Genomic DNA, 55,170 nt, shown 5'->3' on the forward strand with positions numbered 1-55,170 from the left:
GCAATATAACTCAACTCATGACGCTATTGTACAAATCATATCAGTAGAAAAAACTCAAGGCTATATAGAAGATGCAATTCAAGTAGCCGGAAGAAAGCGTGCAGTTTTATTGCTAGATGATGCGGCACTTACGCTGACGCCGGAATACATGGTTGAGTTTTTTGAAATTTTCAGAAGTTTAAAAACAGCCCATATTTCGCCGAAGGCTTCTGTTTATCCGGGAACGACTCAGTACGGCCCACGCTTTCACCTAGGTCATGACGCTGAGCCTATTCACGTTTGGCTCAATGTTGAGAATCCCAAATATATTGAGTTCATGAGTTCGTTAACTGAAAACAGATTTGAATCCGATATAACTATTCCTCAAGAAATCCTTACGCTATTTAAGTATGCGGCATTTGGCATTCCAAGAGCCTATATTATGATGGTGAGGGAGTATCAACAATTAAAAACAACTAGTACGCAGTCGAAGTTTAATAAAGTAATTTCTGACAGAAAAAAATACATGTTGGCAGAGTATTTGTCTATTGGCGATAAGCTCAAACAATATCAGGGCATGATCGGACTGGGGAGTGAGTTTTTAAATAACACGGTTGCCAATTTAAAGAAATTCAATCATGAGCGAATCGATAGGGATGAAAACACTTTCGAAAAGGTTATCGCCGTCGGCGTAACCGGTATCCCACCGAAAGCGGAGAGGATGATTAGGTTTTTAATCGAAGCTGGTTTGCTCTACGAAACTGACGATATTTCACATGGTCCGGGAAGAAAATTAAGGCGTTTCATCCCACACATTGTTCTTTTACTTGAAGGCAGAGTGCTCACTAAAAGCAGAGGGTTTAAATCGTCTGAACTGCTAGAGATACTGAAAAGAAAATCCGCAAAGCATCCGTCGAGGCCGTCGTTTGAGGCAATCATAGCTAAAGACAAATTATCTATGCTAAACCTCAATCTCCCACCTTGTCATAACTGTCAAGCGGAACGCATGACTGAAAAGCAGAAGTTCTGCCATGAGTGTGGCAAGCCTTTAATCGATCACTCGACATTTAAAGAATGCATGGCAAAACCACTTAATGAACTTCCTTTGACGAAATTTCAAATTAAAGCGATTGACACATTTACTAGCTTCAAAACCGTCGAGGATGTTATTCGGAGTCAAGATCCCGCTAATGAGCTTCAAAAAGCACACAGGGTCAAAGCTGCTAGGGCGGAAGATATATATAGAAGAATTAATCAATGGGTTAATGAGTTTCTAGTATGAAAGCCAAGCAAACGCCGTACAAGAGCCTCGTGTCTGGTCCAAGGACCTCATCCAAGTTTGACTCAACGATTTATTTTAGAGATGTCGAGCTAATAGACTCATCGCCGATTGAACGCTTTATTAGTCAGCGTGAAATTTTAACAAAAATTCTTGGCAAAGAAGATGACTCTGAAGAATGGAGAATCAAAGCAAACCTTGCGATTATTGGAATTGTATCAGGCGTTGAATCATATTTCCGAGCAATAATTAGACGAGTTCTCATATCTGATGAGGACTCTAGAGCACACAGCTACAGAAATAAGGTCTCTTACGGGGCTGTTCTTTTCCATCTCTCTCATTTATTGCCAGAGGCGTTACTTGAAGACAGCACATTCGTGAGTAAAGAAACAATATTAAAAAATGTAAAAAACTTTCTAGGGCTACCAATTAACCCTCAGCAGGTTCCTGCTCTGGATACTGCTCTTGATGAGTTTGAAAAAGTTTGTCATCTCAGGCACTGTATAGCTCATCGCTCAGGACTTTTAGGTTCAAAAAACGCCATCGAGTTAGGGCTTGATAAGTTTTCTATTTATTTAGAGAAGCCCATATCGCCAACGCTCGATTCAGTCAATAACGTATTTAATATCTGCCAGAATTTAGTTCTCGAATTCAATGATCAGATATTTGATTGTATTGTTACGCGTTCGATTCCCAAAGGAATCTGGACTGGTGACCTCAGGAAAGATAAAAAAATCTATTCAGCTCTTTTCGCGACTTTTTCACCTACACCTAACGATATGGATGAGTTAAGAAAGTCTTATCGTAGTTTTACTAACCACTTCGGAATCTAAAGTTTGTCGATGTGGCTCAGGCTTTAAGTGTTTCTTTGCGTGTCCGTAAAGTATCTTATAAATATAGTCGTAAATAGGTTGGAAGGGTGAAAATAAGATTTTAGTTTCTGGCTTGAAGTCATGTATTTTCGGATATGTTTTGAAGTTATTGTGTAGATCAGCTATCTTGTATATTAACTAGATTGTTTGGGAGGCATGCATGGAAAGCATGAGTTGGGACAAACTGCTGAATAACACTCGTCTTGGAGGTCGGCCTCCTAAATCTGAGTTAGGCCGTTCGCCTTTTCACTCAGACCATGACAAGGTGATTTTTTCTGGTGCTTTCAGACGCCTTGCAAGAAAGACTCAGGTACATCCGCTCGCCACTAATGACCATGTTCATAATCGTCTCACGCATAGCTTAGAAGTTGCCTGTGTTGGACGCACACTAGGTGTGAGAGTAGGCCAAGAGCTTCTGAATGAAAGGCTTATCCCTGAACAACATTCGGCTTCTGATATTGGTGATATTGTCCAAACTGCTTGTCTTGCTCATGACATTGGCAACCCTCCCTTTGGGCACACAGGTGAAGAGGCTATACGTCACTGGTTCTCCAATGATGTCGGGGCAAAGATAATTGAGCGGCTTCCATTCAATGAAGCTGCTGACTTGCGTAGGTTTGAAGGTAATGCCCAAGGGTTTAGGGTTTTAACTACCTCAGAGTATCATCCCTATGAAGGGGGGATGCGTCTAACCTATGCGTCACTTGGAGCTTTTATTAAGTATCCTTGGCTGGCAGGGGATGCTCTTAACATGCAAAGGCCGATTCAGAATAAATACGGTATTTACTGCTCTGAGTTGGGTTTGTTTGATGAAGTGGCTAATGCTACTGGTTTGTTAAAGCTGGGTGATGGTTGGCGATGTCGCCATCCACTGGCTAATTTGATGGAAGTCTCTGATGACTTCTGCTACGCCATTCTTGATTTAGAAGATGGTGTAGAAATGGGTATACTTGACTGGGATAAGGTCTTTGAGATTTTATGCCTTGTTCTTAGCGACCACCAGAAGAATCAGATAGTCAAAGAAATTCAAGGCATGAAGGTTGGCCGCAGGCTCTCTATGGTTCGTGGAAAAGTTATTTCTGCGTTCGTAGATGCTGGAGCGACGGCCTTCATGAATAATCATAATGGAATCATGACAGGCAAGGTGTTGGGTATCTTGGACCTTTGTGATAAGAGCGTGCGTGAATGTGTAACAGCCGCCAAAGGTCTTGCTCGTGATGAGATTTTCCAACATCCAAGAAAGGTTGAGTTGGAGATAGGAGCTTATAGCACTATTTCTACACTACTTAACGTTAGCTGCTCTGCAGCTTTAGAATATGTCAGAAAGGGCGGTGTGGCTGATTCGAAGACTAGAAGGGTGGTTGAGCTTCTTGGACTGGACTTGAAAAATTTAGACGCCAGTGGCTCAGTTTCAAAGGAGTATGGTGCAATCATGCAGGTTCTGGATTACGTGAGCGGTATGACAGATAACTATGCCATGCACTTAGCTCGACAATTCAGTGGTATGGGTGGGGAGCGTTGAGCTTGATGTTTAATAATTAGTAGCTGTTTTATTGTGTGTTGAAAATGTGTTTTTCATCGAAAAAGGCTTCATCGAAAAGGCCACTTACGTGGCCTTATGTATTACAAGTCAGCTTTTAGTTTGTCAAATTCATTTTTTATTTCGCCAAGCATCAACTTGCGTCCCGCGTTAGCTTTGGAGTTCCCGATAATGGCAGAGATGGAAAACCCAATTCCAGTAAGTGCTGTTCCCACTATATAGCCAAACCATCCTTTGGCAATGTATACACCAAGGGCAGTAACTGCGATTCCGGCAGCGACAACAATTTTGTTGCCATTATAGGTTTTAAATTCCCCGTGCTCATAATAAGTTTGCGTAACTGCAAGTGAAACTAGGCTAAAAAATGTTCCAACTCCCGGCAACGTAAACATTGTAAAGTCTTGAAAAGTAAAAGTCTCTTTTTCGGTAATATACCCGAGTGCGTAAACCTCCCCGTTCGGAGTCACTTGATAGGCGACTGGTTCACCACTTTTAAAAGCCATTAGAATTTTTTTGCCAACTGGGGCGTGTAAACTCTCGTCAATTAGGATCGCTGGCAGTAAGGCTCCGTCGGGAAATTCTAGTAGTGCTTCAAGTTTTACACTTGTACCTATACTGTTTCTGACAGAAACATTTCTACCTTGTGTGCTTGTTGTCACAGAGCCGGTGGTGTGAGAAGTGACGGTCTTATCCCTCACAATGACTGGAGTGCAAATAAACGCGGGCTTTCTATTCATAGCTATTCCTTAGCATGCTAGCAATAAAAAGTGAATGTATTAAAATTTTAATTCATTCCTTTTCTTTTTTTCATTACGCTTTACTGTCTAATCTCAAAATTTTAAGAAGACTATTGGCACAATGCCATTATTTTTAGTGGTCAGAAATTTATCAAATTTCCAAACCCTGATCAAGCGGCTTTAGAGCTTTCATTCTTTTTATCGTTCGCTAGTAAAAAGGATCGGGTGTCGCAGCTGCACCAGAGGCGTAGAGCAGGCGAGTCATAGGTAGCGATGGCCAGTGTCTTTGTTTTGCTGGTGATCAACCGCAAATCTCTGTCCAGATCGAACGGGCTGTTCAAAGAGTGGTGTAACTATGCAAAGCATTTGGCTCGATAGTTTAATGGTATGGGTGGGGAGCTAATCTAGGTGGTTTGGGTCACGGGATCGGTGGTAAAGTGAAGCTCTAGCAAAAACCTTCTTATTCTTTTTTTGAAAGCTAAGTCTTCCTAGTATTGCCAAATAGTTGCACTTATAACTTTTTGGCTGTTGCTTTTCAAAAAATGTCATTTTTGGCTGCAAAGCCTAAGTACAGCTCGCTCTGGTAGCAACCGAACTTGTGTTTCTTGTAGCCCAGTGCGTCCGCGTGGCGCGCGGTCCAAGGGTATTTGAGGTAGGTGCCCAGGGTCGCATAGGTCAGCCGTGTACCACCGTCGAACTGGTGGTATTCCAACTGGGTCAGCACCCGGAAGCCCTGGGCATTGCCCTCGAAGTTGAGGAAGTCATTGCGCTCGGCGCTGCTCATGTCGTCCAGCCAGCCGCGCCCGGCCGCTTGCTGGAACCAGTGGCGGATGGCGTCTTCGCCGGAGTGCCCGAACGGTGGGTTGCCAATGTCGTGGGCCAGGCAGGCCGATTGCACCACCATGCCCAGGTCGCTCGGGTCGCACCAGTCGGGCAGGGCGCTGCGCAGGGTTTCGCCGACGCGCATGCCCAGGGAACGGCCGACGCAGCTGACTTCCAGCGAGTGGGTCAGCCGCGTATGGATGTGATCGTTGCTCGACACAGGGTGCACTTGGGTCTTGCGGCCCAGGCGGCGAAACGCGCCGGAGAAAATGATGCGGTCGTGATCCTTGTGAAACGGGCTGCGCCCCAGTTCTTCCGGGCTGTGCAGGGGTTTTCCAAGACGTTCGCGGGTCAGCAGGGTGGGCCAATCCAAGGCGGGGACTCTCCGTTCGGTGAATGACCCCCCCAGCTTCCCGGTTCCGCCTTGGCGGGGCAAGCGAAAATCTACAGGCCGGCCGCGTCGATATCGATTAACAGCAAGCGCTGACCGTTATCGAAGAATTGTCCGGCGGTCAGGCAGTATTGGTTGGTGGTGGCGTCGCGGTAGGTCGAGGACAGGTTCAGCCGGCGTTCCTCCCAGCCTTCCGCGAGCAAGTGATAGAAATACGGGCGCCACGACCAGTTGTGGCCCAGGTAGCGGCTGTCGGACTGCCAGGCATCGTGCCGCCACTCGAAGTTGGGGGTTAGTTGGGTGCCATGGCGGTCGCACTGGTAGAAGCGCAACAGCCAAGGGAAGTCCGGCAGTTGCGGCAGTTGGCTCAGCGGCGCCTGGCCCTGGGCCCAGGCCTGGAGGATTTTCATCAGTTCGGCCAACTGCTGGCGCAATTGCATGATGCGCCCACGTTCGGCGAGTTTTTGCTGCACGTACTGCGTACGCAGTTGCGCAAAACGAGGCACGAAGGCATCGGCGGCAAACCAATCCAGCTGCGCCTGGGCGAACAGATAACCCTGCACATAGCGCGCACCGCATTCCAGTGCAAAGCTCAACTGCGCTTCGGTCTCCACGCCTTCGGCAATGATCCAGCAGCCGGTTTTCTCGGCCATTTGCGCAAGCGCCCGCACCACTTCACTGCTCGGCCCGCCCCGTGCGGCGTCCTGGAACAGGCGCATGTCGAGCTTGAGGATATCCGGTTGCAGGGCCAGCACCCGGTCGAGCTGGGAATAGCCGGCGCCGAAATCATCGATGGCAATCCGCGCGCCGGCTTCGCGATAGTGCGCCACCACGTCAGCCAGGCGTTGGATATTGCCGCCCAATTCGGTGATCTCGAACACAATCCGCCGCGGATCGACACCCTGGGCGTGCACCTGCTTCAGGCTGGGCAGCGCTTGGCCGGGGCGCAGGCGGTTGATCCAGCGCGGCGAGATATTCAGGCTGAGGAACCAGTCTGCGGGCACCTCATGCAGGCGGCTCAATGCGTTGTCGCGGATTTGCCGATCGAGGCGGCGCAAGGTCGCGCCAGGTGTGCGCGGGTCGGCAAACAGCGGGCCCACGGAGAGCAGGCGGCCGTCAGGTTGACGCAAGCGACCCAGGGCTTCGACGCCGGCAATGCGCCCGGTGGCGGTGTCGATAAACGGCTGGAAGCAGGCGAGCGGTTGCCCGTCGATCACAGGGCCTCCTTGAATAGTTGGCGAAAAAAGACCCGGCTCTCGAACACGAGAGCCGGGCCGCTTCTGTTTGCAAGAATGCAGCCAGCGTGGCTCAACCTTTGCGCGAAGCGCCCTGCATGGCCAACTTGATCAACGGGATCAACCCGGCCCCCAGCCGTACCAGGCGCGTCAGGCTGCTGATACTGCCGCCCTTGGCGCCCTTGCCGGTGAAGAAGCCGAGCAGCGTCACCGCGGCCACGCCCCACAGCGGCGCATGCTTGATGCCCAGGTTGTCCTGCCAGTTCTGGCCCATGTTGCGCACTTTGGTCAGCGGTGCCAGCAGTTGCTGGGACTCGTGGCGAATCTCCTGGCGGTGCATTTCCATGCGCAGGCGGATCAATGCCTTGCGCATTTCCCGGCGTGAGGTGTTCTGCGGGATTTCAGTCAGGCTCATGGCAGCAGGCGCTCCCGGTCATTGGCCAGCTCTTCGAGGGTGGCGTGGAACGGCGTGGACTCATCGAACACCGCCGCTTTCAAGCGCACTCCGCAGAACGCTGCGGCCAGGCTGTAGAACACGCAGAGGCAGATGATCCCGGTGAGGCGGTAGCCGGTGTCCCACACGAGGATCATCACCAGCGTCGACAACCCCACCAGCAACAGCAGCGCAAACACCAGCGCCAGGCCGGCAAACAGCAGCAGGCTGACGGTGCGGGCCTTCTGTTCCTGCAATTCGATGCCAAACAGTTCGACGTGGCTGTGCAGCAAGCCCAGCACGGCCGCGCCCAGACGTCTTGAAGTAGTGCCCGTTGACGAGCCGGTTTCGCCGATAGACATGATTAGCGCCTTGTGGCCAGCAGGCCGATCAAAAAGCCCACGCCGGCGGCAATGCCCACCGACTGCCAAGGGTTGGCCTGCACGTAGTCTTCGGTGGCCGTGACCGCTGCCTGGCCGCGCTCGCGCAGGGAATCTTCGGTCACTTGCAGGGTTTCGCGGGCCTTGAGCAGGCTGTCGTGAATCTTGCTGCGCAGTTCGTCAGCCTGGTCGCCGGCCAGCACCTTGGTGTCGTCCAGCAGCTTCTCGGTGTCGCTGACCAGGGTTTGAAAATCCTCCAGCAGGATTTCTTGAGCAGTCTTTGCGGTTTTTCTGGCCATGGGTATCTCCGTGATGGGCTGAGCTGTAGATGTCGTTTCGAGTCACCGGTATCGGTGAAGGTTCAGTGCAATTGTCTGGTACAGCTTTTGCTTTGCCTTGGTGCGCACGCCACGGGGCTTGCGCGAAATCCGGGCGGTCGGGCAGGAAGCCTTCAAAAACCTTACCCTAAATAACTGAAACTCGCGGAAAAACCCTGTCGGCATCGGCCTGTTGCGTTGATCGCTGCGCTAAAGCGGTTCATGCCCTCTGAAGAGGGGTGGAACCGGTGGTGCCAATTTAGTGCGCGCAACCCGGGCTTGAACCGCTTTGGTGCTTTTTGCCTTTAATGCAGGCCTGCCAACCTCCATGGAAAATTTGCAAAGTGCAGTGGACACGCTGGTCCACAGTTCCAACACCCTGTTTATCCTGATTGGCGCGGTCATGGTCTTGGCCATGCACGCCGGCTTCGCGTTTTTGGAAGTCGGCACCGTGCGCCAGAAAAACCAGGTCAACGCGCTGTCGAAAATCCTCAGCGACTTCGCCATCTCGACCCTGGCCTATTTCTTTATAGGCTATTGGATCTCCTACGGCGTGAGCTTCATGCAACCGGCGGCGGTGATCAGCGCCGATCACGGCTATGGCCTGGTGAAGTTCTTCTTTCTGCTGACCTTTGCGGCGGCGATCCCGGCGATCATTTCCGGTGGCATTGCCGAGCGTGCACGGTTTGTTCCGCAACTGTGCGCCACGGCGCTGATCGTCGCGTTTATCTACCCATTTTTCGAAGGCATGGTGTGGAACGGCAATTTCGGCCTGCAAGCCTGGCTGCTGGCGACCTTTGGTGCCAGCTTCCATGACTTCGCCGGTTCCGTGGTGGTGCATGCCATGGGCGGTTGGCTGGCGTTGGCGGCGGTGTTGTTGTTGGGCCCGCGCAATGGGCGCTACCGGGACGGTCGGCTGGTGGCGTTTGCGCCGTCGAGCATTCCCTTCCTGGCGTTGGGCTCGTGGATTCTGATCGTCGGCTGGTTCGGCTTTAACGTCATGAGCGCGCAGACGCTGAACGGCGTCAGTGGCCTGGTGGCGGTCAACTCGCTGATGGCCATGGTCGGCGGCACCGTGGCGGCGCTGATCATTGGCCGCAATGACCCAGGCTTCCTGCATAACGGCCCATTGGCCGGGCTGGTGGCGATCTGCGCCGGTTCTGACTTGATGCACCCGGTGGGCGCGCTGGTCACCGGGGCGGTCGCCGGTGGCCTGTTCGTCTGGTGCTTTATTGCCGCCCAGGACCGCTGGAAGATCGACGACGTGCTCGGCGTGTGGCCGCTGCACGGTCTGTGTGGTGTATGGGGCGGCATCGCCTGCGGCATCTTCGGCCAGACCGCGCTCGGCGGGTTGGGCGGCGTCAGCCTGATCAGCCAGTTGATCGGCACCGCCCTCGGCGTGGCGGTGGCGCTGGCAGGCGGGTTCCTGGTGTACGGCACCATCAAGCGCGTATCGGGCCTGCGCCTGAGCCAGGAAGAGGAATACTACGGCGCGGACTTGTCGATCCATAAAATTGGCGCGGTCAGTCAGGATTGATCGGATTGTCGGCCTGCGGATAAAAACCGTGCAGCAGGCGATAGCGGTTCTGCCGCACTTCATCGACCCGCGCCTGCACCTGTTGGTCCGGCAGGCCCAGCAGGATCAAGGCGTGGGAGGCGAGCATCAGGCTCGACTCCAATAGCTCGGGCACCACTTCGCTGGCGCCCGCGGCTTTTAGTTCGGCCAATTGGCTGTCATCGCGGGTCCGCACCAGGATCGGCACGTCGCGGTTGATGCGTCGCGCTTCCTTCAACACCGCCAGGGCCACCTCGGTGTTGTCCACGGCAATCACCACCAGCCGCGCGCGTTCCAGGCCCACCGCACTGAGCAGCGCACCGCGCCGGCAATCGCCGTAATGCACGCTGCTGTCTTCGGTGGCGGCTTCCTGTACCCGCTCCGGGTCGTCATCCAGGGCGATAAACGCCTGTTGTTCCTTGCGCAGGAATCGCCCGATGGATTGCCCGACGCGACCATACCCGCAAATCACCGCATGCCCGCGCAGCTCGGCGTTAAGCGCGGTGATTTCTTCCAGCTGCACTTGCTGGTTGGGCTTGCGGTGCAGGCGCAGGGCGATGGCCGGCGCGGCGCGCAACAGCAGCGGCGTGAGCAACATCGAACAGAAGGTGGCGGCCAGCAGCAGGCCATTGAACTCGTCCGGGATCAGCCGGCTCTGTTGCATCTGCGCCATCAAGGCAAAACAGAACTCGCCGCCCTGGGCCAGGGCCAGGCCGCTGCGCCAGGCGGTTTCACTGTCGCTGCCGCGCCATTTGACCAGCAGCGCCACTACGCAGCCTTTGACCAGCATCAAGGTGAGGGTCAGGCCGAGGATCAACAGGCTGTGGCTGACGAACAGTTGCAGGTCGATCAGCATGCCGATGCTGACGAAAAACAGCCCCAGCAGGATGTCGCGAAACGGGCGGATATCCGCCTCGATCTGATGCCGGTAATGGCTTTCCCCCAACAGCATGCCGGCGAGGAAGGCGCCGAGGGCAGGGGACAGGCCCAACAAGTGCGTGAGCCACGCGGTGAGCAACACGATCACCAGCGCCAGCAGCACAAACAGCTCTGCCGAATGGGACGCGGCCACCTCATGAAACAGGCGCGGCAATAACCAGCGACTGGCCAGCAACAAACCGACAAACAGCACCACGGTCTTGGCCAGGGTCAGCGGCAGCGCGATGTACCAGGCTTGCTCGCCGGTGCCGGCAAACACTGGCACCAGGGTCAGCAGCAATACCGCCACCACATCCTGGAACAGCAACACGCCAATCGCATTCTGCCCATGGCTGCTGAAGATTTCGCCGAGGCTGGTCAACTCCTTGCTGACAATGGCCGTGGAGGACAACGCCAGCCCCGCGCCCAGCAACAACGCAATGCCCGGCGCCACACCGAGGATCATCAGTAACAGCCCCAGCAGCACGCCACAGCCCAACACCTGCAAACTGCCCAGGCCAAACACCACGCGGCGCAGGGCGAACATTTTGCTCAGGGAAAACTCCAGGCCCAGGGAAAACAGCAGGAACACCACGCCCAGTTCGGCGAGGTCGGGCAGCTCTTCGCTGTCATTCACCCAGTCCAGGGCGGTCGGCCCCACGGCCAGGCCTACGCACAGGTAGCCGAGCACGGGCGGCAATTGCAGCCGGCGAAACAGCGCAATCACCACCAAGGATGAGGCCAGAATGATCAGCAGGTTGGCAAACACACGCATCTCCGTTGCAAGGGGCAGGCAAAAAGCCGCGAGAATCGCTGAATCAGTTATAGGCCATCGTGACCTGGGTCAGGGTTTGTTGGCTCGCCAGAGGTACGGGTCGGGCATAGAATGACCGCCTACTTTCTGATCAGGGCCATTTGTCATGCTTCCTGAATGCCAGCTGTTCGGCACCCTGGGTTGCCATCTTTGCGAGATTGCCGAAGCCGAAATCATGCCGCTCGTCGAACATGGGCTGCTGGTTGAATTGGTGGATATAACCGACCCCGTAGACCTGACTGACGCCTACGGGCTAAGGATTCCGGTGCTTCGGCGGGTAGACACAGGGGCTGAGTTGGACTGGCCGTTCGACGGTGATCAGGTTGCCGCCTTCCTTCGTTGAGGTTTAGGCCATGGCGGGTTTCCAAATATTACGTTACTGTATGTTTGTACAGCGATTGAATAGAGGGAACGCCCGTGGTGAATGTTGAACAACTGAAAAGCAGCGTCAATCGCATGTCCGCCGATGTCGTGCGCGATGCGGTGAACGAGCTGCGCCTCGACGGCCTGGTCACGGAAGGCAAGACGCCGTTTAACAAAGTGCATTTCAATACCTGCTTTGCCGAGATCGAGGCGCTGTTCCAGCGCGCCGGTTATCACAAGCAGTTGGATGTGGTGGGTTACCAGGGCTTGCTGTACGCGTTGTACGATCCGGGCCGCTGGGAAGCGGTGGACGTGCTGCGCTGGCTCAAGGAGTTCACCGAGGCCGCCAGCGCCTCGCCGGTCCTGCGGGCGCAATTGGCCAAGGCCTGAGCCATGCGGGATAATGCCCGCCGGTTTTCTCCAGGCTTGACGCATGTCCACTTCGATTTTTATTCCGTCCGAGCACCAGGCCAGCACCTTGTACCTGCCACCCGGGGCTTGGGCCACGGTGCTCGATTGCTTGTGCGAGCACTTCCCGGCGATCAGCCGTGAACACTGGCTGGACCGCATCGCGCGGGGTCGGGTGCTGGATGTCCACGGTAACCCGATCCACCCGGACCTGGCCTACAAGGAAGGCCTGTGCATCTACTACTTCCGTGAAGTGCCGAACGAAAAAGTGATCCCGGTGGAGGAGACCATCCTCTACGCCGACGAGCACCTGGTGGTCGCCGACAAGCCGCACTTCTTGCCCGTGACGCCGGCCGGTGAGTACGTCGAGCAAACCCTGCTACGTCGCTTGATTCGTCGTTTGGACAACCCATCACTGGTGCCCCTGCACCGCATCGACCGGCACACCGCGGGGCTGGTGCTGTTCTCGGCCAACCCGGCCAGCCGCTCGGCGTATCAACAGCTGTTTCCCACGCGCCAGATCGATAAATTCTACGAAGCCATTGCACCCGCGCTGCCAGACCTGAGCTTTCCGCTTGTGCACAAAAGCCGTCTGGTGGATGGCGAACCGTTCTTCCGCATGCAGGAAGGTCCCGGCGCCAGCAACACCGAAACCGCGGTTGAAGTGCGCGAGAAACACGGCGACCTGTGGCGCTACGGCCTGTTCCCCGTGACCGGCAAGAAGCACCAGCTGCGCGTGCACATGACCGCGCTCGGCGCGAGTATCTGCAACGACCCGTTCTACCCCGATGTGCTCAAGGACGCCGTGGACGACTACGCCAACCCGCTGAAACTGCTGGCCCAGGGCGTGCGGTTCATCGACCCGGTGACCGGCGAAGAGCGCCAGTTCCGCAGCCGGATCACCCTCGACTGGTAACCCTCGGAAACGACAAGGCCCGCACGCGGCGGGCCTTGTTGGCAAACGCTAAGACTTACAGGTCTTTAACGGTGCGGACCTGATCCTTGTTGATGCGGGTCTGCTTGCCGTCCAGTTGTTCGAACTCATAGAAGCCCGAATCCTTGTCGAATTTAGGGGTGTCGACGGCCTGGATTTCGCGACCGTCATTCAGGGTGATCACTGTTGGCGAAGCGCAACCGGCGAGGGTGGCGAGGCCCAGTGCAAGCATGAGAGCGGCGATGGTCCGTTGAGTCATGGTGTTGTCTCCGAGAGAATTCTTTTGAAAAGCTGACCTTGTGACGCGCGAGGCGCCGACAAAGTTCCTGATGCGAGGTTCATTCTGACACGCCAACGTGTGGGAGTAACAGCTCGGGGGTATTCAGGTTGGCCAGGCGCGGATCATCCGCCGGGCACTCCACGCCCACCGCGCCCAGTTTCATGAAGATCTGCCGTGGGCTGCGCTCGCCGGCCTGCCAGGCCGCCTCGACCGCGTCCCGCAGGGCGGTGGGCAGGATGCAGATCAGCGGCTCCCAGAATTGACCATGGCGCACCATCACCGGCACACGGGGATTGCGCTGCGCCGTCTGACGCAGCTCGGTCAGTAGTCGTGCATCGAGTTGCGGCACATCGCACGGCAGGATCAGCAGGTGCCCATGACGCGCGGCGGCGAGGCCTGCACGAATCCCGGCGAGCGGGCCGGGGAAGTCCGCGCTGTCGTCGCTGACCAACTGGTCGGCAAACGCGGCGTAGCGCTCGGGGTTGCGATTGCACGAGATGACCAGGTCGTCCGTCAGCGGCCGCACCAGGCCGTGCAGATGGGCAATCAGCGGTTGGCCGCGCCATTCCAGCAGGCCCTTGTCCAGGCCGCCCATGCGCTGGCCACGGCCCCCCGACAGCAGCAGGACCGAACAGGGCAGGGCAGATGAATCGATAGGCATGGCAGTTCCGCAGCGGCAGCAAAAGGGGGGCCTGTGATATAACACCGGCCTGTTTCTTCGACAACCGGACCGTGCCATGACCGCCAAGGCAGATGCGCCCTTCGTACCCCTGAATATCGCTGTATTGACCGTCAGCGACACCCGCACCCTGGACACCGACACCTCGGGCCAGGTCTTCGTCGATCGCCTCACCGCGGCTGGCCACAACCTGGCCGAGCGCGTGTTGCTCAAGGACGACCTCTACAAGATCCGCGCCCAGGTGGCCCACTGGATCGCCGAAGACGTGGTGCAGGTCGTGCTGATCACCGGCGGCACCGGCTTCACCGGTCGCGACAGCACCCCGGAAGCGGTGAGCTGCCTGCTGGACAAGCAGGTCGACGGTTTTGGCGAACTGTTCCGCCAGATCTCCGTGGCCGATATCGGCACCTCCACCGTGCAATCCCGCGCCTTGGCCGGCCTGGCCAATGGCACGCTGGTGTGCTGCCTGCCGGGTTCCACCAATGCGGTGCGCACCGGTTGGGATGGCATCCTCGCCGAGCAACTGGACAACCGTCACCGCCCGTGCAATTTCGTCCCTCACTTGAAGCAGGCCGAACCCTGCGCCTCCCGTGGGTAAGCCCGGCAAGACCGGCGCCCTGATGCCGGTGGAAGACGCCTTGGCGCAACTGCTGGCGATGGCCGAGGCTGCGCCGATCCGCGAGCAACAAGCCTTGCCCCTGGCCGAGTGCGATGGCCGCGTCCTGGCGCAAGACCTGATCGCCACCCTCGACCTGCCGCCCTGGCCCAACAGCGCCATGGACGGTTACGCCCTGCGCCTGGCGGACTGGCACGGCGAGCCGCTGGTGGTCAGCCAGCGCATCTTCGCCGGGCAGGCGCCGCAGCCCTTGGCCGCCGGCACTTGCGCGCGCATCTTCACCGGCGCGCCGGTACCCGAAGGTGCCGATTGTGTGGAAATGCAGGAAAACGCCGTGGTCCACGCCGACGAGCGCGTGAGTTTCAGCGAGCCCCTGCACCTGCAGCAGAACATCCGCCCCCAGGGCCAGGAAACCACGGTCGGCGAGTTGGTCTTGAACGCCGGCACACGCCTGGGGCCGATCGAACTGGGACTCGCCGCCTCACTGGGGCGGGACCGCCTTGAAGTCGTCCACCGCCCGCGCGTCGCCGTGCTGTCCACCGGTGACGAGCTGATCGAACCCGGCCTGCCGCTGGGCCCCGGGCAGATCTACAACAGCAACCGCCGCGTGCTGTGCACCTGGCTTGAACGCATGGGCTGCGAGGTGATCGACGCCGGCATCCTGCCCGACGACCTGGAACAGACCCGCACCCGCCTGGCGGGCCTGGGCAACGTCGACCTGATCCTGTCCACCGGCGGCGTGTCGGTGGGCGAGGCGGATTTCCTTGGCATTGCCCTGCGGGAAGAAGGCGAGCTGGCGCTGTGGAAACTCGCGATCAAACCGGGTAAACCGCTGACCTTCGGGCACTTCCGTGGCGTGCCGGTGATCGGCCTGCCGGGTAACCCGGCTTCGACGTTGGTGACGTTTGCGCTGCTGGCGCGGCCGTACCTGTTGCGCCGCCAGGGTGTGGCGGATGTAGAGCCGTTGCGCTTCGCAGTGCCGGTGGGGTTCGAATGGCCCAAGCCGGGCAACCGCCGCGAGTACCTGCGCGGGCGTATCGAGCAGGGCAAGGCGATCATCTACCGCAACCAGAGCTCCGGCGTGCTGCGCAGCGCGGCGTGGGCGCAGGGGTTTGTGGAGGTGTTGGAGGGGACGACGTTGGCGGAAGGGGATACAGTCAACTTCATTCCCCTGAGCGAAGTCCTCAACTGACAGTGAAGATCCAATGTGGGAGCTGGCTTGCCTGCGATAGCATCACCTCGGTGTAACTGAAAGACCGAGTCGCCTGCATCGCAGGCAAGCCAGCTCCCACACAAGCCAGCTCCCACATTTGAATCCTTGTAGGTCTGTTAGTAATCGTCACCACGCTCGGTAACATCCCGCTCCACCGGCCCCGCATCCGGGTCATACCCCACCGGGAACTTGCCCTTCAACGTCCAGGCAAACGCAATGATCTCCGCCACGGTGCGGTACAACTCCTCCGGGATGCTGTCCCCCAGCTCCATACGCGCCAGCAGCTTCACCAGCTCGGCATTTTCATAGATCGGTACTTCATTCTCCCGCGCCAGCTTGAGGATCGCCTCGGCCAATGCATCGTCGCCCTTGGCCGTCAGGGTTGGCGCTTGCTGGCCGTCGTACTTGAGGGCAATCGCCTGGCGCGGCGGGTTGGGGTTCTTCATGCGGTTTCATCCACCCAGCGTTGTTCCAGTCCGGTTTTCGGCCCGCGTGGTGGGGTGCCGAGGTGGCAATCGAGGTCGCCGACGTTGATGCCCGAGGTCACCAGCCGCTCGCGCAGGTTGCCCAGGTGGCTTTCGATCAGGCTCGCGGTGAAGGGCCGGCTGGCCCACAGCTGGCTCGACAGTTTGCCCTGGTTCAATTGCGCCTGAACCTGCAACGGCCCCAGCGGCTCCATGTCGAAGGCCAGCTCGACGCGCCAGAGCATCTGCTTGGGGTCTTTCTTGTCCTTGCGTTCCGGCTGGTCCTTGTCCGGCGCCGGTTCTTCGCGCTGAAACTTGACCTGCAACGGCACGATGTCTTGCAGGGTGCGCAGGGGGATTTCCAGCTGCCAGGTGGTTTGCAGGCGGCCATCGGCGGTGGTGCCGGTCTGTTCCAGGCTTGACAGTTGGTGGCTCTGCAAGCGCGAGATGGCCCCAGCGGCCAGGCGCAGGAGGTTTTCCAGGTCGCCTTCGCCTTCGAGTTTCTCCATCAGCCGCTCGGGCAGCGGGAAGCCCACGGGTGCCTGGCGGGCGCTGACCTGGCCGAGGGTGTTCAGCGGGCTGCGCACGAAGTTGGGCAGCACCTGGGCCAGGGTATTGGCGGCGAGGATGGCATTCAGGTTGGTGCTGGTGGGCAGGGCCGGCAGGAGGTCGGCGACCAGGCGCAGCAAGGCGCCTTTCATGTCCAGCGGTGGTATCTGCGGGTTTTGCCCGGCGAGCAGCTTGGCTTCGAGAAAGGCGCCGCTGTTCTGGATCACCTGGGCGAGGATTTTCGGGTTGCTGACCTGGGCCAGGTCGGGCAGGGCGGCCAGCAGGCGGTCGGCGGCGGCGCGCAGTTCGGCGGAGGTACCGCCCCGTGGCAGGTTCTGCAAGGCGGTGAAGACCGCATCCAGTGAGCCTTGGCGGCTTTGTTGGGTGGCCAGTTGCTGGGTGATCGCCAGTTGATCCTTGAGCCCGCTCAGTGGCACGAAATTCAAGGTCTGCGCGTTCTGCACCACGGCGCTGAGCAAGCTGCCAACGCGCAGCGGTTGCGGGCTTTCCAGGGTCAGCGTGGCACCGGCCAGGGCGTTGTTGAGCACGGTCACCAGCGAGCGGTAGATCGCCGGTTGCGCCGTGCCCTGGGGCAGCATCTGGGTGGTCAGTACCTTGGCTTGCAACAGCGTGCCTTCGGGGATTTTGCTGGTGTCGATGCGGGTCAGCGCGGCGACATTGGCGCTCAAGGCCTGTTGCAGGCTGAGGGTCAGGTTGCCGGCGGGGGTCTGGCTCACCGCGACATTGCTGCCCAGGGGCAAGGGCTGCGCGCTGCTGGCTTGCACCAGCGTTTGGCGCCCGCTTTCCAGGGTCAGCTTGAGCAGTAGCTGAAAGGCTTCACCGCCTTGTTTCAGGGCGATGACCTCGGCGTTCACGGTTTTTCCCGGGGTGATCAAGCCGATCTGCGGTTCCAGCAGTTTCAGCAATTCACCGGTGGCAGGCGCAGGGCTGGGCCCGGTCGCCGTTGCAGGTGGAAGCGTAGGAAGGTTGATCTCACCGGTCATCGCGCGCGCCGTCTTGAAGGAAATTGCCCTCTTTAGAGTAGGGCATCGCATGTATAATGCGGCCCGTCTGCAAAGAGAGCGCTAAAAACCTCACAACTATTTGATCCAGCTCTCTAAAATCGGTCGCCGAAGCCGTTATTGTGCACTTCTCTTTAACGGCCGCTGCACCGCCGACTTGAACCGTAAAGGCCCGCGATCTTTTGACCAGCCCTCTTCTAGAAGCCGTAGCGCTCTCCTGTGAACGCGACCTGCGCCTGCTGTTCGAGCACCTCGAACTGCGGCTGACGGGCGGCGACATGGTGCAAATCAGCGGACCCAACGGCAGCGGCAAGACCAGTTTGCTGCGCCTGCTGGCGGGGTTGATGCAACCGACAGCCGGAGAAGTGCGGCTCAACGGCAAACCCCTCAATGAACAACGCACCGAGCTTGCCCGCAACCTGATCTGGATCGGCCACGCCGCCGGCATCAAGGACGTGCTCACCGCCGAAGAAAACCTCAGCTGGCTCAGCGCCCTGCATCATCCCGCGTCCCGTGATGCGATCTGGCAGGCCCTCGCCGCCGTCGGCCTCAAGGGTTTTGAAGACGTGCCTTGCCACACCCTGTCCGCCGGCCAGCAGCGCCGCGTGGCCCTGGCCCGTTTGTACCTGCCGGGCCCGCCGCTGTGGATTCTCGACGAACCCTTCACCGCCCTCGACAAACAAGGCGTCGCCCAGTTGGAAGCACACCTGGCCCAGCACTGCGAGAACGGCGGCCTGGTCGTGCTCACCACCCACCACACCCTGGATCGCATGCCCGCCGGTTACCGCGACCTCGATCTGGGACGGTGGTCAGCATGAGTGTGTTCGCCCTGTTGGTAGCCCGCGAAGCGCGGCTGTTGTGCCGGCGTCCGGCCGAGTTGGCCAACCCGCTGGTGTTCTTCGCCATCGTCATCGCCTTGTTCCCGTTGGCGGTCGGTCCCGAGACTAAACTGTTGCAAACCTTGTCTCCGGGACTGGTGTGGGTGGCGGCGCTTTTGTCCGTGCTGCTCTCGCTGGACGGGCTGTTTCGCAGTGATTTCGAGGACGGTTCCCTGGAGCAGTGGGTCCTTTCGTCGCACCCCTTGCCACTACTGGTACTGGCCAAGGTACTGGCACACTGGGCTTTTTCCGGCCTGGCGCTGGTCTTGCTTTCGCCGCTGCTGGCGATGATGCTCGGCCTGCCCACGGAATGCCTGCCGATCCTGCTCCTGAGCCTGTTGCTCGGTACGCCGGTCCTCAGTTTGCTGGGGGCGGTGGGCGCGGCGTTGACCGTGGGCCTGAAGCGCGGCGGCCTGTTGCTGGCCCTGCTGATTCTGCCTTTGTATATCCCGGTGTTGATCCTCGGTAGCGGTGCGTTGCAAGCCGCGCTCATGGGCATGCCGGCGACGGGTTACCTCTTGTGGCTTGGCAGCCTGACCGCCCTGGCGGTAACCCTGACACCTTTTGCGATAGCGGCCGGCCTGAAGATCAGCGTCGGCGAATAATGAGGTCTGGCTAAGCGTTAGCCAGTAAAGACCCTAAGCTTTTCGCATCGACGAAAAGCAACCGTGATGGAAACAGCAATGAACTGGACCTGGTTTCACAAGCTCGGCTCGCCCAAATGGTTCTACGGCATCAGTGGCAAACTGCTGCCGTGGTTGAGCCTCTCTGCCGTGGTGCTGATCGGCATCGGCCTGGTCTGGGGCCTGGCCTTCGCGCCGCCGGACTACCAGCAGGGCAACAGCTTTCGCATCATCTATATCCATGTGCCCGCCGCGATGCTGGCCCAGTCCTGCTACGTGATGCTGGCGGTGTGCGGCATCGTCGGCCTGGTGTGGAAGATGAAGCTCGCCGACGTCGCCCTGCAATGCGCCGCGCCGATCGGTGCGTGGATGACCGCCGTGGCGCTGGTCACCGGCGCCATCTGGGGCAAGCCGACCTGGGGCTCGTGGTGGGTGTGGGATGCGCGACTAACGTCCATGCTGATCCTGCTGTTCCTGTACTTCGGTCTGATTGCCTTGGGCAACGCCATCAGTAATCGTGACAGCGCCGCCAAGGCCTGCGCGGTGCTGGCCATTGTTGGCGTGATCAACATCCCGATCATCAAATACTCGGTGGAGTGGTGGAACACCCTGCACCAGGGCGCCACCTTCACCCTCACCGAAAAACCGGCGATGCCCGTGGAAATGTGGGCGCCGCTGCTGTTGATGGTGCTGGGGTTCTACTGCTTCTTCGGCGCCGTGCTGCTGCTGCGCATGCGCCTTGAAGTACTCAAGCGCGAAGCCCGCGCCAGTTGGGTCAAGGCCGAAGTGCAACAGAGCCTGGGAGCGCGCGGATGAGTTTTGCTTCGTTCAGTGATTTTCTCGCCATGGGCCACCACGGCCTGTACGTCTGGACGGCCTATGGCATCTGCCTGGCAGTGTTGGCCCTCAACGTCGCCGCGCCGATCCTGGCGCGCAAGCGTTACCTGCAACAAGAGGCGCGTCGTCTGCGCCGGGAGACCGAAAAGTGAATCCGCTGCGTAGAAAACGTCTGTTGATCATCCTTGCCATCCTGGCCGGCGTCGGCATTGCCGTGGCCCTGGCCTTGAGCGCCCTGCAACAGAACATCAACCTGTTCTACACCCCGACCCAGATCGCCAACGGCGAAGCACCGCTGGACACGCGCATCCGCGCCGGCGGCATGGTCGAAGCCGGCTCCTTGAAGCGTTCCGGCGATTCCCTCGATGTCACCTTCGTGGTCACCGACTTCAGCAAGTCCGTGACCATCAGCTACCGCGGCATCCTCCCGGACCTGTTCCGCGAAGGCCAGGGCATCGTCGCCCTGGGCAAGCTCAACGCCGACGGCGTGGTGGTGGCCGATGAAGTGCTGGCCAAGCACGATGAAAAATACATGCCGCCTGAGGTGACCAAAGCCCTCAAGGACAGCGGCCAGTCCGCCCCCACCCCCGCCAAGGAGGGTTGAGTCATGAACGCCGCGTTGTTTATTCCCGAATTGGGCCAGTTGGCGATGATCCTCGCCCTGTGCTTTGCCATCGTGCAAGCCGTGGTGCCGTTGCTGGGCGCCTGGCGCGGTGACCGCCTGTGGATGAGCCTGGCGCAGCCGGCCGCCTGGGGGCAGTTTGCCTTCCTGCTGTTCGCGTTTGGCTGCCTGACCTACGCCTTTATGACCGACGACTTTTCCGTCAGCTATGTCGCGAATAACTCCAACACCGCCTTGCCCTGGTACTACAAGTTCAGCGCCGTGTGGGGCGCCCACGAAGGTTCGTTGCTGTTGTGGGCGCTGATCCTCGGCGGCTGGACCTTCGCCGTGTCGGTGTTCTCGCGCCAGTTGCCGCAAGTCATGCTGGCCCGGGTGCTGGCGGTGATGGGCATGATCAGCATCGGCTTCCTGCTGTTCCTGATCATGACGTCCAACCCGTTCAGCCGCATCCTGCCGCAGATTCCTACCAACGGGCACGACCTCAACCCGCTGCTGCAAGATATCGGCCTGATCGTGCACCCGCCGATGCTCTACATGGGTTACGTCGGTTTCTCCGTGGCCTTCGCCTTCGCCATCGCCGCCTTGCTCGGTGGGCGCCTGGATGCGGCTTGGGCGCGCTGGTCGCGGCCATGGACCATCGTCGCCTGGGCCTTCCTCGGCATCGGCATCACTCTCGGTTCGTGGTGGGCGTATTACGAACTCGGCTGGGGCGGCTGGTGGTTCTGGGACCCGGTGGAAAACGCGTCCTTCATGCCTTGGCTGGTGGGCACGGCGTTGATTCACTCGCTGGCCGTCACCGAAAAGCGCGGCGTGTTCAAGAGCTGGACCGTGCTGCTGGCCATCGCGGCATTTTCCCTCAGCCTGCTCGGCACGTTCCTCGTGCGTTCGGGCGTGCTGACCTCAGTGCATGCGTTCGCTTCCGACCCGGCGCGGGGCATCTTCATCCTGATCTTCCTGCTGTTTGTGGTCGGTGGTTCCCTGACCCTGTTCGCCCTGCGCGCACCGGTAGTCAAGAGCCAGGTCGGCTTCAACCTGTGGTCGCGGGAAACCCTGCTGCTGGGCAATAACCTGGTGCTGGTGGTGGCCGCGTCGATGATCCTGCTCGGCACCCTGTACCCGCTGGTGCTGGATGCGCTGAGCGGCGCCAAGCTGTCCGTCGGCCCGCCGTATTTCAACGCGTTGTTTATCCCGTTGATGGGCCTGTTGATGGTGGTGATGGCGGTCGGCGTGCTGGTGCGCTGGAAAGATACGCCGGTGAAATGGCTGGTGGGCATGCTCGCCCCGGTCTTGCTCGGCAGCGTGGCCCTGGCGGTGATCGCCGGTTTCGCTTACGGCGACTTCAACTGGGCGGTACTCGCCACCTTCCTGCTTGCCGCCTGGGTATTGCTGGCCGGCGTGCGTGATATTTTCGACAAGACCCGCCACAAGGGCTTGCTCAAAGGCTTGCCAAGCCTGACCCGCAGCTACTGGGGCATGCAGATCGCCCACATCGGCATCGCCGTGTGCGCCCTTGGCGTGGTGCTGTCCAGCCAGAACAGCGCCGAGCGCGACCTGCGCCTGGCGCCTGGCGAGTCCATGGACCTGGCCGGTTACCACTTCATCTTTGAAGGCGCCAAGCACTTCGAAGGGCCGAACTTCACGTCAGACAAAGGCACCGTGCGCGTCGTGCGCAACGGCAAGGAAGTGGCCGTGCTGCACCCGGAAAAACGCCTGTACACCGTACAGAGTTCGATGATGACCGAAGCCGGCATCGACGCCGGTTTCACCCGTGACCTCTATGTGGCACTCGGTGAACCGTTGGGCGACGGTGCCTGGGCGGTGCGCGTGCATGTGAAACCGTTTGTGCGCTGGATCTGGTTCGGCGGCCTGCTCACCGGTTTCGGTGGTTTGCTGGCGGCGCTGGATCGGCGTTATCGGGTCAAGGTCAAGAGCCGGGTGCGCGAAGCCCTCGGTCTGCAGGGAGCGGCGGTATGAAACGTTGGTTGATGGCGATCCCCCTGATCGTGTTTTTGCTGGGTGCGGTGGTCTTGTATCGGGGCCTCTACCTGGACCCGTCCGAGCTGCCTTCGGCGATGATCGGCAAGCCGTTCCCGGCGTTCAGCCTGCCCACCGTGCAGGGCGACAAAACCCTGACCCAGGCCGACCTGCTGGGCAAGCCGGCGCTGGTCAACGTATGGGGCACCTGGTGCATCTCTTGCCGCGTCGAACACCCGGTGCTCAACAAGCTGGCCGAGAAAGGCGTGGTGATCTACGGCATCAACTACAAGGACGACAACGCCGCCGCCTTGAAGTGGCTGGCGGAGTTCCACAACCCCTACCAGCTGGATATCCGCGATGAGGACGGCAACCTCGGCCTCAACCTCGGCGTGTACGGCGCGCCGGAAACCTTCTTTATCGATGCCAAGGGCGTGATCCGCGACAAGTACGTCGGCGTGATCGACGAAGTGGTGTGGCGCGAGCAACTGGCCGCCAAGTATCAGGCGCTGGTCGACGAGGCCAAGCCATGAAGCGTCTGTTAGCCGCCGCGGTATTGGCGCTGGGCCTGGCCGGTGTGGCCCACGCCGCCATCGACACCTACGAATTTGCCAACGACGCCGAGCGCGAGCGCTTCCGCGACTTGACCAAGGAACTGCGCTGCCCCAAGTGCCAGAACCAGGACATCGCCGACTCCAACGCGCCCATCGCCACCGACCTGCGCCGCGAGATCTTCCGCATGTTGGGGGAGGGCAAGGACAACCAGCAGATCATCGACTTCATGGTCGACCGCTACGGTGACTTCGTGCGCTACAAACCCGCGCTCACCGCCAAGACCGCGCTGCTCTGGTTCGGCCCCGCCGGGCTGTTGCTGAGCGGCGTGGTAGTGATGGCGGTGATCATCCGCCGGCGCCGCGCCGCACCGACTGACGGTTCCGACGCGCTGTCCCCTGAAGAGCGTAAACGCCTCGACCAATTGCTGGACACCAAGACTGATGATTGATTTCTGGCTCGCAGCCGGCTTGCTGCTTCTGATTGCCCTGAGTTTCCTGTTGATCCCTGTCCTGCGTGGCCGCCGCGCCCAGCGTGAAGAGGATCGCACCGCGCTGAACGTGGCGCTGTACCAGGAACGCGTCGCCGAGCTGCAAGTGCAGCAGGACGAAGGCGTGCTCAACGCCACCCAACTCGACACCGGTCGCGCCGAAGCCGCGCGCGAATTGCTCGCCGACACCGAAGGTGTGGAAAAACCCCGCGAATCGCGCCTGGGCAAACCGCTGCCGTTGCTCGCCGCGTTCCTGGTGCCGGTGTTGGGCGTGAGCCTGTACCTGCATTTCGGCGCCAGCGACAAGGTCGAACTGACCCGCGAATTCTCCCAGCCGCCGGTGTCCATGGAAGACATGACCCAGCGCCTGGAGCGCGCCGCCATCGCCCAGCCGGACTCGCCGGAAGGCCTGTACTTCCTCGGCCGCGCCTACATGGCCCAGGACCGCGCAGCGGATGCGGCCAAGGTCTTCGAGCGTGCTGCGGCCCTCGCCGGGCGCCAGCCGGAACTGCTCGGCCAGTGGGCCCAGGCGCAATACTTTGCCGACAACAAACAGTGGTCGCCCAAGGTCCAGGCCTTGACCGACGAGGCGCTGAAGCTCGACCCCAAGGAAGTCACCAGCCTCGGCCTGCTGGGCATCGCCGCCTTTGAAGGCCAGCGCTACCAGGAAGCGATCGACTACTGGAGCCGCCTGTTGGCGCAACTGCCGGCCGAAGATGGCTCCCGCGCCGCCCTGCAAGGCGGCATCGACCGCGCCGCCGACAAGCTCAAGGACAGCGGTGGCAACGTCGCGCAAAAAGCCTTGCTCAAAGTCCGCGTGGACCTGGCGCCGGACGTGAAGGCCAAGGCCCAGCCAAGTGACAGCGTGTTCATCTTCGCCCGCGCCGTGTCCGGCCCGCCGGCACCGTTGGCGGCCAAGCGCGTCACCGTCGCGGAACTGCCGGTCACCGTCGAACTGGGCGATGCCGACGCAATGATGCCGCAGTTGAAACTGTCGAACTTCCCCGAAGTCCAACTGGTTGCGCGCATATCCCGGGCCGGTCTTCCGACCGCTGGCGAGTGGATCGGCCGCAGCCAACCCCTGGCCAGCACCACCACTGCGCTGCAGCAGCTGACCATCGACAGTCCGGATAAGTAATTTCGAGGAAACGCCCATGACCGCATTCGCACGTATCACCCTGCTCAGCCTGGTATTGGGCTTGAGTGCTTGTGCGGTCCACCGGCCCCCTCCCGCGCCGACCGGCCCGACCATCCCGCCGTCGGGCCCGGCGACCCAGCCGAGCACCAGGCCCAGCACCCCGGTGACCGCGCCGCCGAAAAAACCGGTGCCGACCTCATCGCCCACCTTCGCCCCACCACCGGGCGCGGCGAGCCACTGGGATGGCAACATGAAGGTCTACGTGCTGGAAGACCAGCCCGACACCTTCTATCGCCAGCGCACGTATTACCGCTGGAGCAACGGCTGGAGCCGGTCGATCAGCCCGAATGGGCCGTGGGAAGAGACCAACGTGCAAGGCGTGCCGCCGGGGCTGAGCAAAAAGTACGCGCAATGACAAAAGGCGACCTTTGGGTCGCCTTTTTCATGTCTCTGAAACACCCTCTCCAACTCAATGAAGATCCCCTGTGGGAGCCGGGCTTGCCCGCGATGACGGTGTATCAGGCGCCGAATTCATTGCAGGTACACCGCCATCGCAGGCAAGCCAGCTCCCACAGGGATCTCCTTCACCCACAGAACAGCGAGATGGACCTCATGCACCTACACGTCGTACGCCACGGCGAAACCTGGGCCAACGCCGAGCAGCGTTACCTAGGTGCGCTTGATCCTGAGTTGACCGAACGCGGTCGCGAACAAGCCTTTTCCCTCAGCCAAAACCTACCCACCGGCATCGACGCACTGATCGTCTCCCCACGCTTGCGTGCCCAGCAAACCGCGCAGATCCTGAACCAGGCGTTGCATCTTGAACCGGAGACCATGGACAGCTTTCGCGAACGCGATGTGGGCGTGTTCGAGGGCCTGACCCAAGCGCAAGCCCAGGCGCAGTATCCACAACTGTGGGCGCAGAACATCACCCGCCAATGGGCGCTCGGCCCAACGGGCGGTGAGTCGATTGCCGAGGTGGTCAGCCGTGTGCACCAAGGCTTGGCCGAACTGGCGGCACGTTATCCTTCGGGGACGGTGTTGCTGGTGGCCCATGGTTTTGTGGCCAAGGTGATCCGTGGATTGGCGCGTGGGGACTTTGCGGATTTTTATGACTGGCAACTGAAGAATGGCGAGCGGCTGGTGCTGGAAAATTTTCACCCCATGGCGCTGCCCACCGGTGCGCTGCTGTAAAGTGGCCGCCGCCGGCGGGCTGACCGGCAACAGGTGAAGAGGGTGTGTGGATGGCAGGCAGGTTGATCTATCTCATCGGGCCATCGGGTTCGGGCAAGGACAGCCTGTTGGATGCCGCGCGACCGCGCCTGGCCGCGCGCGGTTGCCGCATCGTGCGGCGCGTCATCACCCGCTCGGCGGAGGCGGTGGGCGAGGCCGCGCAAGGCGTAAGCCCGGACCAGTTTGCCGTGATGGAAGCCGAGGGCGCGTTTGCCCTGAGCTGGCAGGCTAATGGTTTGTCCTACGGTATTCCCAAGGAAATCGACGACTGGCTGGCGGCCGGGGACGACGTGCTGGTCAATGGCTCCCGCGCGCACCTGGCGCAGACCCGCGCGCGTTATCCGACGCTGTTGGTGTTGTTGCTGACGGTGGATCAGGCGGTGTTGCGCCAGCGCTTGATTGCACGTGGACGTGAATCGTTGGCGGACATTGAGGCGCGCCTGGCGCGTAATGCGCAGTTCACTGCAGAGCTGATCGCCGGCAATGCGTCGGGGGTGTTTGTGTTGGATAACTCCGGGCCGCTGGAGCACACGGTCGAGCGTTTGTTGTGTTGCCTGGACAACGCCATTTGATTTGAGCACCCCATACCCCTGTGGGAGATGTGCAAACTGAACTACCGCTTTCGCAGGCAAGCCAGCTCCCACACTTGGATGTTCATCGCTCTTACACCCGTATTCCAAATCGCGTCACCAGTGCCTTGCGGCCCTTGGGCGTGAGCCCCAATGCGCGGCTATCCAGGTCCTGAGTCAGCCAATCCTTGCGGATCGCACTGTGCAGCAACGCCGCGTCCAACGCGCCGGCCAGGTGGGGGCGGCGCATGCTCCAGTCCAGGCAGCCACAGGCAAAACGCCGGCGTTGGGCGTGCAGTGCAGGAAGATCAATCCCGAGTTCGAGCATGGCTTTCTCGCCGGGAGGGCTGAGCTGGTAAGTCCCGTCGCCCACCAGCCAGCCAGTCGCGATGAAGTGGTCATGCAACTGCACCGCCAGCGTGCCGGCCATGTGGTCGTAACACGTACGCGCGAACTGCAAGCGGCTTGGCGTGTTCGGCACAAACGCCTTGGCGCTCTGGCGGCTGATCACCATCAACCCTTCAATGGCCTGTGCGATATGCGGCCCCGCAAGGCTGTAGTAACGGTGGCGGCCTTGAGTGTGCAACTTGATCAGCCCGTCGCCCTTGAGCCGCGCCAGCCGGTCTTGCCTGTTCCGTTCAGCTATTGGCCGTCGCTGAACGGCCGCATCCCCCGGTTTCACCCCGCAGCGTCAAGCCTGCACGTTGTGAGCGGATAGTTTTTCAACATCCAGCAAAACAGCCGTCAGTCAGTCTTGGGTATTTTGTGCTTGAGTAAATATAACTCTAGGGTTACGTTTATTCGGGCCAAGCCAAGGAGGCTGCGGTGCAAAGCAGGTTATTGATCAAGGAACTGCAAGAGGCAGGCTGGGTGTTGGATCGAGTCACGGGCAGCCATCATATTTTTACCCACCGCTATAACCCGTACACGATCCCGGTGCCTCACCCCGAGAAGGACCTGCCGTTGGGCACCGTCAGAAGCATCAGGAAACGCGCCGGCTTGTTTGAGTTTTAAGGAGAGCATTCATGCAATACCCAATCTGTATCGAATGGGGCGATGACTTCACCGCCACGGGCATTCAGATCCCCGATATTCCAGGCGCCGTTACCGCCGGGGACAGTTTTGAAGAGGCCTACAACGCCGCAGTGGAAGTGGCGCACATCATGCTGCAGGAGATCGCCGCCGAGGGCGGGCCGATTCCGATGCCGACGTCGGTCGCCAACCATCACGCGCACGAAGACTACGCCGGTATGGGTTGGGGGATGTTGGAACTGGACATCTCGCCCTACCTGGGCAAGACCGAAAAAGTCAACGTGACCTTGCCCGGTTATGTCATCCAGCGTATCGACCGCTATGTGCGCGAGCACAAGGTCAAAAGCCGCTCGTCATTCCTCGCGGATGCGGCGCTGGAGAAGCTGGTGCGGTCCTGAGTAAGGTTTAAGGAATGTGTCCTGATCGTTGGCAAAACAGCGTAGTTGAGCGAGAAGTGCTGTTTTAGAATTTGTATTTTGCTTGCCAAAACAACTCGATGCCGCCCAGGCCGTTGTGTTGCCGAGTGTTTCAATTGCAAAGGAATTCCTGATTGTATTGCCTCCTGTTTCGAGGCTCGCAGGTGTTGCGGTTAGAACCAAATCTGCGTTGGTATCGGATTTTTCAGTGTGCGAATTTACCTCTGGAATGGTTGGTCAACGATCGGTTGACCGGCCCTCTTTATAGAAACCAAAGGCGTCGCACAATGGATAATTATGACCTGCGCAGTAGGAGTCCACTGAATAACTTGCCGGCATCGGACCCCGGTCCGTTTGGTGTGGGGGTAGGCAATAAACCGTCGTACACAACGGACCAGGCAGCCAGGCAACTCACGCGGGAAAATCTGCGTTTTCATGATCGTAACGGTGATTCGAAAGTCGATGTGAATTACACGGTAGACCGCAGCTTCACCCAGCAGCAGCAGCGGCGCGTCCGCCAGGCGGTTCAGTCCTGGCAGGATGTGGCCAATATCAACTTTCGCGAGCAGGGGGGCGGGGCGGACGGCACGCTCAACATTCGCAACAACCCCGGCGGTGATCGTGGGGTGGCCACCTTTCCTGGCCGTTTCACTACCCAGACATCGGCAACCATTGGTACGCGGGGAGAGCGTGTGGCACCGACATTGGGCAGTCACTTTTCGGTGACGGCCATCCATGAGGTTGGCCACGCCATTGGCTTGCATCATCCAGGGAACTACAACGGGGGCGGTTCCAATTACCAGAATGGCGCGGTCTACGCCGAGGATACCAAGGCGCGTTCGGTGATGAGTTATTGGTCGGAGAAAAACCAGAAAAAGCACGACTTCAACGGGCAAAACCCCTCTGCACCGATGATGGACGATATCGCGGCAGCTCAACGCCTCTACGGCGCCAATCATGAGACCCGCAAAACCGATACCACCTATGGCTTCAACTCCAATACCGAGCGAGAGGCGATGAGCCTGAAAAGCGCTGCGGACAAACCCATTTTCTGTATCTGGGACGGTGGTGGCATCGATACCATGGATTTCTCCGGATTTTCCCAGGACCAGAACATCAACTTGAACGCCGAATCGTTTTCTGATGTGGGTGGAATGAGAGGCAATGTGTCCATCGCCAAGGGCTGCACGATTGAAAACGCGATTGGCGGCTCTGGACGAGACAACCTATCGGGAAATGAGGCGGCAAACCGGATCAAGGGCGGTGGACGTGGCGATACCCTGAGAGGCGGTGGTGGCGCGGATACCTTTGTTTATGACAAGGCCAGCGATTCCGCGTCGAACGATCCCGACATGATCGAGGACTTCACCAGCGGTATCGATAAGATTGATGTGACGGGTGCCTTGAAGGACGCCGGTGCGCGCACCCTGGTATTGACTGATCGGTTTACCGGGCGAGCCGGAGAGGCAGTGCTCAAGCATGATGCCAGCACAGGCCGTTCTAGCCTGGCTATTGACCTCAAGGGAACGGGCAACGCGGACCTGTTGATCAAGAGCAAGGGAGAGATCAAGCCAGCGGATGTAGTGTGGGGCGGTCAAGCGCCTCAGCCTGCTCCGGTCCCCCGACCCGCGCCGTTGCCGGATAATACACAGGAACACACCGCCGGCCTGATTCAGATGTTTGCCATCACCCTTCTAGGGTTTTTCTCGCAGCTGCTGAACGTGCTGACATCGCCGGCCGGGCACGTATCCGCAGACAAAAAAACGTCTTGAACCGCTCCCTCAAGCGGTGGCGACTGTGGCCTGGCGCGAGGCACTGAGGAACCGCAGCAACGCGATCAGAGGGAACGCGCTGCCCACCAGCATCACGCCCAGCCAGCCGCCGTGTTCGTACACGCTGCTGGCAATCGCCGAGCCGAAGGCGCCGCCGATGAAGATGCTGGTCATGTACAGCGCGTTCAGACGGCTGCGGCTGTTGGCGTCGAGGGCATAGATCGCGCGTTGGCCGAGCACCATGTTCATCTGCACGCAGAAGTCCAGCACCACGCCGGTGACGGCCAGGCCGATCACGCTGTACAGCGGGTGGACGAAGGCCGGCAGAAAGCTCAACGCGGCGAACAGCATGGCCAGCAGCGAAGCGCGGTGGGTGTGGCCCGCATCCGCCAGGCGGCCGGCGATGGGCGCGGCGATGGCGCCCAGGGCACCGACCAGGGCAAACAGGGCGATCTCGCTTTGGCTCAGGCCGTGATTGCGTGCCAGTTCCAGCGGCGCGGCGGTCCAGAACAGGCTGAAGGTGGCGAACATGCCACCCTGGTAGAACGCCCGTTGGCGCAGTACCGGTTGTTTGCGCAGCAGGGTGCCGAGGGAGCGCAGCAATTGGCCATAGGTGGCGCTGTGGTCAGGTTGGCGTTTGGGGATGGTGATCAGCAGGACCATGCTGATAAACGCCATCAACCCAGCGGCGGCCATGAACATCGCGCGCCAGCCGAAGTGGTCCGCCACCACGCTGGACACCGGCCGCGCCAGCAGGATACCGAGCAACAGGCCGCCCATGATGCTGCCGACCACCCGGCCACGGGACTCGGCGGGCGCCAGGTGCGCGGCCAGCGGGATGAGGATCTGCACCGACACCGAGCTGAAGCCGATCAGCAACGACACCAGCAGGAACAGGTTCGGCTGCTGGATAAACGCCGCACCGAGCAGGCTGGCGATGGCGAGCACGGTGGTGCTGATCATCAGCTTGCGGTTTTCCAGCAAGTCGCCCAGGGGCACCAGGAAAAACAGGCCAAGGGCGTAGCCGATTTGCGTCAGCGACACGATCAGGCTGGCCATGGCGGGTGTGAGGCCGATGTCCGGGGCGATCAGCTCGATAACGGGCTGCGCGTAGTAGATGTTGGCGACGATGGCGCCGCAGCAGAACGCAAACAGCATCACCATCCCGCGGGTCATGGTGCTTGAAGCGTGTGGGGTAGCGTTCATGGTGGTCTCATAAAAGCGAAGGAAGATGGCGTGCGAGAGTAAAGACAAGGCCCTTTGGACAGAAGGCTGCTGGCGGTGATAACACTCATGCCGCAAATTAATGACTGAATCGTTAACTTTTGCCGCGAACGGCGATGATACATTCAGACACAACTGCCGAAACAGGAAATCCCATGAAGATCACGCTGAACAAGATGCTCCTGGCTTCAACCCTCGCCGCCGCCATGGCCGTGGGCCTGGCCCACGCAGCCGAAGCGCCGCGCGTGGGCGTGCGCGGAGCCATCACCGCCATCGACGGTGACGCGATGCACGTCAAGGTCAACAGCGGCGAGGACGTCACCGTGCTGTTGACCCCGGCCACCCAGGTGCGCGCCGTCACCCTGGCCAAGATCGATGAGATCAAGCCGGGCAGCTACATCGGTTCTGCTGCCATGCCCAATGCCGACGGCAGCCTGACCGCGCTGGAAGTGCACGTGTTCCCACCGGCCATGGCCGGCACCGGCGATGGGCACCGAGCGTTCGACTTGAAGGAAGGCAGCAGCATGACCAACGGCACCGTGGGCGACCTGGTGGTGAGCAATGGGCGCACGCTGACGGTGAAGTACAAGGGCGGCGAGCAGAAGATCGTGGTGCCGGAGGATGTGCCGATCGTCAACCTGGAGCCGGGGGATCGCAGCCTGTTGAAGGCGGGGGTGAAGGTGGTGTTGTTTGCGGCGAAGGGGGCGGATGGGACTATCACGGCTCAAGCAATATCAGCTGGCAAGGATGGTGTAACACCGCCGATGTAACGTCTGGCGCAGGACCAAATGTGGGAGCGGGCTTGTGTGGGAGCTGGCTTGCCTGCGATAGCATCACCTCGGTATTCCTGATGCACCGAGGTGTCTGCATCGCAGGCAAGCCAGCTCCCACAGGGAACTACATTTCTTCAGCTAGTTATTGACCGCTGTAGATCTGGTCAAACACCCCACCATCATTGAAGTGGGTCTTCTGCACGGTGCGCCAGTCGCCAAAGGTCTTTTCCACCGACAGGAAGTCGACTTTCGGGAAACGGTCGGTGTACTTGGCCAGCACTTTCGGGTCACGTGGACGCAGGTAGTTGTTGGCTGCGATTTCCTGGCCTTCTGCCGACCACAGGTACTTCAAGTAGTCTTCGGCCGCCGCGCGGGTGCCTTTCTTCTCGACCACTTTGTCGACCACCGACACCGGTGGCTCAGCTTCGGCGGAGACGCTTGGGTAGATCACTTCGAACTGGTCGCGGCCGAATTCACGGGCGATCATTTCTGCCTCGTTCTCGAACGTCACCAGCACGTCGCCGATCTGGTTGGTCATGAACGTGGTGGTGGCCGCACGGCCACCGGTATCCAGGACCGGCGCTTGCTTGAACAGCTTGCCGACAAAGGCCTTGGCCTTGTTTTCGTCGCCGCCGTTCTTCAGCACATAACCCCAGGCCGACAGGTAGGTGTAGCGGCCGTTACCCGAGGTTTTCGGGTTGGGCACGATCACTTGCACGCCATCTTTCAACAGGTCTGGCCAGTCTTTCAGGGCTTTCGGGTTGCCTTTGCGCACGATGAATACGGTGGCGGAGGTGAACGGTGCGCTGTTGTTCGGCAGGCGGGTGACCCAGTTGTCCGGCACCAGTTTGCCGTTGTCCGCCAGGGCGTTGATGTCGGTGGCCATGTTCATGGTGATCACGTCAGCCGGCAGGCCGTCGATCACCGAGCGCGCTTGTTTGCTCGAGCCGCCGAAGGACATTTGCAAGGTCAGCTTGTCGTTCGGGTGTTCGGCGTCCCAGTGCTTCTGGAACGCGGCGTTGTAGTCCTTGTAGAAATCGCGCATCACGTCGTAGGAGACGTTAAGCAGTGTCACGGGGGCAGCCTGGACGGCGCCCGCCAGGGCAAGGCCGGCGGCCAGTAGGGAGGCGCTAACGAGTTTTTTCACTGCTCATTCCTTGTTGTTCGAGAAGGTGACGGTGTAAGTGACGGCAATTTGCCAGCGACTATAGCCGGGCCTGCATAGACGTTTAAAGATTAAAACGCACTTTGCTTATTCCACTTTACGAAAAAGATTACTGCCACAGCGCGCGCAGAATGCGGCGTTGGGCTCGTGGCTGTTTTTCTTGCACACCGGGCAGTCGTGTTGCAGTTGCTCACCGCGCATGGCACTGGCCAGTTCGGCGGTGAAAATCCCGGTGGGCACGGCGATGATCGAATAACCGGTGATCATCACCAGCGATGAAATCACCTGGCCCAGGGGCGTCTTCGGCACGATATCGCCAAAGCCCACGGTGGTCAGGGTGACGATTGCCCAATAGATACCTTTGGGAATACTGGTAAAGCCGTGTTCCGGGCCTTCGATCACGTACATCAGGGTACCGAACACCGTCACCAGGGTGCACACGCTGACCAGGAACACCACGATCTTCTGCTTGCTGCCGCGCAGCGCCGCCATCAGGTAGTTGGCCTGCTTGAGGTACGGGCTGAGCTTGAGCACACGGAAGATGCGCAGCATGCGGATGATGCGGATGATCAACAGGTACTGCGCATCGCTGTAATACAGGGCGAGGATGCCCGGCACGATGGCCAGCAAATCCACCAGCCCATAAAAGCTGAAGGCATAGCGCAACGGCTTGGGCGAGCAATACAGTCGCAGCCCGTACTCGATCGCGAAGATGATGGTGAAGCCCCACTCGATGTAGGCCAGCACGTCGGCGTAGTTCTGGTGTATCTCGTCGATGCTGTCGAGCATCACGATCACCAGACTGGCGAGGATGATCAGCAACAAGATCCCGTCAAAGCGTCGCCCGGCGTTGGTGTCGGTCTGGAAAATCATGACGTAGAGCCGCTGGCGCCAGTCGTTGTTGCTGTCCATAAAGCCCGCCTGAATCAGATGTCGAGCAAGCCTAGGGGGATTCGAAGGGGCTGTCCATGCGCGGTTTCTGAAGCGTGCGAACACCGGCGCGCACCAGCCAGCAGGCGAGGATGAAGGGTGCCGTAAGCGCGGGCAGGTGCAGGGCGGCGAAGGCTGGCATCAGGAGGATCGACAGGCCTATGCCCAGCAGTGGTAGCCAGGGTTGGCGGTGCACATGGCTCAGGGCCAATGCGGCCAGCGCCGGATTGTAACTGTGCAGGCCGAGGAGGGCGCTGGATGGTTCGTCCAGCAGCAGCGCGACCAGCACGCCAAAACTGGCGCCGAACAAGGCCCACAGTGCAGCACGCCGGTTGGCCAGCCACAGGCCAAGGGCAATCAGTACGCCAGCCGCCGGTTGGTCCAGCAGCATGATTTGCGCGAGCCCGGTAAAGGGCGCGGCAACGACGGCGAAGGTATCTGGCTCGGTCAGGGCAAGGGCGCCTGGCGGCACCGTGCCCAGTAGCAACCAACCCAGGCCCACGAAGGGCGCTGTGTAGGGCGGCAAGGCTGTCTGCTTCAGCCATTGTCGCGTAAGCATCGCCGCCAGCCCGCCGCACGCGAGGATCAGCGGCGGCAACAAGGCCGACCAGGCGAAGTGCTGGCTGATCAACAAGCCCAGCAGCACGCCGTTATAGCTATAGAGCCCGGCCTGGCGCTCGGCCTTGGGATAGCCCCGGCGCTGGGCCGTGAGCAAACCCGCCACGCCACCGAGCAACGCCCCGCCGAACAAGGCCGGGGCGCCGATCAGGATGGCCAGCAGGCACAGCAGGCCGCACAGCGGCTGGCGCTGCAGGAATATCTGGCTGAAGCCGTTGAGCAGGGCTTCGGCCCAGTCGGGGCAGGTCTGGTTGTGCATGGTGGTTAGTCAGTGGGACCGAGTTGTCCCCTATCGCAGGCAAGCCAGCTCCCACATTTTGAATGTGTTCACAATTCAAGTGTGGGAGCGGGCTTGCTCGCGAAGGGGCCTTTACAGGCGTTAGATCAACGTCTCGATACGCAGCGAATTGGTCGACCCCGGCTGCCCAAACGGCACCCCCGCGGTAATCACCAACGTATCCCCGCGCTGCGCCATGCCCTGGGCCTGGGCAATCTCCAGCGCCGTCGAGCACACCTCGTCCACCTGGCGCAGCCGGTCATTGACTACCGAGTGCACCCCCCACGCCACGCTCAAGCGCCGCGCCGTGGACAGGTTCGGCGTGAGGTTGAGGATCGGCGCCACCGGCCGCTCCCGCGCTGCACGCAGGCTGGAGCTGCCGGACTCGCTGTAGTTGACCAGCACCGCCACCGGCAGGATGTTGCTGATGCGCCGGATCGCGCAGCTGATGGCATCCGATACCGTGGCATCCGCCTTCGGCCGGCTCACATCCAGTTGCGCCTGGTAATCCGGGCCGCTTTCCACTTGGCGGATGATCTTGCTCATCATCTGCACGGCTTCCAGTGGGTATTCGCCCGACGCGGTTTCCGCCGACAACATCACCGCATCCGCGCCTTCGGCCACGGCGTTGGCGACATCGGTCACCTCGGCACGGGTCGGCGCCGGGGAGAAGCGCATGGATTCGAGCATCTGCGTGGCCACCACCACGGGCTTACCCAGCTGGCGGCAGACGCTGATGATGTCTTTCTGGATCTGCGGCACGCTCTCGGCCGGCACTTCCACGCCCAGATCGCCTCTGGCCACCATGATCGCGTCGCTCAACTCAGCGATTTCCTGCAGGCGCTGCACGGCCGACGGCTTCTCGATCTTGGCCATCAGAAACGCCTTGTCACCGATCAGCTCGCGGGCTTCGCGGATGTCTTCCGGGCGCTGCACGAACGACAGCGCCACCCAGTCCACGCCGAGTTCCAGGCCAAAGCTCAAGTCGCGCCGATCCTTGGCGGTCAATGGGCTGAGTTCCAGCAAGGCTTGTGGGACGTTCACGCCTTTGCGGTCAGACAATTCGCCGCCATTCAGCACGGTGGTGTCGATCGCCTCGGCGTGTTTGGTGATCACCCGCAGGCGCAGCTTGCCGTCGTCCAGCAACAGGTCCATGCCGGGTTCCAGCGCTGCGATGATTTCCGGGTGCGGCAGGTTGACCCGGCACTGGTCGCCCGGGGTCGGGTCCAGGTCCAGGCGCAGCGCCTGGCCGCGCACCAGTTGCACCTTGCCCTCGGCAAAACGGCCGACGCGCAGCTTCGGCCCTTGCAGGTCCATGAGGATGCCCAGCGGGTAGTTCAGCTGGCGCTCCACCTGGCGGATCCACTGGTAGCGTTGGGCGTGGTCGGCATGGTCGCCGTGGCTGAAGTTGAGGCGGAAGATATTCACCCCGGCTTCCACCAGCTCGCGGATATCGTCGATGCCGTCGGTGGCGGGGCCCAGGGTGGCGAGGATTTTGACCTTCTTGTCAGGCGTCATGTTTGGCAGTCTCAAGAATCAGGATGGCGCGGAAGTCGTTGACGTTGGTGCGCGTCGGTTCGGTGACGATCAACCCGTCGAGGGCGGCGAAGTAGCCGTAGCCATTGTTGTTGTCCAACTCATCGCTGGCCGACAGGCCAAGGGCCTCGGCGCGCGCATAGCTGCATGGGGTCATGATCGCGCCGGCGTTGTCTTCGGAGCCGTCGATGCCATCGGTGTCGCCGGCCAGGGCGTACACGCCGGGCAGGCCCTTGAGGCTGTCGGTAAGGCTCAGCAGGAATTCCGCGTTGCGCCCGCCACGGCCATTGCCGCGCACGGTGACGGTGGTTTCACCGCCGGACAGGATCACGCACGGCGCCGCCAGCGGCTGGCCATGTTGCACGATCTGCCGGGCGATCCCGGCGTGCACCTTGGCCACGTCCCGCGCTTCGCCTTCGAGGTCGCCCAGGATCAGCGGGCTGAACCCGGCCTGGCGGATTTTGACAGCCACGGCTTCGAGGGATTGCTGCGGGCGGGCGATCAGTTGGAAGTGGCTGCGGGCGAGCGCCGGGTCGCCGGGCTTGACGGTTTCCGAGGCGGGGTTCTGCAACCAGCTGCGCACGGCGGCGGGGGCGTCGATGTTGTAGCGCTTAAGGATCGCCAGGGCCTGGGCCGAGGTGCTGGGGTCGCCGACCGTGGGGCCGGAGGCGATCACCGTGGCCTGGTCGCCCGGCACGTCGGAAATCGCGTAGGTGTACACCGTCGCGGGCCACGCGGCTTTCGCCAGGCGGCCGCCCTTGATCGCCGAGAGGTGCTTGCGCACGCAATTCATCTCGCCAATGGTGGCGCCGGATTTGAGCAGGGCTTTGTTGATGGTTTGCTTGTCGGCCAGGCTGATGCCTTCGGCCGGCAGGGCCAGCAGGGCCGAGCCACCGCCGGAGAGCAGGAAGATCACGCGGTCGTCTTCGCTCAGGTTGCTGATCAGGGCCAGCACGCGCTTGGCCACGGCCAGGCCAGCGGCATCGGGCACGGGGTGGGCGGCTTCGACCACTTCGATATGCTTGCAGGGCGCGCCGTGGCCGTAGCGGGTGACCACCAGGCCGGAGACTTCGCCTTGCCAGCAGTTTTCGACGACGAGGGCCATGGCGGCGGCAGCCTTGCCGGCGCCGATCACGATCACCCGGCCGCTGCGGTCGGCGGGCAGGTAGGGTTCAAGGACTTGCCGGGGGTGGGCGGCGTCGATGGCTGTGGCAAACAGCTCGCGAAGCAGGTGTTGCGGATCGACCGACATAAGCGGGCTCCCGGGGGATTCTTGTTATTAGGGGTGTGGCAATTGGAATGCGATCAAATGTGGGAGCGGGCTTGCTCGCGAATGCGGTCTTACATTCAACATCCATGCTGACTGATCCACCGCTTTCGCGAGCAAGCCCGCTCCCACATTCGACCGCATTTCAAAGGTAGGAGCGGTGTTGCTTACTTATCGCGAATCGAGAAGTTGGCCATATGCTCCAGGCCTTTGATCAGCGCCGAGTGGTCCCAGTTGCCGCCACCGATGGCGGTGCAGGTGCTGAACACCTGTTGCGTGCCCGCGGTGTTCGGCAGGTTGATCCCCAGCTCCTTGGCGCCGGCCAGCGCCAGGTTCAGGTCCTTCTGGTGCAGGTTGATGCGGAAGCCCGGATCAAAGGTGCCCTTGATCATGCGCTCGCCATGCACTTCCAAGATCTTCGACGAGGCAAAACCACCCATCAGCGCTTCACGCACCTTGGCCGGGTCGGCGCCGTTTTTCGAGGCGAACAGCAGTGCTTCGGCCACGGCCTGGATGTTCAATGCGACGATGATCTGGTTGGCCACCTTGGCGGTCTGGCCATCGCCATTGCCACCGACCAGGGTGATGTTCTTGCCCATGGCCTGGAACAGCGGCAGGGCGCGTTCGAAGGTCTGTGGCTTGCCGCCGATCATGATGCTCAGGGTGCCGGCCTTGGCGCCGACTTCACCACCGGACACCGGGGCGTCGAGGTACTGCGCGCCGGTCGCGTTGATCTTCTCGGCAAAGGCTTTGGTGGCGGTAGGGGAGATCGAACTCATGTCGATCACCACTTTGTTTGGCGACAGGCCAGCGGCCACGCCGTCGGCGCGGAACAATACGTCATCGACCTGCGGGGTGTCGGGCACCATGACGATGATGAACTCGGCTTCCTGGGCGACTTGTTGCGGGCTGGCCAGGGCGATGGCGCCGGCGTCGATCAGGGCTTGTGGGGCTTTGCCGTGATGCTCGGAGAGGAACAGTTGGTGACCTGCGTTTTGCAGGTTGGCGGCCATGGGTTGGCCCATGATGCCGGTGCCGATGAATCCGATTTTAGCCATGATTAATGCCTCTTTTTATTCGATAGACAGGCCTTTCGCGGTCTGCCAAGCACAGGAGTTCCAAATGTGGGAGCGGGCTTGCTCGCGAAAGCGGTGGATCAGTCGACATTGATGTTGAATGTCAGACCGCATTCGCGAGCAAGCCCGCTCCCACATTGGGTTTTGTGTTGTGCCAGTTAGATGGCGTTGTGGGTCTTGAGCCAGCCCAAACCGGCTTCGGTGGTGGTCAATGGCTTGTATTCACAACCCACCCAACCCTTGTATCCAATGCGGTCCAGATGCTCGAACAGGAACCGGTAGTTGATCTCACCGGTGCCCGGCTCGTTACGCCCAGGGTTGTCCGCCAGCTGGATGTGGTTGATCTCATCCAGGTGCGCGGCCATGGTGCGGGCCAAATCGCCTTCCATGATTTGCATGTGGTAGATGTCGTATTGCAGGAACAGGTTGGCGCTGCCCACCTGCTCGCGAATCGACAGGGCTTGCGCCGTGTTGTTCAGGTAGAAACCCGGGATGTCACGGGTGTTGATCATCTCCATCACCAGCTTGATACCCGCCGCTTGCAGCTTGTCGGCGGCGTACTTGAGGTTGGCGACGAAGGTTTTTTCCACGGTTGTATCGTCAATGCCCTGCGGCCGGATACCCGCCAGGCAGTTGACCTGGGTGTTGCCCAGCACCTGGGCGTAGGCGATCGCCAGCTTGACCCCAGCACGGAATTCCTCGACCCGATCCGGGTGGCACGCCAGGCCGCGTTCGCCTTGGGCCCAGTCACCGGCCGGCAGGTTGAACAGCACTTGGGTCAGGCCGTTGGCGTCAAGATGGGCCTTGATTTCAGCCGAGCTGAATTCATACGGGAACAGATACTCCACACCTTCGAAGCCCGCATCGGCGGCTGCTTTGAAGCGAGCAAGAAAGTCTTGCTCGGTGAACAGCATGGACAGGTTGGCGGCAAAGCGCGGCATAGGGTTCTCCTTAATCGAGCAGGGAAATGGCAGTCGGCGCATCGTTGCCGACCAGGGCCAGATCTTCGAATTCGTTGACGGCGTTGATCTCGGTGCCCATGGAAATATTGGTCACGCGCTCCAGAATAATCTCAACGATCACCGGCACCTTGAATTCTTCGATCATTTCCTGCGCCTTGCGCAAGGCTGGCTGGATCTGACCCGGCTCGAACACACGCAGGGCCTTGCAACCCAGGCCTTCGGCGACGGCCACGTGGTCGACGCCATACCCGTTGAGTTCCGGCGCGTTGAGGTTGTCGAACGACAACTGCACGCAGTAGTCCATTTCAAACCCGCGCTGGGCCTGACGGATCAAGCCGAGGTAGGAGTTGTTCACCACCACGTGGATGTACGGCAGCTTGAACTGCGCGCCCACCGCCAACTCTTCGATCATGAACTGGAAGTCATAGTCGCCGGACAGCGCGACGACCTTGCGGCTCGGATCGGCCTTGACCACGCCCAGTGCAGCCGGAATGGTCCAACCCAACGGGCCGGCCTGGCCGCAGTTGATCCAGTGGCGTGGCTTATAGACGTGCAGGAATTGTGCACCGGCAATCTGCGACAAACCGATGGTGCTGACGTAGCAGGTGTCTTTGCCGAACACCTGGTTCATCTCTTCGTACACCCGTTGCGGCTTGACCGGCACATTGTCGAAGTGCGTCTTGCGGTGCAGGGTGGCTTTGCGCTGTTGGCAATCGTGCAGCCAGGCGCTGCGGTCCTTGAGCTTGCCGGCGGCTTTCCACTCGCGAGCCACTTCAATGAACAGGGTCAGGGCAGAACCGGCGTCGGAAACGATGCCCAGGTCCGGGGTGAAGACGCGGCCAATCTGCGTCGGCTCGATGTCGACGTGAATGAACTTGCGCCCTTCGGTGTACACCTCCACCGAACCGGTGTGGCGGTTGGCCCAGCGGTTACCGATGCCCAGCACCACGTCCGACTTGAGCATCGTCGCGTTGCCATAACGGTGAGAGGTTTGCAGGCCCACCATGCCGACCATCAGCGGGTGATCGTCGGGAATGGTGCCCCAGCCCATCAGGGTCGGGATCACCGGGATACCAGTCAGCTCGGCGAACTCCACCAACAGGTCGCTGGCATCGGCGTTGATCACGCCACCACCGCTGACCAGCAACGGGCGTTCAGCCTGATCGAGCAGGGCCAGGGCTTTTTCCACCTGGATGCGCGTGGCCAGCGGCTTGGCCAATGGCAGCGGCTGGTAGGCGTCGATGTCGAACTCGATCTCGGCCATCTGCACGTCGAACGGCAGGTCGATCAGCACCGGGCCTGGGCGGCCGGAGCGCATTTCATAGAAGGCTTTCTGGAACGCGTAAGGCACCTGGCCAGGCTCCAGCACGGTGGTTGCCCACTTGGTCACCGGCTTGACGATGCTGGTGATGTCCACGGCCTGGAAGTCTTCCTTGTGCATCCGGGCGCGGGGCGCTTGGCCGGTGATGCACAGGATCGGGATCGAATCCGCCGAGGCGCTGTACAGGCCGGTGACCATGTCGGTGCCCGCCGGGCCCGAGGTGCCGATGCACACGCCGATATTGCCGGCCTTGGTGCGGGTGTAGCCCTCGGCCATGTGGGAGGCGCCTTCAACGTGGCGAGCAAGGACGTGATCGATGCCACCCACCTTCTGCAAGGCCGAGTACAGCGGGTTGATCGCAGCGCCTGGGATACCGAAGGCGGTGTCCACGCCCTCACGGCGCATTACCAGAACGGCGGCTTCGATTGCTCTCATTTTGCTCATGATTTTGGTGCCTCTTGCGTTTTGTAATTGTATACAAGTGGTGTCTGGTCAAAGTGTATTCACGGCGAGCTGCGCAGGTCAATCCATTTTATCGGCGGGCCTTTGCGTTCGTCGGAAGGCATTTTTGCGACGTATGGAAGGTTTGTTCGAAAATATTGTATACAAAAACAAATGTCATTGTGTTCTATTTGTTTGATCGAGCATCTGATCCTTCAGACCTCCACCGCTTTTCCCATAACAAGATAAGGACGGCACCATGAGCGCTTTAACCTTGAAAATTGCCACCCAACTGGCCGGCCAGGCCCTCACAGCAGGGCGCACCATTGCGGCGGCACCGCTGACCATCGCGGTGCTCGACAGCGGTGGGCACCTGATCACCCTGCAACGGGAAGACGGCGCCAGCCTGCTGCGCCCGCAGATCGCCATCGGCAAGGCCTGGGGCGCGATTGCCCTGGGCAAAGGCTCACGCCTGTTGGCACTGGACGCGCAGCAGCGGCCAGCGTTTATCGCCGCGTTGAACAGCCTGGGGCAGGGCAGCGTGGTGCCGGCGCCGGGTGGGGTGTTGATCCGGGATCAGGAGGGTCGGGTGTTGGGGGCGATCGGGATCAGCGGGGATACGTCGGATATTGACGAGCAGTGCGCGATTACGGCGATTGAAGGGGTGGGGTTGTTGGCGGATGCGGGGGTGTCGGCTTGATTTTTGGGTGATCTGTCGGGCCTCATCGCAGGCAAGCCAGCTCCCACAATTGATTGGGTTCACATATCTGAATTTGTGAATACGCTCAACTGTGGGAGCTGGCTTGCCTGCGATGGCGGCGACTCGGTCTCAAGTCAAAGCCAAATGGCATCCCACAGCGGATAGTCGCCATATCTTTTTACCAATCCAGCTCTTAGGGGATTGGCCACGATATAGCGGGCGATCCCTTCAAGGCTTTCTTCACGGCGCACGGCATGGTCGTGAAAACCCGGCTGCCAGAGCCGACCCTGACGCCTGGCTACCGCATTTACGACGCGGGTGCTTTTGGACTTCACCTGGCGCATGAGATCGGCCAGTGAGCCTTTCTCCAGCGAGACCAACCAGTGGAAGTGATCAGGCATGACGACCCAGGCCAAGGAGGTCGCCAGGCCCTGGTTCTGGGCAATCCTGAATTGTTGAACGACCAGGCGACCGAGCTTGAAGTCCTGGAAAATGGGTTCGCGATCAAGCGTATTGGTTGTCAGCAGGTAAATATGACTGGGCTCATCATGCCGGCCGATGCGTAGGCGTTTTGAAGCGGGGAGATCAGGCATTCCATGGCCTCTCGTCAGTGGGGATTTTGAGAGGCTAGATCTGGATGGTCGATGGTGATCGGCAGGCTTTTGGCAGGATGTGTCTGGGCGGGCGCTATCGCGGGCAAGCCCGCTCCCACAGGGGATTTGCGGTGTTCTTACATTTTGTGTGCGACGCAGGAACCTGTGGGAGCTGGCTTGCCTGCGATGGCCTCACCACGGTGCATCAGTCCGGCTCACAACCCTTGAGCACCAACCGAATAATCGTCAACGCCGCCGCCTCATAATCCGCCTCATCCAACTTGGCCTTGCCGGTGATCGCCGAGATCTGCCAGTCAAAATCCGCGTAGGTCTGTGTCGCCGCCCAGATGCTGAACATCAGGTGGTTGGGGTCAATGTCCGCGATCAGGCCGCGATCCACCCAGTTCTGGATGCAGTCGATGTTGTGCTTGGCCTGGGCGTTGAGTTGCTCGACCTGCTCCGCGCTGAGGTGCGGGGCGCCGTGCATGATTTCGCTGGCGAAGACCTTGGAGGCAAACGGCAGGTCGCGGGAGATGCGGATTTTCGAGCGGATGTAGTTGCTGAGCACTTCTTTGGGTTCGCCATCCGGGTTGAACGGCGTGGAGGCGGCCAGGATCGGCTCGATAATGCTTTCGAGCACCTCGCGGTAGAGGTTGTCCTTGGACTTGAAGTAGTAATAGACATTGGGCTTGGGCAGCCCGGCCTTGGCGGCGATGTCGCTGGTTTTGGTCGCGGCGAAGCCCTTGTCGGCAAACTCCTCGCTCGCCGCCCGCAGGATTTTTTCTTTGTTGCGCTCGCGAATGCTGCTCATAAACCAGGTGATTCCTTGCCAAGACCGGCGGTTGCGCATGGTAGCACCGGCCATCTGCGGGCCTCAACAAGGCGCCCGCAAAGCCTTGCGCCGCGCTATGCTCGGCTTATCCCCCTTTATGGAAGACTGATTCATGGCAGGCAGCAGCTTACTGGTACTGATCGACGATATCGCCGCCGTACTCGATGACGTTGCCCTGATGACAAAAATGGCCGCGAAGAAGACCGCCGGCGTACTGGGCGATGACTTGGCGCTGAATGCCCAGCAGGTGTCCGGTGTGCGCGCCGAGCGGGAAATTCCCGTGGTGTGGGCGGTGGCCAAGGGCTCGTTCGTCAACAAGCTGATCCTGGTGCCAGCGGCGTTGTTGATCAGTGCGTTTGCGCCGTGGGCCGTTACGCCACTGTTGATGCTCGGCGGTGCTTACCTGTGCTTTGAGGGTTTCGAGAAACTCGCGCACAAGTTTCTCCACAGCAAGGACGAGGACAAAGCCGAGCATGCGCAATTGGTTGAAGCGGTAGCCGATCCGGCAACCGATCTGGTGGCGTTCGAAAAGGACAAGATCAAAGGCGCGATCCGCACCGATTTCATCCTCTCCGCCGAAATCATCGCCATCACCCTGGGCACCGTCGCGGATGCGCCGTTGATGCAGCAGGTGATCGTACTGTCGGGCATCGCTATCGTCATGACGGTGGGTGTTTATGGGCTGGTCGCCGGCATCGTCAAGCTGGATGACCTGGGCCTGTGGCTGACGCAGAAACCCGGCCAGATGGCGCGCAGTATCGGCGGAGCGATCCTGCGCGCGGCGCCGTACATGATGAAGAGCCTGTCGGTGATCGGTACGGCGGCGATGTTCCTGGTGGGTGGCGGCATCCTTACCCACGGCGTGCCGGTGGTGCATCACTGGATCGAGACGGTGAGCCAAGGCGCGGGCGGGGTGGCGTGGTTGGTGCCGACCTTGCTAAATGGCGTCGCGGGGATCATTGCGGGTGCGGTGGTGCTGGCGTTGGTCAGCGTGCTGGGCAAGCTCTGGAAAACCGTGAAGGCTTGATCCTAGCCGCAATAAAAAAGGCCATTCAATCGAATGGCCTTTTTTGTGGGTGTTGTTTACTCGGCAATCTGCAACTTGCGCGATTCCGTGTAGATGTAACGTACCTTTTCATATTCAAACGGCGAGTTCATCTGCCCGTAACGGAAGCTGGTCTGGTAACGCTTGTCCACCGCGCGCAACGCCCAGATTTCCGGGTGGTTGGAGCTGACTTCGGAGACGTTGAGGAAGTTGATCTGGCTCTCTGCGGTGTAGTCCACGATCAAACCAGTGGTGTCACGCAGGTTCGACGGGCCGAAGACCGGCAGTACCAGGTACGCGCCACCCGGCACGCCGTAGAAGCCCAGGGTCTGGCCGAAGTCTTCGCTCTGGCGTGGCAGGCCCATGGCGGTGGCCGGGTCCCACAGGCCGGCGATGCCGATGGTGGTGTTGACCAGCAGGCGCCCGGTGGTTTCCAGGGAGCGGTGGCCCTTGAGTTGCAGCAGGCTGTTCAACAGGTTGGGCACGTCGCCCAGGTTGTTGAAGAAGTTGCTCACGCCGGTGCGCAGGAAGCTTGGGGTGACGTAGGTGTAGCCGTTGACCACGGGGATGAATACCCATTGGTCGAAGCGGTAGTTAAAGTGGTAAACGCGACGGTTCCAGGCCTCCAGCGGGTCGTAGACGTTGAGTGCGGTCAGCGACGAACGCTCGAACTCACGCTGGTCCATGCCGGGGTTGAACTTGAGCTTGGACAGCGGCTCCTTGAAACCATCGGAGTCGACCTTGATCGGCTCATGGGCCTTGCTGTTGTCGGCATTGGCCACGCCCGCGCACATCAAGGCGGCGAGCAGCAGAAGATATTTAGCCACGGAAGAACTCCAGCATGGCGTCGGCGTTGACGCGGTAATTGAGGTTGCCGCAGTGGCCGCCCAGCGGGTAGACGGTCAAGCGATCGCCGAAGGTTTTACGCAGGAAACCGAGGTCGCCAGGGCCGAGGATCACGTCGTCGGCGTTGTGCATGACGGCGATTTTCTTGCTGCTGTGCAGGTAGTCCTTGAGGGCGTACAGGCTGACCTGGTCAACCAGTTGCAGCAGGCTGCCGCCATCGGTGCGGGCGCGCCACATCGGGATCACCTGTTCGGTGAGGTAGCAGTCGAAGTCGCATTGCAGCGCGCGCTTGAGGAACGGCGTGAGGCTGGTGCTTTCGGTGATCGGGTACTTCGGTGGGATGATCAGGCCGCGACGGTTGATCAGGTCCGAGGTAAAGGCAATGTCGGCCGCCGAGAAGCGGAACGAGGTGCCGATGAGCATGGCCATCTGTTCGTTGGTCAGGTGCTGCTTGGATTGCTGGAAGTCGTAGAGCAGGGCATCGTTGAGGTCGATGTAGCCTTTCTGCTGGAAGTAGCGGGTCAGCTTGTTCAACACCAGTTCATAGAAGGTGGTGGTGTTGTTGATGCCCTTGACCTCGGTCTGCACCAGCTTGTCGAGGTTGGTGATCGAGGTGTAGAGGTTGACTGGCGGGTTCAGCAGCAAGACTTTCTTGAAGTTGAAACTGCGCCGGGTCTCGTCCAGTTTGGCCACGAATGCCGCATCCAGGCCACCGAGGCTGTAGCCGGTGAGGTAGAAGTCGGTCACCGGCAGCGAGGCGTTCTGTGCGCGCACGGCTTGCATCACGCGGTACATGTCTTCGGCGTCTTCCTGGGTGATCCCCGGGGTGGCGAAGCGTGAGGCGGCGCTGATGAAGTCAAAGCTGGTGGGCGATGACAGTTGCACCACGTGGTAGCCGGCCTGGTAATACAGCTTTTTCAGGTATTCGTTGATGCTGCTGTCGAACCGCGCACCGGTGCCGGCGATCAGGAAGATCAGCGGTGCGGCGCGGTCTTGCTTAGCGATGCGGTAGGTGAGTTTTTTCACCGGCCAGAAGTTGTCGGGCAGGCTGAACTCGCGCTCGGGGCGCATCGTCAGGGTGTAATCGGACTGGTTGATCTCGTCGTTGCTCGGCAATGTTGGCCGAAGGTCGGGCGGGGTGGTGGCGATGGTCGCTTCAAACGGGTTGGTCAAAGGGTAGCCATAGCTGGCTTGGTCGATATCGACCGCCAGTGCTGACGCACTCAGAAAAAGGCTGCCCAGCAGGGCAGCACAGCGCAAGGAACGGAGCATGACTAAATCCCTAAGAGGAAACGTGCTAAATGAAGTTCGCAGGCTATGACCACCGTGCTATCGCCGAAGTGCCATCACACGGCACGAAATGTCGGAAAATAACGTCGGAATCGGGGTAATAGTAGCCAGACGATACACTTTGCCACGCTTTGGTGAACACTAATTGTGTGTATGCGCCTTGCTAACGGCCACCGGGGCATTAAGCTGAGCGCCGTTTTTGCCTATCGGAGTGCCCCATGTCCCGTCGCTTGCCGTTGATTTTGCTGCTTATTGCCCTGCCGCTGTGGCTGGCTGCCAGTTATGGCGCGCGCTACGGTTTTATGGAAGATGGCAGCTGGGTGGGGATCTGCGCCGACGAAGCCGGGCGCTGGGAGTGCCAGTTGCGTTCGAACCTGGGCTTGATGATCCACTTCAAGGTGCTGGGCTGGGCTGCGTTGGTTGCGGCGGTCGTCGCGTTTTTTGTGCCGGGCCGTGTGGGCTGGTGGCTGGCGGTGCTGGGGATGGTGTTCGGGTTGCCGGCGCTGGCGTTGTACAACACCGCGTTTGCGGTGTTTGCGCTGGTGATTGCGGGGTTGCGGTTGGTCAGGAAGTCTCGCGGCGTCTGATAGGGCCTCTTCGCGAGCAAGCCCGCTCCCACACTTGACCGAGTTCCAACATGAGAATGCGGTCGAATGTGGGAGCGGGCTTGCTCGCGAAAGCGGTGTTAAGCCTTGCGCACCCGCAAGCACCGCCACAAGGCTACAACCATCAGCATGCTGACCACCGCCCAACCCCAAGCCTGCTGATTCAACAGACCTTCACGGTACAACTGCGGCGCAACGCCGGCACCGATGATAAACGCCAGCAGGGCGATTTCCCGGCGCGGGCCAGTGACCGGGCGAACCAGGTAAACCAAGGCCGGCAGCACCAGCGCGGCACTCGGGAAGCTGCGATAGCGTGGCTCGAACACCAACGCCAACATCATCACAGCCCCTGCGAAGCCAGCGATCGCCATCAGCCAACCAGCACGTTTCTCCAGCCAGTTGAACGCCCGCTCACGCCAGCCTTCGCGAGCACTCAAGGCCAGCGCAGCATGGGCAAGCACCAATAGGTTCAACACCAGCAGCAAACCTGCCCACACCCATTCATCCGTAAAACGTGCAGTGATGCGGGTCAGTTCTGCCCAGCTGCCGATGGAGCAGGCCGCCACCGCGCCCAGCAGCGGCAGGGCCAGCGCGGCACGGGTGCTGCGCACACGGCCACCCAGCGCCAAGGTGCCCAGCAGGATCAGCCCGCCCACGCCCAGCCACAACGGCCAGTACGGCACATTAGTCACCGGGCCGGCGAGGATGCCCTTGTCCTGGCGGTCCGCATCGAACAGGCCCCAATAGCCGCCCACGGCACCTTCACTGGTGCGTTTCCACGGCTGGTCAAAGGCTTCGATAAGGTTGTAGCGCCAGCCATTGGCTTCGGCCATGGCCACGAAGCCGCGCATGAACTTGGCTTCGTTGACCCGGCTCGGCACTGCGGTTTCACGCTGGCGGCCTTCGCTGGGCCAGCCGGTTTCGCCGATCAATATGTCCTTGGGCGCGAATTTGTTGCCGAAGGTCTCGCGTACATCGCCTACATGCTTGAGCGCCTGGTCGATCCCGGACGGGTCATCTTCCCAGTACGGCAGCAAGTGAATGGTCAGGAAGTCCACCGCCGGGGCGATTTCCGGGTGTTGCAGCCAGAATTCCCACACGTCGGCGTAGGTCACTGGCTGTTTGATCTGGCTTTTGACTGTCTGGATCAGCTTCACCAACTGCGTAGCAGTGACTTCCTTGCGCAGCAGCGCTTCGTTGCCGACGATCACTGACGTGACGACATCCGGATGGGCGTTGGCCGAGGCGATCAGTTCGTTGATTTCCTTCTCGGTGGCCACCGGATCACTGCTGACCCAGGCGCCCGCCATCACCTTCAGGCCATGCTTGCGCGCCATGTCTGGCAGGGCTTCCAGGCCGGTCATGGAGTAGGTGCGAATGCACTCAAAACGGGTGGCCAGCAACGCCAGGTCGGCGTCCATGCGCTCGGGACGCAGCTTGAAGGGCTGGTCGAACGGCGATTGGTCTTTATCGAATGGCGTGTAGGACGCGCACTGCATTTTGTGCGAAGCGCTCGCAACGTCGGGCAGCACCACTGGCCGGCCGAGGCCATACCAATAACCGACCAGGGCCAGCAGGCCAAGGATCAAGGCGAAGAAATAGGGCAGGGCAGGAAAGCGGGCAGTCGCGGGCATGGTCGGCTTATCTGGGGGAGCAAAGGCGCGCATCTTACCCGGATTTGGCCCGTCCCAGTGGGGCTGCATAATTTTGACATGCAAAGTTCGGGCGGGATTTTGACGCCAAATCCTACAAAGCGTCCTGCTGGCGTTGTGATGTCGTTTCTTGCTCGGGTGAGGTCGCTGACAGAGCAGGTTCCAAGTCCTTGCGGGTTGATGATCGAAGTGTCAGCACTCCACTGATGCCGCAGCAGCCGGATCGATGCGCGTGAAGGGGGCGCGGCGCACCACATAACAACAGGTTGACGTCGCTCGGCATCCGTCGGGCGCAGCACTTTCGGGGAAGTACGATGAAGATGCGACGACTCTTGGGCGCAGCTGCCACTCTGGTAGTTGCGATGAGCTCCACACTGGCCAGCGCCGACAGCAAAACCCTGAGCATCGGCTACGTGGACGGCTGGTCCGACAGCGTTGCCACCACGCATGTGGCGGCAGAGGTGATCAAGGCCAAGCTCGGTTATGACGTGAAACTGCAAGCCGTCGCCACCGGGATCATGTGGCAAGGCGTGGCCACCGGCAAACTCGACGCCATGCTGTCCGCCTGGCTGCCGGTGACCCACGGTGAGTACTGGACCAAGAACAAGGACAAGGTGGTCGACTACGGCCCTAACTTCAAGGATGCGAAAATCGGGCTGATCGTGCCGGAGTACGTGAAAGCCAAATCCATCGAAGACCTCAAGACCGACACCACCTTCAAGAACAAAATCGTCGGCATCGACGCCGGTTCAGGCGTGATGCTCAAGACCGACGAAGCCATCAAGCAGTACGGCCTCGATTACAAACTGCAAGCCAGTTCGGGCGCAGCGATGATCGCCGAACTGACCCGTGCCGAAGACAAGCAGGAATCCATTGCAGTCACCGGTTGGGTGCCACACTGGATGTTCGCCAAGTGGAAACTGCGCTTCCTGGAAGATCCAAAAGGCGTGTATGGCGCGGCTGAAACCGTCAACAGCATCGGCAGCAAGGGCCTGGAGAAGAAAGCGCCGGAAGTTGCGGCCTTCCTGAAGAAATTCCAGTGGGCCTCCAAGGATGAAATCGGCGAAGTCATGCTGGCCATCCAAGAGGGCGCCAAGCCGGATGCGGCGGCCAAGGATTGGGTGGCCAAGCACCCTGAGCGTGTGGCCGAGTGGATCGGTAAATAACCTGTAGCAAGCACGCCACAAACCTAATGTGGGAGCGGGCTTGCCCGCGATAGCAGTGTGTCAGTCGATGCATAAGTTGACTGAACCACCGCAATCGCGGGCAAGCCCGCTCCCACACTGATTTTACCGTCTGTAAATCCTCCTGCGCTCTGACAATCCCTCGCTACACTCGATCTAAGACTAAGGTCGTCTGGAACCTCTACGGCAGCCGCATACAGTGGATACGTTCCAAAATAATAAAAAAGCTGTGCTGCGAGGATAAAAACAATGAACGACAGCATTTACCTCTCGATTCAAAACAGCCCGCGTTTCAAGGAGCTGGTGAGAAAAAGGGAACGATTCGCCTGGATTCTCTCGGCGATCATGCTCGGGCTTTACTCCGCTTTCATCCTGTTGATCGCCTACGGGCCACAAGTGCTGGGGGCCAAGATCAGCCCCGGTTCTTCGATTACCTGGGGCATTCCCCTGGGCGTCGGACTGATTGTGTCCGCCTTCATCCTGACCGGCATCTACGTGCGTCGGGCCAATGGCGAATTTGACGACCTGAACAATGCGATTCTCAAGGAGGCTGCGCAATGATCGGTCGTCTACTGGCACTACTCGGCGCTTCGTTCTTCGCTCCGGCCCTTTGGGCAGCGGACGCATTGACCGGTGAAGTGCACAAGCAACCCCTGAACGTATCGGCCATCGTGATGTTTGTCGCGTTTGTCGGTGCCACCCTGTGCATCACTTACTGGGCGTCCAAGCGCAATAAATCGGCGGCCGACTACTATGCGGCCGGTGGCAAGATCACCGGTTTCCAGAACGGCCTGGCGATTGCCGGTGACTACATGTCGGCGGCGTCCTTCCTGGGGATTTCCGCGCTGGTCTACACCTCCGGTTATGACGGCCTGATCTACTCGATCGGCTTCCTGGTGGGCTGGCCGATCATTCTGTTCCTGATCGCCGAGCGCCTGCGCAACCTGGGCAAGTACACCTTTGCCGACGTGGCGTCCTACCGCCTCGGGCAAACCCAGATCCGCAGCCTGTCGGCCTGTGGTTCGCTGGTGGTGGTGGCGTTCTACCTGATCGCGCAGATGGTCGGCGCGGGCAAGCTGATCCAACTGCTGTTCGGCCTGGACTACCACGTGGCGGTGATCCTGGTGGGTATCCTGATGTGCATGTACGTGCTGTTCGGCGGCATGCTGGCGACCACCTGGGTGCAAATCATCAAGGCGGTGTTGCTGCTGTCCGGTGCCTCGTTCATGGCGCTGATGGTGATGAAGCACGTCAACTTCGACTTCAACACGCTGTTCTCCGAGGCGATCAAGGTTCACGCCAAGGGTGAGGCGATCATGAGCCCTGGTGGCTTGGTGAAGGATCCGATCTCGGCGTTCTCTCTGGGCCTGGCCCTGATGTTCGGTACTGCTGGCCTGCCACACATCCTGATGCGCTTCTTCACCGTCAGCGACGCAAAAGAAGCCCGCAAGAGCGTGTTCTACGCCACGGGTTTCATCGGTTACTTCTACATCCTGACCTTTATCATCGGTTTTGGCGCGATCTTGCTGGTCAGCACCAACCCGGCGTTCAAGGATGCAGCAGGCGCCTTGCTCGGTGGCAACAACATGGCGGCGGTGCACCTGGCCAACGCGGTGGGTGGCAGTATCTTCCTGGGCTTCATCTCGGCCGTGGCGTTCGCCACCATCCTCGCGGTGGTTGCTGGCCTGACCCTGGCCGGTGCCTCGGCGGTGTCCCATGACCTGTACGCCAGCGTCATCAAGAAAGGCAAGGCCAACGACAAGGATGAGATTCGTGTATCGAAGATCACCACTATTGCATTGGGCATACTGGCGATCGGCTTGGGTATCCTGTTCGAAAGCCAGAACATCGCGTTCATGGTCGGCCTGGCGTTCTCCATTGCCGCCAGCTGTAACTTCCCGGTATTGCTGCTTTCCATGTACTGGAAAAACCTCACCACCCGTGGCGCGATGATTGGCGGCTGGCTGGGCTTGATCAGTGCCGTGGGGCTGATGATCCTCGGCCCGACCATCTGGGTGTCGATCCTGCACCATGAAAAAGCCATCTTCCCTTATGAGTACCCAGCGCTGTTCTCGATGATCATTGCGTTCGTCGGCATCTGGTTCTTCTCCATCACCGACAAGTCGGCGGCGGCAGAGAAAGAGCGTGCGCTGTACTTCCCGCAGTTTGTGCGTTCGCAGACTGGCCTGGGGGCGAGTGGGGCGGTTTCTCACTAAGGTTGTAGCTGGATAAGAAGTGCCCCGGTCGAAAGGCCGGGGTATTTTTTTGTCTGGGGTTCAGGGGCGGCTGTTCGGGCCTAATCGCAGGCAAGCCAGCTCCCACATTTGACTGCATTCCAAGGGGTGTACTCGGTCGAAAGTGGGAGCTGGCTTGCCTGCGATGGCGATGGTATAGGCGACACAAACAAAAACGGCCTCCACTAAGGGAGGCCGTTCTCTATGCAGCTAAGCAGTTGAATGCTTACTTGCGATCTTCCAGCTTGGTGATGTCACGCGACTCGTAGCCGGTGTACAGCTGGCGCGGGCGGCCAATCTTGTACGGGCTGGAGAGCATTTCTTTCCAGTGGGAGATCCAGCCCACGGTCCGCGCCAGGGCGAAGATCACGGTGAACATGCTGGTTGGAATGCCGATTGCCTTGAGGATGATCCCCGAGTAGAAGTCGACGTTCGGGTACAGCGAGCGTTCGATGAAGTACGGGTCGGTCAAGGCGATCTCTTCCAGGCGCATAGCCAGTTCGAGTTGCGGATCGTTCTTGATGCCCAGTTCCTTCAACACTTCGTCGCAGGTCTTTTTCATTACGGTGGCGCGCGGGTCGCGGTTCTTGTAGACCCGGTGACCGAAGCCCATCAACTTGAACGGATCGTTCTTGTCCTTGGCCTTGGCGATGAACTTGTCGATGTTCGAGACATCGCCGATTTCATCGAGCATGGTCAATACGGCTTCGTTCGCACCGCCGTGGGCAGGGCCCCACAGTGCGGCGATGCCGGCGGCGATACAGGCGAACGGGTTGGCACCCGAGGAACCTGCCAGGCGCACGGTAGAGGTCGATGCGTTCTGCTCGTGGTCGGCGTGGAGGATGAAGATCTTGTCCATCGCAGCGGCCAGCACCGGGCTGATCGGTTTGATCTCGCACGGGGTGTTGAACATCATGTGCAGGAAGTTTTCCGCGTACGTCAGGTCGTTGCGCGGGTACATCATGGGTTGGCCCATGGAGTACTTGTAAACCATTGCGGCCAGGGTCGGCATCTTGGCAACCAGGCGGATCGCGGAAATTTCGCGATGCTGCGGGTTATTGATGTCGAGGGAGTCGTGATAGAAAGCCGACAGGGCGCCGACCACACCGCACATGACGGCCATCGGGTGGGCGTCGCGACGGAAGCCGTTGAAGAAGGTCTTCAACTGCTCGTGAACCATGGTGTGGTTCTTCACGGTGCTGACGAACTGGGCTTTTTGCTCGGCTGTTGGCAGTTCGCCATTTAGCAGCAGGTAGCAGGTTTCCAGGTAGTCCGACTGTTCAGCAAGCTGCTCGATCGGGTAGCCGCGATGCAGCAAGATGCCATTATCACCATCGATATAGGTGATCTTCGACTCGCAAGAGGCGGTCGACATGAAGCCTGGGTCGAATGTAAAACGGCCCGTGGCCGTCAGGCCCCGCACGTCGATAACATCGGGACCAACGGTGCCGGTTAAAATGGGCAGCTCGACGGGGGCTGCGCCCTCGATGATCAACTGCGCTTTTTTGTCAGCCATGTGGCCTCCTATTTATGCTTCAAATCATCAGACAGACCCCCCACGCAGGGCCCGCACCACTATATTGATATAAATCCAGATGTCAATTTGCCTAAAGTCTTGCAGCAGAAGGCTTTAACCGTACTTTTTCCTCGAAATTGACTGCCGTTTACGCCTTTTATACCGCCAGCGCAATCAGCTATTAGGGTGAGGTGCGCGCGTTGTCATTAGTAACCTAACTGTCTATACTCGGCCACCGACCGCCAAGGGCTTTTGGGCTTGCTTTCATTGGGGGTCGCACTCCCTGGGTGGTGCTTACCTGACCAGTGCACTCCCCAACAACTTTGCCCTGATTGTTAGGGGCTCTTCAGTGTGAAAAAAAGCCGTGAATAGCCAACGACCTGTAAACCTAGACCTAAGGACCATCAAACTCCCCATCACCGGCGTTACGTCGTTCCTGCACCGTGTTTCCGGCATCATCCTGTTCCTGGGCTTGGGCATCATGCTTTATGCATTGAGCAAATCCCTGGGTTCCGAGGAAGGTTACGCCGAGGTGAAGGCATGCTTGACCAGCCCGCTGGCCAAGTTCGTAGCATGGGGCCTCCTGTCCGCTCTGCTGTATCACCTGGTAGCCGGTGTGCGCCACTTGATCATGGATGCGGGTATCGGTGAGACGCTGGAAGGCGGCCGCCTGGGCTCGAAAATCATCATCGCCATTTCCGTGGTGCTGATCGTTCTGGCAGGAGTTTGGATATGGTAACCAGCGTTACGAACCTTTCGCGTTCGGGCCTCTATGACTGGATGGCACAGCGTGTGTCTGCGGTCGTTCTCGCGGCTTATTTCATTTTCCTGATCGGATACCTCGTCGCAAATCCAGGCATCAGCTATGAGCAATGGCATGGCCTGTTTTCCCACAATGCGATGCGAATCTTCAGTCTGCTGGCCCTTGTAGCCCTGGGCGCACACGCCTGGGTTGGCATGTGGACCATCGCGACCGACTACCTGACGCCGATGGCGCTGGGCAAGTCCGCGACTGCAGTACGTTTTCTCTTCCAGGCAGTCTGCGGCGTCGCGATGTTCGCTTACTTTGTCTGGGGTGTGCAGATTCTTTGGGGTATCTGATTCATGGCTAACATTCCAACTATTTCATTCGACGCCATCATTATTG

The 55,170-nt window shown here is 59.9% G+C and carries 59 protein-coding genes and 2 pseudogenes (2 of these 61 cut by a window edge); 34 read left to right on the forward strand and 27 right to left on the reverse strand.

Annotation, left to right across the window (positions count from 1 at the left end; genetic code table 11):
* From J1G37_RS09795 to J1G37_RS09805, 3 genes are all read left to right on the forward strand, one after another.
* Positions 1-1,261, forward strand: partial view of a zinc ribbon domain-containing protein gene (locus J1G37_RS09795; protein WP_207041418.1) — the 3' portion only. Its footprint begins 443 nt before the window's first position; 1,261 of the gene's 1,704 nt are visible here — the last part of the coding sequence; its start codon lies off the left edge, out of view; it ends in the stop codon at positions 1,259-1,261.
* Positions 1,258-2,091 carry a hypothetical protein gene (locus J1G37_RS09800; protein WP_207041420.1) on the forward strand — a complete coding sequence of 278 codons (834 nt, stop codon included), beginning with the start codon at positions 1,258-1,260 and terminating at the stop codon, positions 2,089-2,091. The genes J1G37_RS09795 and J1G37_RS09800 overlap by 4 nt, the downstream gene beginning before the upstream one ends.
* 199 nt (positions 2,092-2,290) lie before the next feature.
* Positions 2,291-3,652, forward strand: coding sequence for a deoxyguanosinetriphosphate triphosphohydrolase (locus tag J1G37_RS09805; RefSeq protein WP_242551510.1), 1,362 nt, complete (start codon positions 2,291-2,293; stop codon positions 3,650-3,652).
* A gap of 101 nt (positions 3,653-3,753) precedes the next feature.
* Here the strand turns inward: J1G37_RS09805 and J1G37_RS09810 are convergent, their stop codons facing one another.
* The 6 genes and pseudogenes from J1G37_RS09810 to J1G37_RS09835 all read right to left on the reverse strand — a co-directional run bounded on the left by J1G37_RS09810 (position 3,754) and on the right by J1G37_RS09835 (position 7,967).
* A complete protein-coding gene (locus J1G37_RS09810) occupies positions 3,754-4,407 on the reverse strand; it encodes a hypothetical protein (protein ID WP_169906682.1) in 654 nt (217 codons plus the stop codon).
* A 571-nt stretch (positions 4,408-4,978) separates the two neighbouring features.
* A pseudogene (gene dgt / locus J1G37_RS09815) lies at positions 4,979-5,602 on the reverse strand (dGTP triphosphohydrolase); the annotation flags it as partial.
* Positions 5,603-5,673: 71 nt separating this feature from the next.
* A complete protein-coding gene (locus J1G37_RS09820) occupies positions 5,674-6,837 on the reverse strand; it encodes an EAL domain-containing protein (RefSeq protein ID WP_207041422.1) in 1,164 nt (387 codons plus the stop codon).
* Positions 6,838-6,928: 91 nt separating this feature from the next.
* Complete coding sequence (locus tag J1G37_RS09825; protein ID WP_017734387.1) at positions 6,929-7,270, reverse strand: hypothetical protein; 342 nt, start codon at positions 7,268-7,270, stop codon at positions 6,929-6,931.
* Positions 7,267-7,650 carry a phage holin family protein gene (locus J1G37_RS09830; protein WP_012723020.1) on the reverse strand — a complete coding sequence of 128 codons (384 nt, stop codon included), beginning with the start codon at positions 7,648-7,650 and terminating at the stop codon, positions 7,267-7,269. Before J1G37_RS09830 ends, J1G37_RS09825 begins: the two co-directional genes overlap by 4 nt.
* A gap of 2 nt (positions 7,651-7,652) precedes the next feature.
* Positions 7,653-7,967, reverse strand: a complete 315-nt coding sequence (locus tag J1G37_RS09835; protein WP_124525362.1) for a YqjD family protein — start codon at positions 7,965-7,967, stop codon at positions 7,653-7,655.
* A 346-nt stretch (positions 7,968-8,313) separates the two neighbouring features.
* On the opposite strand from J1G37_RS09835, the gene J1G37_RS09840 reads away from it, so the two are divergent.
* Entirely contained in the window at positions 8,314-9,522 is a 1,209-nt protein-coding gene (locus J1G37_RS09840; RefSeq protein WP_207041424.1) for an ammonium transporter, read from the forward strand.
* On the opposite strand, the gene J1G37_RS09845 is transcribed toward J1G37_RS09840, so the two are convergent.
* Positions 9,509-11,227: a monovalent cation:proton antiporter-2 (CPA2) family protein gene (locus tag J1G37_RS09845; protein ID WP_207041426.1), complete on the reverse strand. Its 1,719-nt coding sequence runs from the start codon at positions 11,225-11,227 to the stop codon at positions 9,509-9,511. The two genes, J1G37_RS09840 and J1G37_RS09845, sit on opposite strands and share 14 nt — an antisense overlap.
* Before the next feature lie 151 nt (positions 11,228-11,378).
* On the opposite strand from J1G37_RS09845, the gene J1G37_RS09850 reads away from it, so the two are divergent.
* From J1G37_RS09850 to J1G37_RS09860, 3 genes are all read left to right on the forward strand, one after another.
* Complete coding sequence (locus J1G37_RS09850; RefSeq protein ID WP_207041428.1) at positions 11,379-11,615, forward strand: glutaredoxin family protein; 237 nt, start codon at positions 11,379-11,381, stop codon at positions 11,613-11,615.
* Positions 11,616-11,689: 74 nt separating this feature from the next.
* Entirely contained in the window at positions 11,690-12,025 is a 336-nt protein-coding gene (locus tag J1G37_RS09855) for a hypothetical protein (protein WP_003189932.1), read from the forward strand.
* Positions 12,026-12,068: 43 nt separating this feature from the next.
* Positions 12,069-12,959, forward strand: a complete 891-nt coding sequence (locus J1G37_RS09860; RefSeq protein ID WP_207041430.1) for a pseudouridine synthase — start codon at positions 12,069-12,071, stop codon at positions 12,957-12,959.
* A 55-nt stretch (positions 12,960-13,014) separates the two neighbouring features.
* On the opposite strand, the gene J1G37_RS09865 is transcribed toward J1G37_RS09860, so the two are convergent.
* Together J1G37_RS09865 and mobA are read right to left on the reverse strand one after the other, a co-directional pair.
* Positions 13,015-13,236 (reverse strand): YgdI/YgdR family lipoprotein, encoded by a 222-nt coding sequence (locus J1G37_RS09865; RefSeq protein WP_016978480.1) that lies wholly within the window; start codon positions 13,234-13,236, stop codon positions 13,015-13,017.
* A gap of 79 nt (positions 13,237-13,315) precedes the next feature.
* Positions 13,316-13,918 (reverse strand): molybdenum cofactor guanylyltransferase MobA, encoded by a 603-nt coding sequence (mobA, locus tag J1G37_RS09870; RefSeq protein WP_207041432.1) that lies wholly within the window; start codon positions 13,916-13,918, stop codon positions 13,316-13,318.
* A gap of 76 nt (positions 13,919-13,994) precedes the next feature.
* On the opposite strand from mobA, the gene moaB reads away from it, so the two are divergent.
* Both moaB and glp read left to right on the forward strand, forming a co-directional pair.
* A complete protein-coding gene (moaB, locus tag J1G37_RS09875) occupies positions 13,995-14,534 on the forward strand; it encodes a molybdenum cofactor biosynthesis protein B (protein ID WP_017734379.1) in 540 nt (179 codons plus the stop codon).
* Positions 14,527-15,744, forward strand: a complete 1,218-nt coding sequence (glp, locus tag J1G37_RS09880) for a gephyrin-like molybdotransferase Glp (RefSeq protein ID WP_207041433.1) — start codon at positions 14,527-14,529, stop codon at positions 15,742-15,744. Before moaB ends, glp begins: the two co-directional genes overlap by 8 nt.
* A 137-nt stretch (positions 15,745-15,881) precedes the next feature.
* Here the strand turns inward: glp and J1G37_RS09885 are convergent, their stop codons facing one another.
* Together J1G37_RS09885 and J1G37_RS09890 are read right to left on the reverse strand one after the other, a co-directional pair.
* Positions 15,882-16,211, reverse strand: coding sequence for an EscU/YscU/HrcU family type III secretion system export apparatus switch protein (locus tag J1G37_RS09885; protein WP_003210638.1), 330 nt, complete (start codon positions 16,209-16,211; stop codon positions 15,882-15,884).
* Positions 16,208-17,782: a flagellar hook-length control protein FliK gene (locus tag J1G37_RS09890; protein WP_207041435.1), complete on the reverse strand. Its 1,575-nt coding sequence runs from the start codon at positions 17,780-17,782 to the stop codon at positions 16,208-16,210. The genes J1G37_RS09885 and J1G37_RS09890 overlap by 4 nt, the downstream gene beginning before the upstream one ends.
* 200 nt (positions 17,783-17,982) lie before the next feature.
* Between J1G37_RS09890 and ccmA the strand changes: the two genes are divergently transcribed.
* The 12 genes from ccmA (at position 17,983) to phnN (ending at position 26,719) form a co-directional block, all read left to right on the forward strand.
* Complete coding sequence (gene ccmA, locus J1G37_RS09895) at positions 17,983-18,618, forward strand: cytochrome c biogenesis heme-transporting ATPase CcmA (RefSeq protein WP_124525354.1); 636 nt, start codon at positions 17,983-17,985, stop codon at positions 18,616-18,618.
* Complete coding sequence (ccmB, locus tag J1G37_RS09900) at positions 18,615-19,283, forward strand: heme exporter protein CcmB (RefSeq protein ID WP_017734375.1); 669 nt, start codon at positions 18,615-18,617, stop codon at positions 19,281-19,283. Before ccmA ends, ccmB begins: the two co-directional genes overlap by 4 nt.
* A 78-nt stretch (positions 19,284-19,361) precedes the next feature.
* Positions 19,362-20,117: a heme ABC transporter permease gene (locus J1G37_RS09905; protein ID WP_207041437.1), complete on the forward strand. Its 756-nt coding sequence runs from the start codon at positions 19,362-19,364 to the stop codon at positions 20,115-20,117.
* Entirely contained in the window at positions 20,114-20,290 is a 177-nt protein-coding gene (gene ccmD / locus J1G37_RS09910; RefSeq protein WP_003172771.1) for a heme exporter protein CcmD, read from the forward strand. Before J1G37_RS09905 ends, ccmD begins: the two co-directional genes overlap by 4 nt.
* A complete protein-coding gene (gene ccmE, locus J1G37_RS09915; protein ID WP_026136470.1) occupies positions 20,287-20,742 on the forward strand; it encodes a cytochrome c maturation protein CcmE in 456 nt (151 codons plus the stop codon). Before ccmD ends, ccmE begins: the two co-directional genes overlap by 4 nt.
* A 3-nt stretch (positions 20,743-20,745) precedes the next feature.
* A complete protein-coding gene (locus tag J1G37_RS09920; RefSeq protein WP_207041438.1) occupies positions 20,746-22,734 on the forward strand; it encodes a heme lyase CcmF/NrfE family subunit in 1,989 nt (662 codons plus the stop codon).
* Positions 22,731-23,267 carry a DsbE family thiol:disulfide interchange protein gene (locus J1G37_RS09925; protein WP_017734371.1) on the forward strand — a complete coding sequence of 179 codons (537 nt, stop codon included), beginning with the start codon at positions 22,731-22,733 and terminating at the stop codon, positions 23,265-23,267. Before J1G37_RS09920 ends, J1G37_RS09925 begins: the two co-directional genes overlap by 4 nt.
* Positions 23,264-23,737, forward strand: coding sequence for a cytochrome c-type biogenesis protein (locus tag J1G37_RS09930; protein ID WP_207041440.1), 474 nt, complete (start codon positions 23,264-23,266; stop codon positions 23,735-23,737). Before J1G37_RS09925 ends, J1G37_RS09930 begins: the two co-directional genes overlap by 4 nt.
* Entirely contained in the window at positions 23,730-24,914 is a 1,185-nt protein-coding gene (gene ccmI, locus J1G37_RS09935) for a c-type cytochrome biogenesis protein CcmI (RefSeq protein WP_207041442.1), read from the forward strand. Before J1G37_RS09930 ends, ccmI begins: the two co-directional genes overlap by 8 nt.
* Before the next feature lie 16 nt (positions 24,915-24,930).
* Positions 24,931-25,329, forward strand: a complete 399-nt coding sequence (locus J1G37_RS09940; RefSeq protein ID WP_207041444.1) for a hypothetical protein — start codon at positions 24,931-24,933, stop codon at positions 25,327-25,329.
* A gap of 197 nt (positions 25,330-25,526) precedes the next feature.
* Complete coding sequence (locus J1G37_RS09945; RefSeq protein ID WP_242551512.1) at positions 25,527-26,108, forward strand: histidine phosphatase family protein; 582 nt, start codon at positions 25,527-25,529, stop codon at positions 26,106-26,108.
* Positions 26,109-26,158: 50 nt separating this feature from the next.
* Positions 26,159-26,719 carry a phosphonate metabolism protein/1,5-bisphosphokinase (PRPP-forming) PhnN gene (gene phnN, locus J1G37_RS09950; RefSeq protein WP_207041447.1) on the forward strand — a complete coding sequence of 187 codons (561 nt, stop codon included), beginning with the start codon at positions 26,159-26,161 and terminating at the stop codon, positions 26,717-26,719.
* Positions 26,720-26,810: 91 nt separating this feature from the next.
* Here phnN and J1G37_RS09955 read toward each other — a convergent pair.
* A pseudogene (locus J1G37_RS09955) lies at positions 26,811-27,335 on the reverse strand (helix-turn-helix domain-containing protein); the annotation flags it as partial.
* 206 nt (positions 27,336-27,541) lie between these two features.
* On the opposite strand from J1G37_RS09955, the gene J1G37_RS09960 reads away from it, so the two are divergent.
* From J1G37_RS09960 to J1G37_RS09970, 3 genes are all read left to right on the forward strand, one after another.
* Positions 27,542-27,730, forward strand: coding sequence for a type II toxin-antitoxin system HicA family toxin (locus J1G37_RS09960; protein WP_207041448.1), 189 nt, complete (start codon positions 27,542-27,544; stop codon positions 27,728-27,730).
* Positions 27,731-27,741: 11 nt separating this feature from the next.
* Entirely contained in the window at positions 27,742-28,146 is a 405-nt protein-coding gene (locus J1G37_RS09965; RefSeq protein ID WP_016978509.1) for a type II toxin-antitoxin system HicB family antitoxin, read from the forward strand.
* Between the two features lie 305 nt (positions 28,147-28,451).
* Entirely contained in the window at positions 28,452-29,936 is a 1,485-nt protein-coding gene (locus tag J1G37_RS09970; protein WP_207041449.1) for a M10 family metallopeptidase C-terminal domain-containing protein, read from the forward strand.
* Between the two features lie 9 nt (positions 29,937-29,945).
* Here J1G37_RS09970 and J1G37_RS09975 read toward each other — a convergent pair whose 3' ends face one another.
* Complete coding sequence (locus tag J1G37_RS09975; protein WP_207041450.1) at positions 29,946-31,142, reverse strand: MFS transporter; 1,197 nt, start codon at positions 31,140-31,142, stop codon at positions 29,946-29,948.
* A gap of 173 nt (positions 31,143-31,315) precedes the next feature.
* Between J1G37_RS09975 and J1G37_RS09980 the strand changes: the two genes are divergently transcribed.
* A complete protein-coding gene (locus J1G37_RS09980; protein ID WP_124525342.1) occupies positions 31,316-31,930 on the forward strand; it encodes a DUF5666 domain-containing protein in 615 nt (204 codons plus the stop codon).
* A 145-nt stretch (positions 31,931-32,075) separates the two neighbouring features.
* On the opposite strand, the gene J1G37_RS09985 is transcribed toward J1G37_RS09980, so the two are convergent.
* The 8 genes from J1G37_RS09985 to gcl form a co-directional block, all read right to left on the reverse strand.
* Positions 32,076-33,080 carry a sulfate ABC transporter substrate-binding protein gene (locus J1G37_RS09985; protein WP_207041451.1) on the reverse strand — a complete coding sequence of 335 codons (1,005 nt, stop codon included), beginning with the start codon at positions 33,078-33,080 and terminating at the stop codon, positions 32,076-32,078.
* 105 nt (positions 33,081-33,185) lie between these two features.
* Entirely contained in the window at positions 33,186-34,010 is an 825-nt protein-coding gene (locus J1G37_RS09990) for an ion transporter (protein ID WP_207041452.1), read from the reverse strand.
* 31 nt (positions 34,011-34,041) lie between these two features.
* The gene (locus J1G37_RS09995; RefSeq protein WP_207041453.1) at positions 34,042-34,905 is read right to left on the reverse strand and encodes an urea transporter; all 864 of its coding nucleotides are present in this window, start codon (positions 34,903-34,905) and stop codon (positions 34,042-34,044) included.
* A gap of 120 nt (positions 34,906-35,025) precedes the next feature.
* Positions 35,026-36,441, reverse strand: coding sequence for a pyruvate kinase (pyk, locus tag J1G37_RS10000; protein WP_017734355.1), 1,416 nt, complete (start codon positions 36,439-36,441; stop codon positions 35,026-35,028).
* Positions 36,431-37,711 (reverse strand): glycerate kinase, encoded by a 1,281-nt coding sequence (locus J1G37_RS10005; RefSeq protein ID WP_207041455.1) that lies wholly within the window; start codon positions 37,709-37,711, stop codon positions 36,431-36,433. The genes pyk and J1G37_RS10005 overlap by 11 nt, the downstream gene beginning before the upstream one ends.
* Positions 37,712-37,893: 182 nt before the next feature.
* Positions 37,894-38,784, reverse strand: a complete 891-nt coding sequence (locus J1G37_RS10010; protein ID WP_207041456.1) for a 2-hydroxy-3-oxopropionate reductase — start codon at positions 38,782-38,784, stop codon at positions 37,894-37,896.
* A gap of 176 nt (positions 38,785-38,960) precedes the next feature.
* Complete coding sequence (gene hyi / locus J1G37_RS10015) at positions 38,961-39,743, reverse strand: hydroxypyruvate isomerase (RefSeq protein WP_207041457.1); 783 nt, start codon at positions 39,741-39,743, stop codon at positions 38,961-38,963.
* A 10-nt stretch (positions 39,744-39,753) separates the two neighbouring features.
* Positions 39,754-41,529 (reverse strand): glyoxylate carboligase, encoded by a 1,776-nt coding sequence (gcl, locus tag J1G37_RS10020; RefSeq protein ID WP_207041458.1) that lies wholly within the window; start codon positions 41,527-41,529, stop codon positions 39,754-39,756.
* Positions 41,530-41,785: 256 nt separating this feature from the next.
* Here gcl and J1G37_RS10025 point away from each other — a divergent pair, with 256 nt between their 5' ends.
* Entirely contained in the window at positions 41,786-42,226 is a 441-nt protein-coding gene (locus J1G37_RS10025; protein WP_207041459.1) for a heme-binding protein, read from the forward strand.
* Positions 42,227-42,360: 134 nt separating this feature from the next.
* Here J1G37_RS10025 and J1G37_RS10030 read toward each other — a convergent pair whose 3' ends face one another.
* Both J1G37_RS10030 and J1G37_RS10035 read right to left on the reverse strand, forming a co-directional pair.
* Complete coding sequence (locus J1G37_RS10030) at positions 42,361-42,819, reverse strand: transposase (RefSeq protein WP_207041460.1); 459 nt, start codon at positions 42,817-42,819, stop codon at positions 42,361-42,363.
* 205 nt (positions 42,820-43,024) lie between these two features.
* Positions 43,025-43,630: a TetR/AcrR family transcriptional regulator gene (locus J1G37_RS10035; RefSeq protein WP_207041461.1), complete on the reverse strand. Its 606-nt coding sequence runs from the start codon at positions 43,628-43,630 to the stop codon at positions 43,025-43,027.
* Positions 43,631-43,763: 133 nt separating this feature from the next.
* Between J1G37_RS10035 and J1G37_RS10040 the strand changes: the two genes are divergently transcribed.
* Positions 43,764-44,678 (forward strand): DUF808 domain-containing protein, encoded by a 915-nt coding sequence (locus J1G37_RS10040; protein ID WP_207041463.1) that lies wholly within the window; start codon positions 43,764-43,766, stop codon positions 44,676-44,678.
* 56 nt (positions 44,679-44,734) lie between these two features.
* Here J1G37_RS10040 and J1G37_RS10045 read toward each other — a convergent pair whose 3' ends face one another.
* Both J1G37_RS10045 and J1G37_RS10050 read right to left on the reverse strand, forming a co-directional pair.
* Positions 44,735-45,523, reverse strand: a complete 789-nt coding sequence (locus tag J1G37_RS10045; RefSeq protein WP_207041464.1) for a VacJ family lipoprotein — start codon at positions 45,521-45,523, stop codon at positions 44,735-44,737.
* Entirely contained in the window at positions 45,516-46,814 is a 1,299-nt protein-coding gene (locus J1G37_RS10050) for a serine/threonine protein kinase (protein WP_207041465.1), read from the reverse strand. The genes J1G37_RS10045 and J1G37_RS10050 overlap by 8 nt, the downstream gene beginning before the upstream one ends.
* Before the next feature lie 236 nt (positions 46,815-47,050).
* Between J1G37_RS10050 and J1G37_RS10055 the strand changes: the two genes are divergently transcribed.
* On the forward strand, positions 47,051-47,419 hold the full coding sequence (locus J1G37_RS10055) for a hypothetical protein (RefSeq protein ID WP_207041466.1): 369 nt from the start codon (positions 47,051-47,053) through the stop codon (positions 47,417-47,419).
* Between the two features lie 98 nt (positions 47,420-47,517).
* Here the strand turns inward: J1G37_RS10055 and J1G37_RS10060 are convergent, their stop codons facing one another.
* Positions 47,518-49,071, reverse strand: a complete 1,554-nt coding sequence (locus tag J1G37_RS10060) for a glycosyl hydrolase family 17 protein (RefSeq protein WP_207041467.1) — start codon at positions 49,069-49,071, stop codon at positions 47,518-47,520.
* A 332-nt stretch (positions 49,072-49,403) separates the two neighbouring features.
* On the opposite strand from J1G37_RS10060, the gene J1G37_RS10065 reads away from it, so the two are divergent.
* From J1G37_RS10065 to J1G37_RS10075, 3 genes are all read left to right on the forward strand, one after another.
* On the forward strand, positions 49,404-50,255 hold the full coding sequence (locus tag J1G37_RS10065; RefSeq protein ID WP_124525326.1) for a glycine betaine ABC transporter substrate-binding protein: 852 nt from the start codon (positions 49,404-49,406) through the stop codon (positions 50,253-50,255).
* Positions 50,256-50,522: 267 nt separating this feature from the next.
* Positions 50,523-50,834, forward strand: coding sequence for a DUF485 domain-containing protein (locus J1G37_RS10070; RefSeq protein ID WP_003190001.1), 312 nt, complete (start codon positions 50,523-50,525; stop codon positions 50,832-50,834).
* Positions 50,831-52,489 carry a cation acetate symporter gene (locus J1G37_RS10075; protein WP_207041468.1) on the forward strand — a complete coding sequence of 553 codons (1,659 nt, stop codon included), beginning with the start codon at positions 50,831-50,833 and terminating at the stop codon, positions 52,487-52,489. Before J1G37_RS10070 ends, J1G37_RS10075 begins: the two co-directional genes overlap by 4 nt.
* Before the next feature lie 244 nt (positions 52,490-52,733).
* Here the strand turns inward: J1G37_RS10075 and gltA are convergent, their stop codons facing one another.
* Positions 52,734-54,023 carry a citrate synthase gene (gene gltA, locus J1G37_RS10080; protein WP_003210575.1) on the reverse strand — a complete coding sequence of 430 codons (1,290 nt, stop codon included), beginning with the start codon at positions 54,021-54,023 and terminating at the stop codon, positions 52,734-52,736.
* 364 nt (positions 54,024-54,387) lie between these two features.
* Between gltA and sdhC the strand changes: the two genes are divergently transcribed.
* The 3 genes in view from sdhC to sdhA are tightly spaced (at most 3 nt apart) and all read left to right on the forward strand, a layout consistent with a single transcriptional unit that may run on beyond the window.
* Positions 54,388-54,762, forward strand: a complete 375-nt coding sequence (gene sdhC / locus J1G37_RS10085) for a succinate dehydrogenase, cytochrome b556 subunit (protein ID WP_016979564.1) — start codon at positions 54,388-54,390, stop codon at positions 54,760-54,762.
* Positions 54,756-55,124 (forward strand): succinate dehydrogenase, hydrophobic membrane anchor protein, encoded by a 369-nt coding sequence (sdhD, locus tag J1G37_RS10090; RefSeq protein WP_016974690.1) that lies wholly within the window; start codon positions 54,756-54,758, stop codon positions 55,122-55,124. The genes sdhC and sdhD overlap by 7 nt, the downstream gene beginning before the upstream one ends.
* A gap of 3 nt (positions 55,125-55,127) precedes the next feature.
* Positions 55,128-55,170, forward strand: the 5' end (the start) of a protein-coding gene (gene sdhA, locus J1G37_RS10095; RefSeq protein WP_207041469.1) for a succinate dehydrogenase flavoprotein subunit. 1,730 nt of this gene lie beyond the right edge of the window; only the first 43 of its 1,773 coding nucleotides appear in the window; its start codon is at positions 55,128-55,130; its stop codon lies off the right edge, out of view.

This window comes from Pseudomonas sp. Marseille-Q1929 (assembly GCF_017316265.1).
Lineage (GTDB): Bacteria > Pseudomonadota > Gammaproteobacteria > Pseudomonadales > Pseudomonadaceae > Aquipseudomonas.

Bases quoted from the DNA above. Each gene is read 5' to 3' on its own strand.
- J1G37_RS09835 (WP_124525362.1), bottom strand. From the start codon at position 7,967: ATGGCCAGAAAAACCGCAAAGACTGCTCAAGAAATCCTGCTGGAGGAT.
- J1G37_RS10025 (WP_207041459.1), top strand. From the start codon at position 41,786: ATGAGCGCTTTAACCTTGAAAATTGCCACCCAACTGGCCGGCCAGGCC.
- J1G37_RS09805 (WP_242551510.1), top strand. From the start codon at position 2,291: ATGGAAAGCATGAGTTGGGACAAACTGCTGAATAACACTCGTCTTGGA.
- ccmI (WP_207041442.1), top strand. From the start codon at position 23,730: ATGATTGATTTCTGGCTCGCAGCCGGCTTGCTGCTTCTGATTGCCCTG.
- J1G37_RS10065 (WP_124525326.1), top strand. From the start codon at position 49,404: ATGAAGATGCGACGACTCTTGGGCGCAGCTGCCACTCTGGTAGTTGCG.
- J1G37_RS09800 (WP_207041420.1), top strand. From the start codon at position 1,258: ATGAAAGCCAAGCAAACGCCGTACAAGAGCCTCGTGTCTGGTCCAAGG.
- J1G37_RS09980 (WP_124525342.1), top strand. From the start codon at position 31,316: ATGAAGATCACGCTGAACAAGATGCTCCTGGCTTCAACCCTCGCCGCC.
- hyi (WP_207041457.1), bottom strand. From the start codon at position 39,743: ATGCCGCGCTTTGCCGCCAACCTGTCCATGCTGTTCACCGAGCAAGAC.
- J1G37_RS09925 (WP_017734371.1), top strand. From the start codon at position 22,731: ATGAAACGTTGGTTGATGGCGATCCCCCTGATCGTGTTTTTGCTGGGT.
- J1G37_RS09965 (WP_016978509.1), top strand. From the start codon at position 27,742: ATGCAATACCCAATCTGTATCGAATGGGGCGATGACTTCACCGCCACG.
- J1G37_RS09830 (WP_012723020.1), bottom strand. From the start codon at position 7,650: ATGTCTATCGGCGAAACCGGCTCGTCAACGGGCACTACTTCAAGACGT.
- J1G37_RS10035 (WP_207041461.1), bottom strand. From the start codon at position 43,630: ATGAGCAGCATTCGCGAGCGCAACAAAGAAAAAATCCTGCGGGCGGCG.
- J1G37_RS10070 (WP_003190001.1), top strand. From the start codon at position 50,523: ATGAACGACAGCATTTACCTCTCGATTCAAAACAGCCCGCGTTTCAAG.
- J1G37_RS09970 (WP_207041449.1), top strand. From the start codon at position 28,452: ATGGATAATTATGACCTGCGCAGTAGGAGTCCACTGAATAACTTGCCG.
- J1G37_RS09940 (WP_207041444.1), top strand. From the start codon at position 24,931: ATGACCGCATTCGCACGTATCACCCTGCTCAGCCTGGTATTGGGCTTG.
- J1G37_RS09930 (WP_207041440.1), top strand. From the start codon at position 23,264: ATGAAGCGTCTGTTAGCCGCCGCGGTATTGGCGCTGGGCCTGGCCGGT.
- J1G37_RS09810 (WP_169906682.1), bottom strand. From the start codon at position 4,407: ATGAATAGAAAGCCCGCGTTTATTTGCACTCCAGTCATTGTGAGGGAT.
- J1G37_RS10030 (WP_207041460.1), bottom strand. From the start codon at position 42,819: ATGCCTGATCTCCCCGCTTCAAAACGCCTACGCATCGGCCGGCATGAT.
- J1G37_RS09945 (WP_242551512.1), top strand. From the start codon at position 25,527: ATGCACCTACACGTCGTACGCCACGGCGAAACCTGGGCCAACGCCGAG.
- mobA (WP_207041432.1), bottom strand. From the start codon at position 13,918: ATGCCTATCGATTCATCTGCCCTGCCCTGTTCGGTCCTGCTGCTGTCG.
- J1G37_RS09850 (WP_207041428.1), top strand. From the start codon at position 11,379: ATGCTTCCTGAATGCCAGCTGTTCGGCACCCTGGGTTGCCATCTTTGC.
- J1G37_RS09825 (WP_017734387.1), bottom strand. From the start codon at position 7,270: ATGAGCCTGACTGAAATCCCGCAGAACACCTCACGCCGGGAAATGCGC.
- phnN (WP_207041447.1), top strand. From the start codon at position 26,159: ATGGCAGGCAGGTTGATCTATCTCATCGGGCCATCGGGTTCGGGCAAG.
- moaB (WP_017734379.1), top strand. From the start codon at position 13,995: ATGACCGCCAAGGCAGATGCGCCCTTCGTACCCCTGAATATCGCTGTA.
- J1G37_RS09865 (WP_016978480.1), bottom strand. From the start codon at position 13,236: ATGACTCAACGGACCATCGCCGCTCTCATGCTTGCACTGGGCCTCGCC.
- J1G37_RS09890 (WP_207041435.1), bottom strand. From the start codon at position 17,782: ATGACCGGTGAGATCAACCTTCCTACGCTTCCACCTGCAACGGCGACC.
- J1G37_RS10060 (WP_207041467.1), bottom strand. From the start codon at position 49,071: ATGCCCGCGACTGCCCGCTTTCCTGCCCTGCCCTATTTCTTCGCCTTG.
- J1G37_RS09840 (WP_207041424.1), top strand. From the start codon at position 8,314: ATGGAAAATTTGCAAAGTGCAGTGGACACGCTGGTCCACAGTTCCAAC.
- pyk (WP_017734355.1), bottom strand. From the start codon at position 36,441: ATGACGCCTGACAAGAAGGTCAAAATCCTCGCCACCCTGGGCCCCGCC.
- sdhD (WP_016974690.1), top strand. From the start codon at position 54,756: ATGGTAACCAGCGTTACGAACCTTTCGCGTTCGGGCCTCTATGACTGG.
- J1G37_RS10050 (WP_207041465.1), bottom strand. From the start codon at position 46,814: ATGCTCCGTTCCTTGCGCTGTGCTGCCCTGCTGGGCAGCCTTTTTCTG.
- J1G37_RS09885 (WP_003210638.1), bottom strand. From the start codon at position 16,211: ATGAAGAACCCCAACCCGCCGCGCCAGGCGATTGCCCTCAAGTACGAC.
- gltA (WP_003210575.1), bottom strand. From the start codon at position 54,023: ATGGCTGACAAAAAAGCGCAGTTGATCATCGAGGGCGCAGCCCCCGTC.
- ccmB (WP_017734375.1), top strand. From the start codon at position 18,615: ATGAGTGTGTTCGCCCTGTTGGTAGCCCGCGAAGCGCGGCTGTTGTGC.
- J1G37_RS09990 (WP_207041452.1), bottom strand. From the start codon at position 34,010: ATGGACAGCAACAACGACTGGCGCCAGCGGCTCTACGTCATGATTTTC.
- J1G37_RS10055 (WP_207041466.1), top strand. From the start codon at position 47,051: ATGTCCCGTCGCTTGCCGTTGATTTTGCTGCTTATTGCCCTGCCGCTG.
- J1G37_RS10040 (WP_207041463.1), top strand. From the start codon at position 43,764: ATGGCAGGCAGCAGCTTACTGGTACTGATCGACGATATCGCCGCCGTA.
- J1G37_RS10075 (WP_207041468.1), top strand. From the start codon at position 50,831: ATGATCGGTCGTCTACTGGCACTACTCGGCGCTTCGTTCTTCGCTCCG.
- J1G37_RS10005 (WP_207041455.1), bottom strand. From the start codon at position 37,711: ATGTCGGTCGATCCGCAACACCTGCTTCGCGAGCTGTTTGCCACAGCC.
- ccmD (WP_003172771.1), top strand. From the start codon at position 20,114: ATGAGTTTTGCTTCGTTCAGTGATTTTCTCGCCATGGGCCACCACGGC.
- J1G37_RS09905 (WP_207041437.1), top strand. From the start codon at position 19,362: ATGAACTGGACCTGGTTTCACAAGCTCGGCTCGCCCAAATGGTTCTAC.
- J1G37_RS09975 (WP_207041450.1), bottom strand. From the start codon at position 31,142: ATGAACGCTACCCCACACGCTTCAAGCACCATGACCCGCGGGATGGTG.
- J1G37_RS09860 (WP_207041430.1), top strand. From the start codon at position 12,069: ATGTCCACTTCGATTTTTATTCCGTCCGAGCACCAGGCCAGCACCTTG.
- J1G37_RS10010 (WP_207041456.1), bottom strand. From the start codon at position 38,784: ATGGCTAAAATCGGATTCATCGGCACCGGCATCATGGGCCAACCCATG.
- J1G37_RS09920 (WP_207041438.1), top strand. From the start codon at position 20,746: ATGAACGCCGCGTTGTTTATTCCCGAATTGGGCCAGTTGGCGATGATC.
- J1G37_RS09995 (WP_207041453.1), bottom strand. From the start codon at position 34,905: ATGCACAACCAGACCTGCCCCGACTGGGCCGAAGCCCTGCTCAACGGC.
- gcl (WP_207041458.1), bottom strand. From the start codon at position 41,529: ATGAGCAAAATGAGAGCAATCGAAGCCGCCGTTCTGGTAATGCGCCGT.